The sequence below is a fragment of the Streptomyces sp. NPDC052043 genome (genome assembly GCF_044548235.1).
GTDB lineage: Bacteria > Actinomycetota > Actinomycetes > Streptomycetales > Streptomycetaceae > Streptomyces.
Window position 1 is genome coordinate 1 of sequence record NZ_JBIUBT010000005.1, and the last position, 55,561, is coordinate 55,561.

The 55,561-nt window shown below is 71.8% G+C and carries 55 protein-coding genes, 1 rRNA gene and 1 riboswitch (1 of these 57 cut by a window edge); of the genes, 36 read left to right on the forward strand and 20 right to left on the reverse strand.

Features of this window, described 5'->3' with window-relative positions; genetic code table 11:
* From rrf to ACIHCX_RS14270, 11 genes are all read left to right on the forward strand, one after another.
* Window positions 1-95: ribosomal RNA gene (rrf, locus tag ACIHCX_RS14220) — 5S ribosomal RNA — on the forward strand; the annotation flags it as partial.
* Between the two features lie 109 nt (window positions 96-204).
* Window positions 205-813 (forward strand): CDP-alcohol phosphatidyltransferase family protein, encoded by a 609-nt coding sequence (locus ACIHCX_RS14225; protein ID WP_400029245.1) that lies wholly within the window; start codon window positions 205-207, stop codon window positions 811-813.
* A gap of 117 nt (window positions 814-930) precedes the next feature.
* Window positions 931-3,426, forward strand: a complete 2,496-nt coding sequence (locus tag ACIHCX_RS14230; RefSeq protein WP_400029246.1) for a sugar phosphate nucleotidyltransferase — start codon at window positions 931-933, stop codon at window positions 3,424-3,426.
* Between the two features lie 158 nt (window positions 3,427-3,584).
* Complete coding sequence (locus ACIHCX_RS14235) at window positions 3,585-4,478, forward strand: DUF881 domain-containing protein (RefSeq protein WP_400029247.1); 894 nt, start codon at window positions 3,585-3,587, stop codon at window positions 4,476-4,478.
* The gene (locus ACIHCX_RS14240) at window positions 4,475-4,807 is read left to right on the forward strand and encodes a small basic family protein (protein WP_003988855.1); all 333 of its coding nucleotides are present in this window, start codon (window positions 4,475-4,477) and stop codon (window positions 4,805-4,807) included. Before ACIHCX_RS14235 ends, ACIHCX_RS14240 begins: the two co-directional genes overlap by 4 nt.
* A gap of 5 nt (window positions 4,808-4,812) precedes the next feature.
* On the forward strand, window positions 4,813-5,682 hold the full coding sequence (locus tag ACIHCX_RS14245; protein WP_400029248.1) for a DUF881 domain-containing protein: 870 nt from the start codon (window positions 4,813-4,815) through the stop codon (window positions 5,680-5,682).
* A 130-nt stretch (window positions 5,683-5,812) separates the two neighbouring features.
* Window positions 5,813-6,673, forward strand: coding sequence for an FHA domain-containing protein (locus tag ACIHCX_RS14250; protein ID WP_400029249.1), 861 nt, complete (start codon window positions 5,813-5,815; stop codon window positions 6,671-6,673).
* A 17-nt stretch (window positions 6,674-6,690) separates the two neighbouring features.
* Window positions 6,691-7,428, forward strand: coding sequence for a MerR family transcriptional regulator (locus ACIHCX_RS14255; RefSeq protein ID WP_400029250.1), 738 nt, complete (start codon window positions 6,691-6,693; stop codon window positions 7,426-7,428).
* A gap of 83 nt (window positions 7,429-7,511) precedes the next feature.
* Window positions 7,512-7,985, forward strand: a complete 474-nt coding sequence (locus tag ACIHCX_RS14260) for a bifunctional nuclease family protein (RefSeq protein ID WP_111002881.1) — start codon at window positions 7,512-7,514, stop codon at window positions 7,983-7,985.
* Between the two features lie 192 nt (window positions 7,986-8,177).
* Window positions 8,178-8,861: a MerR family transcriptional regulator gene (locus ACIHCX_RS14265; protein ID WP_400029251.1), complete on the forward strand. Its 684-nt coding sequence runs from the start codon at window positions 8,178-8,180 to the stop codon at window positions 8,859-8,861.
* Between the two features lie 315 nt (window positions 8,862-9,176).
* Window positions 9,177-10,637, forward strand: coding sequence for a DNA polymerase IV (locus tag ACIHCX_RS14270; protein ID WP_400029252.1), 1,461 nt, complete (start codon window positions 9,177-9,179; stop codon window positions 10,635-10,637).
* On the opposite strand, the gene ACIHCX_RS14275 is transcribed toward ACIHCX_RS14270, so the two are convergent.
* A complete protein-coding gene (locus tag ACIHCX_RS14275) occupies window positions 10,550-10,930 on the reverse strand; it encodes a PRC-barrel domain-containing protein (protein ID WP_400029253.1) in 381 nt (126 codons plus the stop codon). The genes ACIHCX_RS14270 and ACIHCX_RS14275 overlap by 88 nt on opposite strands.
* A 113-nt stretch (window positions 10,931-11,043) precedes the next feature.
* Window positions 11,044-11,138, forward strand: a riboswitch (glycine riboswitch).
* A gap of 176 nt (window positions 11,139-11,314) precedes the next feature.
* Here ACIHCX_RS14275 and gcvP point away from each other — a divergent pair.
* Window positions 11,315-14,200, forward strand: coding sequence for an aminomethyl-transferring glycine dehydrogenase (gcvP, locus tag ACIHCX_RS14280; protein ID WP_400029254.1), 2,886 nt, complete (start codon window positions 11,315-11,317; stop codon window positions 14,198-14,200).
* Window positions 14,201-14,266: 66 nt separating this feature from the next.
* On the opposite strand, the gene ACIHCX_RS14285 is transcribed toward gcvP, so the two are convergent.
* The 4 genes from ACIHCX_RS14285 to modA form a co-directional block, all read right to left on the reverse strand.
* Window positions 14,267-14,686 carry a molybdopterin-binding protein gene (locus ACIHCX_RS14285; protein ID WP_400029255.1) on the reverse strand — a complete coding sequence of 140 codons (420 nt, stop codon included), beginning with the start codon at window positions 14,684-14,686 and terminating at the stop codon, window positions 14,267-14,269.
* Between the two features lie 62 nt (window positions 14,687-14,748).
* A complete protein-coding gene (locus ACIHCX_RS14290) occupies window positions 14,749-15,843 on the reverse strand; it encodes an ABC transporter ATP-binding protein (RefSeq protein WP_400029256.1) in 1,095 nt (364 codons plus the stop codon).
* Between the two features lie 49 nt (window positions 15,844-15,892).
* Window positions 15,893-16,735, reverse strand: a complete 843-nt coding sequence (modB, locus tag ACIHCX_RS14295) for a molybdate ABC transporter permease subunit (RefSeq protein ID WP_400029257.1) — start codon at window positions 16,733-16,735, stop codon at window positions 15,893-15,895.
* On the reverse strand, window positions 16,732-17,556 hold the full coding sequence (modA, locus tag ACIHCX_RS14300; protein ID WP_400029258.1) for a molybdate ABC transporter substrate-binding protein: 825 nt from the start codon (window positions 17,554-17,556) through the stop codon (window positions 16,732-16,734). The genes modB and modA overlap by 4 nt, the downstream gene beginning before the upstream one ends.
* Window positions 17,557-17,753: 197 nt before the next feature.
* Here modA and ACIHCX_RS14305 point away from each other — a divergent pair, with 197 nt between their 5' ends.
* Window positions 17,754-18,215, forward strand: coding sequence for a molybdopterin-dependent oxidoreductase (locus ACIHCX_RS14305; protein ID WP_400029259.1), 462 nt, complete (start codon window positions 17,754-17,756; stop codon window positions 18,213-18,215).
* Between the two features lie 10 nt (window positions 18,216-18,225).
* Here ACIHCX_RS14305 and ACIHCX_RS14310 read toward each other — a convergent pair whose 3' ends face one another.
* The 3 genes from ACIHCX_RS14310 to ACIHCX_RS14320 form a co-directional block, all read right to left on the reverse strand.
* Window positions 18,226-18,621, reverse strand: a complete 396-nt coding sequence (locus ACIHCX_RS14310; RefSeq protein ID WP_400029260.1) for a molybdopterin-binding protein — start codon at window positions 18,619-18,621, stop codon at window positions 18,226-18,228.
* A 65-nt stretch (window positions 18,622-18,686) separates the two neighbouring features.
* Window positions 18,687-20,636 carry an amino acid transporter gene (locus tag ACIHCX_RS14315; protein WP_400029261.1) on the reverse strand — a complete coding sequence of 650 codons (1,950 nt, stop codon included), beginning with the start codon at window positions 20,634-20,636 and terminating at the stop codon, window positions 18,687-18,689.
* Between the two features lie 251 nt (window positions 20,637-20,887).
* The gene (locus ACIHCX_RS14320; protein WP_400029262.1) at window positions 20,888-21,445 is read right to left on the reverse strand and encodes a hypothetical protein; all 558 of its coding nucleotides are present in this window, start codon (window positions 21,443-21,445) and stop codon (window positions 20,888-20,890) included.
* Window positions 21,446-21,762: 317 nt separating this feature from the next.
* On the opposite strand from ACIHCX_RS14320, the gene kdpF reads away from it, so the two are divergent.
* The 5 genes from kdpF to ACIHCX_RS14345 all read left to right on the forward strand — a co-directional run bounded on the left by kdpF (window position 21,763) and on the right by ACIHCX_RS14345 (window position 27,903).
* Window positions 21,763-21,852 (forward strand): K(+)-transporting ATPase subunit F, encoded by a 90-nt coding sequence (gene kdpF, locus ACIHCX_RS14325; protein ID WP_016434100.1) that lies wholly within the window; start codon window positions 21,763-21,765, stop codon window positions 21,850-21,852.
* A gap of 8 nt (window positions 21,853-21,860) precedes the next feature.
* Complete coding sequence (gene kdpA, locus ACIHCX_RS14330; RefSeq protein ID WP_400029263.1) at window positions 21,861-23,522, forward strand: potassium-transporting ATPase subunit KdpA; 1,662 nt, start codon at window positions 21,861-21,863, stop codon at window positions 23,520-23,522.
* The gene (kdpB, locus tag ACIHCX_RS14335; RefSeq protein ID WP_400029264.1) at window positions 23,522-25,645 is read left to right on the forward strand and encodes a potassium-transporting ATPase subunit KdpB; all 2,124 of its coding nucleotides are present in this window, start codon (window positions 23,522-23,524) and stop codon (window positions 25,643-25,645) included. The genes kdpA and kdpB overlap by 1 nt, the downstream gene beginning before the upstream one ends.
* Window positions 25,646-25,650: 5 nt before the next feature.
* A complete protein-coding gene (gene kdpC / locus ACIHCX_RS14340; RefSeq protein WP_400029265.1) occupies window positions 25,651-26,283 on the forward strand; it encodes a potassium-transporting ATPase subunit KdpC in 633 nt (210 codons plus the stop codon).
* Between the two features lie 75 nt (window positions 26,284-26,358).
* A complete protein-coding gene (locus tag ACIHCX_RS14345) occupies window positions 26,359-27,903 on the forward strand; it encodes a glycoside hydrolase family 43 protein (RefSeq protein WP_400029957.1) in 1,545 nt (514 codons plus the stop codon).
* A gap of 101 nt (window positions 27,904-28,004) precedes the next feature.
* Here ACIHCX_RS14345 and ACIHCX_RS14350 read toward each other — a convergent pair whose 3' ends face one another.
* Together ACIHCX_RS14350 and ACIHCX_RS14355 are read right to left on the reverse strand one after the other, a co-directional pair.
* Window positions 28,005-28,211 carry a DUF5999 family protein gene (locus ACIHCX_RS14350; RefSeq protein ID WP_400029266.1) on the reverse strand — a complete coding sequence of 69 codons (207 nt, stop codon included), beginning with the start codon at window positions 28,209-28,211 and terminating at the stop codon, window positions 28,005-28,007.
* A gap of 578 nt (window positions 28,212-28,789) precedes the next feature.
* A complete protein-coding gene (locus tag ACIHCX_RS14355) occupies window positions 28,790-29,374 on the reverse strand; it encodes a hypothetical protein (RefSeq protein ID WP_400029267.1) in 585 nt (194 codons plus the stop codon).
* 554 nt (window positions 29,375-29,928) lie between these two features.
* Here ACIHCX_RS14355 and ACIHCX_RS14360 point away from each other — a divergent pair.
* Both ACIHCX_RS14360 and ACIHCX_RS14365 read left to right on the forward strand, forming a co-directional pair.
* Window positions 29,929-31,455, forward strand: a complete 1,527-nt coding sequence (locus ACIHCX_RS14360; RefSeq protein WP_400029268.1) for a glutamate--cysteine ligase — start codon at window positions 29,929-29,931, stop codon at window positions 31,453-31,455.
* Window positions 31,456-31,688: 233 nt separating this feature from the next.
* Complete coding sequence (locus ACIHCX_RS14365) at window positions 31,689-32,489, forward strand: CPBP family intramembrane glutamic endopeptidase (RefSeq protein WP_400029269.1); 801 nt, start codon at window positions 31,689-31,691, stop codon at window positions 32,487-32,489.
* Between the two features lie 59 nt (window positions 32,490-32,548).
* On the opposite strand, the gene ACIHCX_RS14370 is transcribed toward ACIHCX_RS14365, so the two are convergent.
* Complete coding sequence (locus ACIHCX_RS14370) at window positions 32,549-33,358, reverse strand: PhzF family phenazine biosynthesis protein (protein ID WP_400029270.1); 810 nt, start codon at window positions 33,356-33,358, stop codon at window positions 32,549-32,551.
* A 170-nt stretch (window positions 33,359-33,528) separates the two neighbouring features.
* On the opposite strand from ACIHCX_RS14370, the gene ACIHCX_RS14375 reads away from it, so the two are divergent.
* The 4 genes from ACIHCX_RS14375 (at window position 33,529) to ACIHCX_RS14390 (ending at window position 37,225) form a co-directional block, all read left to right on the forward strand.
* Window positions 33,529-34,155, forward strand: a complete 627-nt coding sequence (locus tag ACIHCX_RS14375; RefSeq protein ID WP_400029271.1) for a PadR family transcriptional regulator — start codon at window positions 33,529-33,531, stop codon at window positions 34,153-34,155.
* Between the two features lie 175 nt (window positions 34,156-34,330).
* Complete coding sequence (locus ACIHCX_RS14380) at window positions 34,331-34,930, forward strand: Clp protease N-terminal domain-containing protein (protein ID WP_400029272.1); 600 nt, start codon at window positions 34,331-34,333, stop codon at window positions 34,928-34,930.
* Between the two features lie 158 nt (window positions 34,931-35,088).
* Complete coding sequence (locus ACIHCX_RS14385; RefSeq protein WP_400029273.1) at window positions 35,089-36,093, forward strand: EamA family transporter; 1,005 nt, start codon at window positions 35,089-35,091, stop codon at window positions 36,091-36,093.
* Window positions 36,094-36,274: 181 nt separating this feature from the next.
* Complete coding sequence (locus ACIHCX_RS14390; protein ID WP_400029274.1) at window positions 36,275-37,225, forward strand: DMT family transporter; 951 nt, start codon at window positions 36,275-36,277, stop codon at window positions 37,223-37,225.
* Between the two features lie 80 nt (window positions 37,226-37,305).
* Here the strand turns inward: ACIHCX_RS14390 and ACIHCX_RS14395 are convergent, their stop codons facing one another.
* Both ACIHCX_RS14395 and ACIHCX_RS14400 read right to left on the reverse strand, forming a co-directional pair.
* On the reverse strand, window positions 37,306-37,938 hold the full coding sequence (locus tag ACIHCX_RS14395; RefSeq protein WP_400029275.1) for an FMN-binding negative transcriptional regulator: 633 nt from the start codon (window positions 37,936-37,938) through the stop codon (window positions 37,306-37,308).
* Window positions 37,938-38,621, reverse strand: coding sequence for a pyridoxamine 5'-phosphate oxidase family protein (locus tag ACIHCX_RS14400; protein ID WP_400029276.1), 684 nt, complete (start codon window positions 38,619-38,621; stop codon window positions 37,938-37,940). The genes ACIHCX_RS14395 and ACIHCX_RS14400 overlap by 1 nt, the downstream gene beginning before the upstream one ends.
* Window positions 38,622-38,657: 36 nt before the next feature.
* Here ACIHCX_RS14400 and ACIHCX_RS14405 point away from each other — a divergent pair, with 36 nt between their 5' ends.
* Window positions 38,658-39,989, forward strand: a complete 1,332-nt coding sequence (locus ACIHCX_RS14405) for an aminotransferase class I/II-fold pyridoxal phosphate-dependent enzyme (RefSeq protein ID WP_400029277.1) — start codon at window positions 38,658-38,660, stop codon at window positions 39,987-39,989.
* 108 nt (window positions 39,990-40,097) lie between these two features.
* On the opposite strand, the gene ACIHCX_RS14410 is transcribed toward ACIHCX_RS14405, so the two are convergent.
* Window positions 40,098-41,138 (reverse strand): DMT family transporter, encoded by a 1,041-nt coding sequence (locus tag ACIHCX_RS14410; RefSeq protein WP_400029278.1) that lies wholly within the window; start codon window positions 41,136-41,138, stop codon window positions 40,098-40,100.
* A gap of 74 nt (window positions 41,139-41,212) precedes the next feature.
* Here ACIHCX_RS14410 and ACIHCX_RS14415 point away from each other — a divergent pair, with 74 nt between their 5' ends.
* Window positions 41,213-42,115, forward strand: a complete 903-nt coding sequence (locus ACIHCX_RS14415) for a LysR family transcriptional regulator (protein ID WP_400029279.1) — start codon at window positions 41,213-41,215, stop codon at window positions 42,113-42,115.
* 29 nt (window positions 42,116-42,144) lie between these two features.
* Here ACIHCX_RS14415 and ACIHCX_RS14420 read toward each other — a convergent pair whose 3' ends face one another.
* Window positions 42,145-42,630: a Rieske (2Fe-2S) protein gene (locus ACIHCX_RS14420; protein ID WP_400029280.1), complete on the reverse strand. Its 486-nt coding sequence runs from the start codon at window positions 42,628-42,630 to the stop codon at window positions 42,145-42,147.
* A 227-nt stretch (window positions 42,631-42,857) separates the two neighbouring features.
* On the opposite strand from ACIHCX_RS14420, the gene ACIHCX_RS14425 reads away from it, so the two are divergent.
* The 7 genes from ACIHCX_RS14425 to ACIHCX_RS14455 all read left to right on the forward strand — a co-directional run bounded on the left by ACIHCX_RS14425 (window position 42,858) and on the right by ACIHCX_RS14455 (window position 48,924).
* The gene (locus ACIHCX_RS14425; protein WP_400029281.1) at window positions 42,858-43,622 is read left to right on the forward strand and encodes a HipA family kinase; all 765 of its coding nucleotides are present in this window, start codon (window positions 42,858-42,860) and stop codon (window positions 43,620-43,622) included.
* Window positions 43,619-44,068 (forward strand): DUF3037 domain-containing protein, encoded by a 450-nt coding sequence (locus ACIHCX_RS14430; RefSeq protein ID WP_400029282.1) that lies wholly within the window; start codon window positions 43,619-43,621, stop codon window positions 44,066-44,068. Before ACIHCX_RS14425 ends, ACIHCX_RS14430 begins: the two co-directional genes overlap by 4 nt.
* 133 nt (window positions 44,069-44,201) lie before the next feature.
* A complete protein-coding gene (gene fabG / locus ACIHCX_RS14435; protein WP_400029283.1) occupies window positions 44,202-44,963 on the forward strand; it encodes a 3-oxoacyl-ACP reductase FabG in 762 nt (253 codons plus the stop codon).
* Between the two features lie 11 nt (window positions 44,964-44,974).
* Complete coding sequence (locus ACIHCX_RS14440; RefSeq protein WP_400029284.1) at window positions 44,975-45,727, forward strand: SDR family oxidoreductase; 753 nt, start codon at window positions 44,975-44,977, stop codon at window positions 45,725-45,727.
* Window positions 45,728-45,970: 243 nt separating this feature from the next.
* Window positions 45,971-47,548 carry an ABC transporter substrate-binding protein gene (locus ACIHCX_RS14445; protein ID WP_400029285.1) on the forward strand — a complete coding sequence of 526 codons (1,578 nt, stop codon included), beginning with the start codon at window positions 45,971-45,973 and terminating at the stop codon, window positions 47,546-47,548.
* 91 nt (window positions 47,549-47,639) lie between these two features.
* Complete coding sequence (locus tag ACIHCX_RS14450; RefSeq protein WP_400029286.1) at window positions 47,640-48,323, forward strand: uracil-DNA glycosylase; 684 nt, start codon at window positions 47,640-47,642, stop codon at window positions 48,321-48,323.
* Window positions 48,324-48,405: 82 nt separating this feature from the next.
* Window positions 48,406-48,924: a hypothetical protein gene (locus tag ACIHCX_RS14455; RefSeq protein ID WP_400029287.1), complete on the forward strand. Its 519-nt coding sequence runs from the start codon at window positions 48,406-48,408 to the stop codon at window positions 48,922-48,924.
* Between the two features lie 121 nt (window positions 48,925-49,045).
* On the opposite strand, the gene ACIHCX_RS14460 is transcribed toward ACIHCX_RS14455, so the two are convergent.
* From ACIHCX_RS14460 to ACIHCX_RS14470, 3 genes are all read right to left on the reverse strand, one after another.
* On the reverse strand, window positions 49,046-49,528 hold the full coding sequence (locus ACIHCX_RS14460) for a hypothetical protein (RefSeq protein ID WP_400029288.1): 483 nt from the start codon (window positions 49,526-49,528) through the stop codon (window positions 49,046-49,048).
* A 126-nt stretch (window positions 49,529-49,654) separates the two neighbouring features.
* Window positions 49,655-50,170, reverse strand: coding sequence for a DinB family protein (locus ACIHCX_RS14465; RefSeq protein WP_400029289.1), 516 nt, complete (start codon window positions 50,168-50,170; stop codon window positions 49,655-49,657).
* Window positions 50,171-50,198: 28 nt separating this feature from the next.
* Window positions 50,199-50,807 carry a TetR/AcrR family transcriptional regulator gene (locus tag ACIHCX_RS14470; RefSeq protein WP_400029290.1) on the reverse strand — a complete coding sequence of 203 codons (609 nt, stop codon included), beginning with the start codon at window positions 50,805-50,807 and terminating at the stop codon, window positions 50,199-50,201.
* Window positions 50,808-50,932: 125 nt separating this feature from the next.
* On the opposite strand from ACIHCX_RS14470, the gene ACIHCX_RS14475 reads away from it, so the two are divergent.
* The gene (locus ACIHCX_RS14475; RefSeq protein ID WP_400029291.1) at window positions 50,933-52,117 is read left to right on the forward strand and encodes an FAD-dependent oxidoreductase; all 1,185 of its coding nucleotides are present in this window, start codon (window positions 50,933-50,935) and stop codon (window positions 52,115-52,117) included.
* A gap of 10 nt (window positions 52,118-52,127) precedes the next feature.
* Window positions 52,128-53,039 carry a Gfo/Idh/MocA family protein gene (locus tag ACIHCX_RS14480; protein WP_400029292.1) on the forward strand — a complete coding sequence of 304 codons (912 nt, stop codon included), beginning with the start codon at window positions 52,128-52,130 and terminating at the stop codon, window positions 53,037-53,039.
* On the opposite strand, the gene lnt is transcribed toward ACIHCX_RS14480, so the two are convergent.
* On the reverse strand, window positions 52,957-54,531 hold the full coding sequence (lnt, locus tag ACIHCX_RS14485) for an apolipoprotein N-acyltransferase (protein WP_400029293.1): 1,575 nt from the start codon (window positions 54,529-54,531) through the stop codon (window positions 52,957-52,959). The genes ACIHCX_RS14480 and lnt overlap by 83 nt on opposite strands.
* Before the next feature lie 160 nt (window positions 54,532-54,691).
* On the opposite strand from lnt, the gene ACIHCX_RS14490 reads away from it, so the two are divergent.
* The gene (locus ACIHCX_RS14490) at window positions 54,692-55,432 is read left to right on the forward strand and encodes an SDR family NAD(P)-dependent oxidoreductase (protein WP_400029294.1); all 741 of its coding nucleotides are present in this window, start codon (window positions 54,692-54,694) and stop codon (window positions 55,430-55,432) included.
* A gap of 65 nt (window positions 55,433-55,497) precedes the next feature.
* On the opposite strand, the gene ACIHCX_RS14495 is transcribed toward ACIHCX_RS14490, so the two are convergent.
* Window positions 55,498-55,561, reverse strand: the 3' portion of a protein-coding gene (locus ACIHCX_RS14495) for a hypothetical protein (protein ID WP_400029295.1). 116 nt of this gene lie beyond the right edge of the window; the window shows 64 of its 180 coding nt (coding positions 117-180); its start codon lies beyond the right edge, outside the window; its stop codon occupies window positions 55,498-55,500.

Consider the following 55,561-nt stretch of genomic DNA (forward strand, 5'->3'; position numbering starts at 1 on the left):
AAACGCCCGGTTACATTCCGAACCCGGAAGCTAAGCCTCACAGCGCCGATGGTACTGCAGGGGGGACCCTGTGGGAGAGTAGGACGCCGCCGAACTCCCTTTAGAGCTCCGGCTCCTGGGCAAACAGCCCGGGAGCCGGAGCTTTTTTGCGTTGGGGTAAAGTCAGGAGGCATCGTCGGTATCTTTCCCACAGGAGGCCCCCGGGTGGAGGTCCAGGAGACCCGTGTCCAGACAGACCGGGTCCTCACCATCCCGAACATCCTCAGCATGGCACGGCTCGTCGGCGTACCCCTCTTCCTGTGGCTGATCCTCCGGCCGGAGTTCGGTGGCCCCAAGAGCGACGGCTGGGCCCTGCTGGTGCTGGCGTTGAGCGGCGTCAGCGACTACCTCGACGGCAAGCTCGCCCGGCGCTGGAACCAGGTCAGCAACCTCGGCCGGCTGCTCGACCCCGCCGCGGACCGGCTCTACGTCCTCTCCACCCTCCTCGGTCTCACCTGGCGCGAGATTCTGCCGCTGTGGCTGACCGCTCTGCTCGTGGCGCGCGAATTGATGCTGCTGGTGGCCGTGGGTGTCCTCAGGCGGCACGGCTACCCACCGCCGCAGGTGAACTTCCTGGGGAAGGCGGCGACGTTCAACCTGATGTATGCGTTCCCCTTGTTGTTGCTCAGCGACGGCAGCGGATGGATCGCGTCACTCGCGGCCGTTTTCGGATGGGCGTTCGCAGGATGGGGTACAACGCTCTATTGGTGGGCAGGAGTCCTCTACGTGGTGCAAGTCCGCCGTCTGGTCCGTGCGGACGCCATGGCCGACTGAGTTCCCTCATCGAGGCAAGCCGCGGGGGCTCCGATGGCCCGCCTGGGAAAAGTGCGGGACAATCAGGACGGGTGCAGTCGGCTAGATCGTCGTCTCTTGGAGGAGGACGCTTCCGACATGAAGGCCGTCGTGATGGCCGGAGGCGAAGGCACGCGCCTTCGTCCGATGACCTCGAGCATGCCCAAGCCGCTCCTGCCGGTTGCCAACCGGCCGATCATGGAGCATGTACTGCGGCTGCTCAAAAGGCATGGGCTGAATGAGACCGTCGTCACAGTCCAGTTCCTGGCCTCGTTGGTCAAGAACTACTTCGGTGATGGTGAAGAGCTCGGAATGGAGCTCACCTATGCCAACGAGGAGAAGCCACTCGGAACCGCCGGAAGCGTCAAGAACGCCGAAGAGGCGTTGAAGGACGACGCGTTCCTCGTCATCTCCGGTGATGCCCTGACCGACTTCGATCTCACCCGGCTGATCGATTTCCACAAGGAAAAGGGCGCGATGGTGACCGTGTGTCTCACGCGCGTGCCCAATCCGCTGGAATTCGGAATCACCATCGTGGACGAAGAGGGCAGGGTCGAGCGCTTTCTGGAGAAGCCGACCTGGGGTCAGGTCTTCTCCGACACCGTGAACACGGGCATCTATGTGATGGAGCCCGAGGTGTTCAACTACGTCGACCCCGATGTTCCGGTCGACTGGTCCGGCGATGTCTTCCCGCAGCTGATGAAGGAAGGCAAGCCGATCTACGGCTATATCGCCGAGGGCTACTGGGAGGACGTCGGCACCCACGAGAGCTATGTGAAGGCGCAGGCCGACGTCCTGGAGGGCAAGGTCGACGTCGAGATCGACGGCTTCGAAATCTCCCCGGGAGTCTGGGTCGCCGAGGGCGCCGAGGTGCACCCGGACGCCGTGCTGCGCGGACCGCTCTACATCGGCGACTACGCCAAGGTGGAGGCGGGCGTCGAGATCCGCGAGCACACCGTCGTCGGGTCCAACGTCGTCGTGAAGAGCGGTGCCTTCCTGCACAAGGCCGTCGTGCACGACAACGTGTACATCGGGCAGCACAGCAACCTGCGCGGCTGTGTCGTCGGCAAGAACACCGACATCATGCGCGCCGCGCGGATCGAGGACGGCGCGGTCATCGGCGACGAGTGCCTGATCGGCGAAGAATCGATCGTGCAGGGCAACGTCCGGGTGTACCCGTTCAAGACCATCGAGGCCGGCGCCTTCGTCAACACCTCGGTCATCTGGGAGTCGCGTGGACAGGCGCACCTCTTCGGGGCCCGCGGAGTCTCCGGGATCCTGAACGTGGAGATCACCCCGGAACTCGCCGTGCGGCTCGCCGGCGCCTATGCGACCACGCTCAAGAAGGGCTCCACGGTCACCACGGCCCGCGACCACTCCCGGGGTGCCCGCGCGCTCAAGCGGGCCGTCATCTCGGCCCTCCAGGCCAGCGCCATCGACGTACGGGACCTGGAGAACGTGCCGCTGCCGGTCGCCCGGCAGCAGACCGCGCGGGGCAGCGCGGGCGGCATCATGATCCGGACCACGCCCGGGGTGCCCGACTCGGTCGACATCATGTTCTTCGACGGACAGGGCTCCGACCTGTCGCAGGGCAGCCAGCGCAAGCTGGACCGGGTCTTCGCGCGCCAGGAGTACCGGCGTGCGTTCCCGGGTGAGATCGGTGACCTGCACTTCCCGTCCAGCGTCTTCGACTCGTACACCGGTTCGCTGCTGCGCAACGTCGACACCACCGGGATCACCGAGTCGGGCCTCAAGGTCGTCGTGGACGCGTCGAACGGCAGCGCCGGACTTGTGCTGCCCAGCCTGCTCGGCAAGCTCGGTGTGGACTCGCTGACGATCAACCCCGGGCTGAACGAGTCCCGGCCGACGGAGACCGCCGACATGCGGCGCGCGGGTCTGGTGCGGCTCGGCGAGATCGTGGCGTCCTCCGGGGCCGCGTTCGGTGTGCGGTTCGACCCGGTGGGCGAGCGGCTGTCTCTCGTCGACGAGAGGGGCCACATCATCGAGGACGACCGGGCGCTGCTGGTGATGCTCGACCTCGTCGCAGCCGAGCGGCGCAGCGGCCGGGTCGCGCTGCCCGTCACGACCACGCGGATCGCCGAACAGGTGGCCGCCTACCACGGCACCCAGGTGGAGTGGACGACGACCTCCCCCGACGACCTCACCCGGGTCGGTGGCGAGGAGGGGACGATCTTCGGCGGCGACGGCAAGGGCGGGTTCATCGTCCCGGAGTTCAGCAGCGTCTACGACGGTACGGCGGCCTTCGTACGGCTCATCGGGCTGGTCGCGCGCACACAGCTCACGCTGAGCCAGATCGACGCCCGGATCCCGCGTGCGCACGTCCTCAGGCGCGATCTGGCGACCCCGTGGGCCGTCAAGGGCCTGGTGATGCGCCGGGTCGTCGAGGAGGCCGGAGACCGCTTCGTGGACACCACGGACGGTGTGCGGGTCGTGGAGACCGACGGCCGCTGGGTGATGGTCCTGCCCGACCCGGCCGAGGCCGTCACCCATCTGTGGGCCGAGGGACCCGACGACGCCTCCGCCCAGGCGCTGCTGGACGAGTGGGCGGCGGTCGTGGACAGCGCCGGCCGGTAGAGCGCCGGCGGGTGGAGCGCAGACCAGTAGAACCGGGCGTCGGACGGTAAAACGGACAGCACGCGCGCGTGCCGGACAAGTGTCCTCCAAGGGGGCCTGTCCGGCACGCCGGTGGGGCCATTCGGAGGTCATGGCCCGGTCGTGCGACGATGTGCGGCATGCCGCAGCATCCCCCCATTCGGAGCAACCCCGCGCGGCCCTCCCGACCGGACGCCTCCATGTCGTTGATCACCAACGTCATGGACCACAGCCTCGACGACGGTTACGCCGAGGCCGCGGCTCGGAAGAAGGCCGCGGGCGAGAGCGGCATGCCGAAAACCCTCAGGGCGAGGCTCGGCCTGGCGGGCGGGTTGGTGCTGGCCGCCCTCGTGGTGACCGTGGGAGCGGCGCAGGCACGTGTGGCGGCCCCGGTCGTCGCCAAGGAGCGCGAGGAACTGATCGACCGCATCGACCGGGAGACCGCGGCGGTCGACAAGCTCGAAGACACCGTCGACGAACTGCGCGACGACGTGGGCGCCAGGCAGCGGCAGGCGCTCCGGCACACCGGCGGCAACCCGCAGGCCGACCTGGTGACCCTGCTGGCGGGCGCCGGTGAGGTGCACGGCCCAGGTGTCAGGCTCGTGGTGGACGACGCCAAGGAGGCCGGCACGGACGGCGGCGATCCGCGCGGGACGTCGAGTTTCTCCGACACCGGCCGAGTGCGTGACCGGGACATGCAGCGGGTGGTGAACGGGCTGTGGCAGTCGGGTGCCGAGGCCGTCTCCATCAACGGGCAGCGGCTGACGGCCCTGTCGGCGATCAGGGCCGCGGGCGCCGCGATACTGGTCGACAACAAGCCGCTGGTACCGCCGTACACGGTGCTGGCCGTGGGGGACGGGAAGCGGCTCGGTGCCCGGTTCCAGGACAGCCCCGACGGGCTGTACCTCCAGGCCCTGAAGGACAACTACGGCATCCGGAGCAGCATCTCCGTGGAGAGCGACCTCCGGCTGGCCGCCGCACCGAGTGTGATCGTACGTACAGCACAGCCGAGCACTGAGAAGGGCACATCGTGATCGCCGTACTGGGCCTCGTCGTGGGAGTGGTGGCCGGCCTGTTGGTCCGGCCCGAGGTTCCGGCGGTCGTCGAGCCCTATCTCCCGATCGCCGTCGTCGCGGCGCTGGACGCCGTCTTCGGTGGCCTGCGGGCCATGCTGGACGGCATCTTCGACGACAAGGTCTTCGTCGTGTCGTTCCTGTCCAATGTGGTCGTGGCCGCGCTGATCGTCTTCCTGGGCGACAAGCTGGGCGTGGGCGCCCAGCTGTCCACGGGCGTCGTCGTCGTGCTCGGTATCCGCATCTTCTCCAATGCCGCGGCGATCCGACGGCACGTGTTCCGGGCGTGAGAGTGATGAGCCACCAGGACGAACAGCCCGGGAACGGGCCGCACGCCACCAGGCCCGAGCAGCAGCGGCTGCGCCAGGAGTTGCCCGAGGAGGTGCCCGCGCGGGCGGTCGCCGGGGACGGCCCGAGCACCGAGGAGAGTTCCGGGCCCGCGCTGACCGGTCGCCGGCGACTGGTCCAGGGACTGTGGCCGCCGCGCTTCACCCGGGCCCAACTCGTCGTCGCCCTGCTGCTGTTCGGCCTCGGCTTCGGACTCGCCGTCCAGGTCGCCTCCAACAGCAGCGGTGACAACGCGCTGCGCGGCGCCCGGCAGGAGGATCTCGTCCGCATCCTCGATGAACTCGACGACCGCACTCAGCGTCTTGAGGATGAGAAGCAGGGTCTGGAGAAGCAGCGCCAGGAACTGGAGAACAGCTCGGACCAGGCTGAGGAGGCCCGCAGGCAGACGGCCGAGAAGGCGAAGCAACTCGGCATACTCGCGGGCACGGTGGCCGCGCAGGGACCCGGCATCACGATCACGATCGAGGACACGAAGAGGACGGTCCGGGCGGACATGCTGCTCGACGCGGTACAAGAGCTGCGCGCGGCCGGTGCCGAGGCGATCGAGGTGAACGGTGTGCGAGTGGTCGCGAACACTTATCTGACCGACTCGGGCAAGAGCGTGGACGTCGACGGGAACAAGATCAACACTCCGTATCGTTTCAAGGTCATCGGCAAGCCGCAGGACCTCGAACCGGCGCTCAACATTCCTGGAGGCGTGGTGCAGACCCTGGAGAAGGAGCAGGCCACCGTGACGATCGACCGTTCGGACAAGATCGTCGTGGACGCCTTGCGAGCGGCGAAGAGGCCTGACTACGCTCGGTCGTCCTCGCGGTGAACCGGTGGTGCATGGCAGTCGTCCGGCAGGGGCATGAGGTTGCGGGGGGTCGGCGCACCGATTGGGTGGTGCGTGGTGGAAACTGTCTGGTGGATACGGACGTTGTGAGGATGTCCGGGTCGACCGGTGTATGCAGTCAGGGTTCGTCCTGCCCCACGGGCGGGTCTGTTTCGGTCAAGGGGAATCGCCCGTGAAGTTGTTTGCGAAGTTGTTCGGCAAGAGCGCGCGAGAGGGCAGCGAGAACGCGACGGCCCGTCACCGCGCACAGCCTGACGCCGAGGGTCAGCGTCCGCTGTTCAGGGACCAGGTGGCCGGTCAGGGGGCGTCGTCGGTTGACCCTGCCCAGTCGGGCGGCATAGGTTTCGGGCAACCGTCGACCTCAGGTACGGCTGGAGGGTTCGCCGCCGGCCCGTACGCGTCCGATGCCCCCGCGGGGCAGCCGCGGCAGGAGGATCCGTCCATGTCGGCCCTGGTGTGTACGAGGTGCGGCAACCGCAACGCGGAGAACAGCCGCTTCTGCTCGAACTGCGGTGCGCCGCTGCGGTCCGGTGCGGTGCCGGAGCGCTCGTCGGAGACGACCTCGACGATCTCCATCTCCGGTCTGGAGGCCTACGACGCCGAGGCCACCGGCCAGACGCCGATGCTGTCTCCGGAGGCGCAGGCGGCCGTCGACGCGCTGCCCCTGGGCTCGGCCCTCCTGGTGGTGCGCCGCGGCCCGAACTCGGGCAGCCGCTTCCTCCTGGACGGCGAGCTGACCACGGCCGGGCGTCATCCGCAGAGCGACATCTTCCTGGACGACGTGACGGTCTCGCGTCGCCACGTGGAGTTCCGGCGCAGCCCGGACGGCTCGTTCACGGTGGCCGACGTCGGCAGTCTGAACGGCACGTACGTCAACCGGGAGCCGATCGACCAGGTCGCCCTGTCGAACGGTGACGAGGTGCAGATCGGCAAGTACCGGCTGGTCTTCTACTCGAGCCGGCAGGGCGTCTGACCTGTCAGGGAAGGTCCATGCGTCAATCACCGAGCGGCGGTGCCGAGCACGGCACCGCCGCCACGGACAGTGGGCTGAAGAGCATCGGCACGGTGCTGAACATGTTGCGCGACGAGTTCCCCGAGGTCACCGTCTCCAAGATCCGTTTCCTGGAGTCGGAGGGGCTCGTCGAGCCGCGGCGCACCCCCTCGGGGTACCGCAAGTTCAGCACCGACGACGTCGAGCGGTTGGCCCTGGTCCTGCGGATGCAGCGTGACCACTACCTGCCGTTGAAGGTGATTCGCGAGTACCTGGACGCCATGGAGCGCGGCGAGGCGGTCCACCTGCCGGCGGTCGGTCGGCAGCGGGACGGCGGATCCGTGCCCTCGCCGGCCGAGGCGCCGACGGGAGCCCGGATCGAGCGGGACGAGCTCCTCGCCGCCGCCGGTGTCGAGGAGGGGGAACTGCGTGAGTGGGAGTCGTACGGGCTGCTCACCCCGTTGGCGGACGGGGCCTACGGCGCCGAGGCGCTGACCGTGGCCTCGCTCGTCTCCGAGCTGGGGCGTTTCGGGATCGAGCCCCGGCACCTGCGGGTGATGAAGGCGGCCGCCGACCGGGAGGCCGGGCTCGTCGACCAGGTGGTGGCCCCCCTCAAGCGGCACCGCAATCCGCAGACCAGGGCACATGCGGAGGCCCGCGCCAAGGAGCTGGCGGAGCTCACGGTGCGGCTGCACACGGTGCTGGTGCACACCGCGCTCGGGCTGCGGCTGCCGTGAGCGGGCCCCCGGAGGCGGCCGGATCCTCCTCCCGTGCCCGGCCCGACTACCCAAACGTCCCGGGCACCGCCTAGGGTTGCTGTGTGAACGAGCTCGATGTCGTAGGTGTCCGGGTCGAGATGCCCTCCAACCAACCGATCGTGCTCCTGCGTGAAGTGGGAGGCGACCGGTACCTCCCCATCTGGATCGGGCCAGGGGAGGCGACGGCGATTGCCTTCGCCCAGCAGGGCATGGCCCCCGCCCGACCGCTGACCCACGACCTGTTCAAGGACGTGCTGGAGGCGGTCGGCCAGGAACTCACGGAAGTACGCATCACGGACCTGCGTGAAGGCGTCTTCTACGCCGAGCTGGTGTTCGCCAGCGGTGTCGAGGTGAGTGCCCGGCCGTCCGACGCCATAGCGCTGGCCCTGCGCACCGGGACGCCGATCTTCGGCAGTGACACGGTGCTCGACGACGCGGGCATCGCGATCCCGGACGAGCAGGAGGACGAGGTGGAGAAGTTCCGCGAGTTCCTCGACCAGATCTCGCCGGAGGACTTCGGCAGCAGCAGCCAGTGAAGCGCCCGTGTGAGCCGCCAGGAGACCGTCCCGCGGCCTCCCCCCGGGGCATTCGGATAGCCTTTCCCGGCGATGGGGTACGCGAAACCACTCTTAGGGTGATTATCACTCGGCGTGCCGAGTGTGGCGATCGTTGACGCACCCCTGGTGACTGCCTACCGTCGAGGAGGCAGGTCAAGGACGGAGGTCGGCGTGAGAAGCAGCGGCGACGGTACGGCTGGGGGTGACCCCGGACGCAATGCCGGGGGAAGCGGTCCGTACCCTCCCCCGGGCTCTCGGCTCCGCGCGAGCGGGGGGTATCCACCTCTCGGTGGTGCGGCCGGTCGTGCTCCGCAGCTACCGGCGGCGGTGCCGAGCAGCGGAGGGGCGGCGGCCATGGCAATCGAGCAGATCGGCTATCGCGGTCCGACGGCCTGCGCAGCCGCGGGCATCACCTATCGGCAGCTGGACTACTGGGCGCGCACGGGGCTGGTCGAGCCGAGCGTGCGGCCCGCCCAGGGATCCGGTACCCAGCGCCTCTACAGCTTCCGGGACGTCGTCGTTCTGAAGATCGTCAAGCGGTTCCTCGACACCGGCGTGTCGTTGCAGAACATCCGTACCGCCGTCCAGCACCTGCGCGAGTGCGGTTTCCGCGACCTGGAGCGGATGACGCTGATGAGCGACGGGGCCACGGTGTACGAGTGCACGTCGCCCGACGAGGTGCACGCTCTGCTCCAGGGGGGCCAGGGAATCTTCGGCATCGCCGTCGGCGTGGTGTGGCGCGACGTGGAGAACGCGCTGTCGCAGCTGCACGGCGAGCGCATCGACACGGGGGAGACGCTCGTGGGGCACAACCCGGGCGACGAACTCGCCCGGCGGCGCAACCGGGCCGTCTGAGCGGCCCCGGCTGCCCCGGCCGCCTCCGGTCACTCCCTCCCCGGCCACTGACCCGGCCCGATCCCGGCCCCGCCGGTCCGGCCCCTCCGGCCGGCCTGGCCTGTCCGTCCTCCGGCCTGTCTGACCCATCTGGCCTGCCGACCCGATTCGGCCCATCTGGCCTGCTCGGCCCGACCCCTCCGGCCCGATCCGGTCCGACCCGGCCCAGTCCGGCCCTCTGGGCCCGTGGACCGGCCTCGGGAGGCCGGGACGGTGCCGCCGGGACCGCGGGTGTTGGCGGTGGCGTTGTCAGTGGGGTGGTGCAGCATCGTAGATGTGAGAACCGCACCCACGATCCTCCACCTCGACATGGATGCCTTCTTCGCCTCCGCGGAGCAGGGCTCCAAGCCGAGCCTGCGCGGGAAGGCCGTGGTCGTGGGCGGGCTGGGACCGCGCGGAGTGGTCGCCACGGCGTCGTACGAGGCGCGTGTGTTCGGCGTCCACTCCGCGATGCCGATGGCCCAGGCGCGGCGGCTGGCGCCGAACGCCGCGTACCTCGTGCCGCGCTTCGCCTTCTACCGCTCCATCAGCGAGCGGGTGATGGGCCTGCTGCGGGCCCTGTCGCCGCTCGTGGAGCCACTGAGCCTGGACGAGGCGTTCGTGGACCTGGAGGCCGGGGGAGCTGCCTGGGACGCGGAATCCGCCCGGCTGGCGGGGACGAGACTGCGCGCCGAGATCCGCGCCGTCACGGGGCTCACGGGGTCCGTGGGGCTCGCCGCCTCCAAGATGCTCGCCAAGATCGGCTCCGAGCAGGCCAAGCCCGACGGGCTGGTGCTCATCGAGCCCGGCACCGAGCGGGCCCTGCTCGGTCCGCTGTCCGTGCGGACCCTGCCGGGCGTGGGCCCGGCCACGGGCGACCATCTGCGGCGGGCCGGGATCCACACCGTCGAGGAGCTCGCCGAGGCCGGTGAGGACGAGCTCGTCCGGCTGCTCGGCAAAGCGCACGGGCACGCGCTGCACGCGATGGCGCTGGCCCACGACGAGCGTCCCGTCGTCGCCGAGCGCGAGACGAAGTCGGTGTCCGTCGAGGACACCTACGACGTGGACATCCACGACCGCGTCCGGGTGGCCCTGGAGGTGCAGCGGCTGGCCGACCGGTGCGTGGGGCGGCTGCGCGGGGCCGGTCTGTCGGGGCGCACCATCGTGCTGAAGGTCCGCCGCTACGACTTCTCCACCCTCACCCGCTCCGAGACCCTGCGCGGGCCCACCGACGACCCCGCGGTGATACGGGAGGCGGCCGCCCGGCTGCTGGACTCCGTGGACACCACCGGCGGCGTACGGCTGCTGGGCGTGGGTGTGTCCGGGCTCGCCGACTACACCCAGGAGGACCTGTTCGCGCAGGCGGCGGGCGCGCAGGGCGTCGGTGCAGAGGTGGCGGGGCCCGCCGAGGAGCGGCCGCGGGAACCCGCCGAGCGGCAGCCGGAACCCACCGAGCGGCGGTGGCCGGCGGGCCATGACGTGCGACATGCGGGGTACGGCCACGGATGGGTGCAGGGCAGCGGCCTCGGCCGCGTCACCGTGCGCTTCGAGACCCCCGGCTCCGCGCCGGGCCGCGTGCGCACCTTCCTCGTGGACGACCCGGACCTGGAACCGGCCGAACCCCTTCCTCTGGTGCCTCTGGATCCTCCGGTTCCTCCAGCGCCTCCGGCTCAGCCCTCGTCCGGACCCGAGCCGGAGCCCGCCAGCTTGCCGAACTGGTGGTCGGGAACAGGGGGTGGGGCCACGTCGAGGCCGTAGTGGTGGTAGAGCTGCAGTTCCTGCTCAGGGGACAGATGTCGGCCCACGCCGAAGTCGGGAGCCTCCTTGATCAGGGAGCGGTCGAAGGGGACGTGCAGGGTGCCCTCGACGAGTTCGCTGGGCTCCAGGGGGACGAAGGCGTCCCGGGAGAACAGGCCGGTGCGTATCGCCGCCCACTCCGGCACGCCGGTCGCGTCGTCGAGGTAGACCTCGTCCACCGTGCCGATCTTGTGCCCGTTGCGGTCGAACGCCTTGCGGCCGATCAGGTTGCGCGGATCGATCTCCGTCTGCACTGTCCCTCCACGTGGTCGCAACTCATCCGTAACCCCTACGAAAGAGCACATTCTGCGAGGCGGCCACTCGAAGGCCCGTGCTGTTGCCCCGCTGGTAGGCTGGCAACGGCTGCTGACCCCGTGCGGGAGAGCCCTCCGGCACCGCCGGGGGCGCCGAAGGAGCAAATCCTCCCCGGAATCTCTCAGGCCCACGTACCGCACGGACGAGGTCACTCTGGAAAGCAGAGCGGGTGTCGACGGCTTCCGCTCTCACCGACGGTGAAAACCGGAAGCCCTCGGGTGGTCCGGTGAAGCTCTCAGGTTGAGATGACAGAGGGGGAGGCCGTCGGGGCACCCGCGCCGTGGTGTCCCTCGAAGGTCGTGTCAGACCAGGAGGCCTCCGCAATGACCGCCCAGCGCATCCCGCTCTCCGAGCTCGAACAGGGCATCCCCTTCGAACAGCGCCACATCGGGCCCGACCAGGAGGCGCGGGCCAAGATGCTCGCCCAGGTCGGCTACGGTTCGCTCGACGAGCTCACCGCCGCCGCGGTACCCGATGTGATCAAGAACGCCGACGCCCTCGACCTGCCCGGCGCCCGCACCGAGGCCGAGGTGCTGGCCGAGCTGCGCTCCCTCGCCGACCGCAACCAGGTCCTCGGCTCGATGATCGGACTCGGCTACTACGGGACGTTCACCCCGCCGGTCATCCTGCGCAACGTCATGGAGAACCCGGCCTGGTACACCGCCTACACCCCCTACCAGCCGGAGATCTCCCAGGGCCGCCTCGAGGCGCTGCTGAACTTCCAGACCGTCGTCGCCGACCTGACCGGTCTGCCGACCTCCGGCGCGTCCCTGCTCGACGAGGGCACCGCCGCGGCCGAGGCCATGGCGCTGTCCCGGCGCATGGGCAAGAACAAGAAGGGCCTGTTCCTGGTCGACGCGGACGCACTGCCGCAGACCGTCGCGGTCATCGAGACCCGTGCCGAGCCGAGCGGCGTCGAGGTCGTCGTCGCCGACCTCAGCGCGGGCATCCCCGCCGAGATCGCCGAGCGCGAGATCAACGGCGTGCTCCTCCAGTACCCGGGTGCCTCCGGCGCCGTGCGCGACCTGAAGCCCGTCATCGACCAGGCGCACGAGCTGGGCGCCCTGGTCACCGTCGCCGCCGACCTGCTCGCGCTCACCCTGCTGAAGTCGCCCGGCGAGCTCGGCGCGGACATCGCCGTCGGCACCACCCAGCGCTTCGGTGTGCCGATGGGCTTCGGCGGCCCGCACGCCGGCTACATGGCCGTGCACGAGAAGTACGCGCGCAGCCTGCCCGGCCGCCTGGTCGGCGTCTCCGTCGACGCCGACGGCAACAGGGCCTACCGCCTCGCCCTGCAGACCCGTGAGCAGCACATCCGCCGCGAGAAGGCGACCAGCAACATCTGCACCGCCCAGGTGCTGCTCGCCGTCATGGCCGGCATGTACGCGGTCTACCACGGCCCCGAGGGCCTCAGGGACATCGCGCGGCGCACCCACCGCTACGCCACGGTCCTCGCCGAGGGGCTGACGGCCGGCGGCTTCGAGGTCGCGCACCGCGCGTACTTCGACACGCTGACCGTCAAGGCGGAGGGACGTGCCGCCGAGGTCGTCGCCGCGGCCCGCGAGGGCGGCGTGAACCTGCGCCTCGTCGACGCCGACCACGTCTCGGTCGCCTGCGACGAGACCACCACCCGCGACCGGCTGCGCACCGTGTGGGCGGCCTTCGGCGTCGGGGGCGACATCGAGGCGCTGGACGCGGCCGCCGAGGACGCGCTGCCCGAGGCGCTGCTGCGCGCCGACGCCTACCTCACCCACCCCGTCTTCCACCAGTACCGGTCCGAGACCGCGATGCTGCGCTATCTGCGGCGGCTGGCCGACCGCGACTACGCGCTCGACCGCGGCATGATCCCGCTGGGCTCGTGCACCATGAAGCTCAACGCGACGACCGAGATGGAGCCGGTCACCTGGCCGGAGTTCGGGCAGCTGCACCCCTTCGTGCCCGCCGAGCAGGCGCAGGGCTACCTCACCCTCATCCGTGAGCTGGAGGAGCGCCTCGCCGAGGTCACCGGCTACGACAAGGTCTCCCTCCAGCCGAACGCCGGTTCCCAGGGCGAGCTGGCCGGCCTGCTCGCCGTGCGCGGCTACCACCGTGCCAACGGCGACGAGCAGCGCACCATCTGCCTCATCCCGTCCTCCGCGCACGGCACCAACGCCGCCAGCGCCGTGATGGCCGGCATGAAGGTCGTCGTGGTCAAGACCGCCGAGGACGGCGAGGTCGACGTCGAGGACCTGCGGGCGAAGATCGAGCAGTACCGCGAGCAGCTGGCCGTGCTGATGATCACCTACCCGTCCACGCACGGCGTGTTCGAGGAGCACGTCGCCGACATCTGCGCGCAGGTCCACGAGGCCGGCGGTCAGGTGTACGTCGACGGGGCCAACCTCAACGCCCTGGTGGGCCTCGCCAAGCCGGGCCACTTCGGCGGCGACGTCTCCCACCTCAACCTGCACAAGACGTTCTGCATCCCGCACGGCGGCGGCGGTCCCGGTGTCGGCCCGGTCGGCGTGCGGGCCCACCTGGCGCCGTACCTGCCCAACCACCCGCTCCAGCCCGACGCGGGCCCGGAGACCGGGGTCGGCCCGATCTCGGCCGCGCCGTGGGGCTCGGCCGGCATCCTGCCGATCTCGTGGGCCTACGTCCGCCTCATGGGCGGCGAGGGCCTCAAGCGGGCCACGCAGGTCGCGGTGCTCAGCGCCAACTACGTCGCCAAGCGGCTCGAGCCGCACTACCCGGTGCTCTACACCGGTCCCGGCGGCCTGGTCGCCCACGAGTGCATCATCGACCTGCGCCCGCTGACCAAGGAGACCGGGGTGAGCGTGGACGACGTGGCCAAGCGGCTGATCGACTACGGCTTCCACGCGCCGACGATGTCGTTCCCGGTGGCCGGCACGCTGATGATCGAGCCGACCGAGTCCGAGGACCTGGCCGAGCTGGACCGGTTCTGCGATGCGATGATCGCGATCCGCGCCGAGATCGAGAAGGTCGGTTCCGGCCAGTGGCCCGCGGACGACAACCCGCTGCACGGCGCCCCGCACACCGCCGCCGCGCTCGGCGGGGAGTGGGAGCACGGCTACACCCGTGAGGAGGCCGTCTTCCCGGCCGGGGTCTCGGCTGCCGACAAGTACTGGCCGCCGGTGCGCCGCATCGACCAGGCCTTCGGCGACCGCAACCTCGTCTGCTCCTGCCCGCCGCTGGACGCGTACGAGGACTGAGCGAGCAAAGGGCTCACGGGGCTCCCGTCCGACCCGGGCGGGGGCCCCGCGGTTCTTCCCGCCGTGTCACACGGTGGCCAGGCAGACCTCGGTCGACTTGATCAGGGCGGTGACGCGCATGCCCTCCGTCAGGCCGAGTTCCGTGGCGGCGTCCCTGGTGATCGCGGCGGTCAGCTCGCCGCCTTCCACACCGACCCGGACGGACGCCATGGCCGCGCCGAGGGCGATCCGGGTGACGGTGCCCGGCAGCCGGTTGCGGATGGACAGGCCCTCGACCGGCCCGGTGGCCAGGGACACCTCCGTCGACTTCACCAGGGCGCGCACGGTGCTGCCCTCGGTCAGACGCAGGTCCTCGACGGCGTCCCGGGTGATCGCGGAGGTGAGCTGTCCGCCGCCGTCCAGGCGCACGTGGACGAGGGCCATCGCCTCGCCGGGGGTGACGGCGGTGACCGTGCCGGGCAACTGGTTGCGCATGCTCAGGCTCATGGACGTGCCTCGCGGTGGGTGGGGGACGTGGTGATCAACCCCACCGTAGGGCGGCCGGTGCCTCAGGCCGGGTAGGCGTGGGTCTGCGTCGCCTTGACGGTCGCCCAGACCACCGCGCCCGGGTGCAGGTCCAGCTCGGCGGCCGCGACCGTGGTCACATCCGCGGTCAGGGCGAGTTCGCCGGTCAGGTCGGCGCGGATCCGGTCGCCGTGGGTCTCCAGACCGGCGACCTCGCAGCGCCACAGGTTGCGCGCGCTGGTGCCCGTGGGGCGGTCCCGGAAGAGCGTGACCGCGCTCGGCGGGAAGGCCACGAAGACCGCCCCCGACAGGACCTCGGTGGTGGTGACGACGGGACCGGCCTCGAGACGGACGGCGTGGCCGTCCGCCTGGCCGCGGTAGAGGTTCAGGCCGACGAGCTGCGCGACGTAGTCGGTGCGCGGACGGCGGGCGATCTCCGCCGGGGTGCCCTCCTGGACGACCCGGCCGTGCTCGACCACGACCAGCCGGTCGGCCAGCACCATCGCGTCCAGCGGGTCATGGGTGACGAGAACGGCGACGGCCTCGAACTCGGCGAGGTGCCGGCGCAGCTGGGCGCGGACCTCCAGACGGGTACGGGCGTCGAGCGCGGCGAGTGGTTCGTCGAGCAGCAGCAGCCGGGGCCCGGTGGCCAGGGCGCGGGCGAGGGCCACGCGCTGGGCCTGCCCGCCGGAGAGGCGGCGGGGCTTGGCGCCGGTGTGGTCGGCCAGCCCCATCCGCTCCAGCCACCGTGCGGCCTGCGTGCGGGCCTCCGCCTTGGTCGCGCCCCGGCAGCGCGGCCCGAACGCCACGTTGTCCAGGGCCGTCAGGTGCGGGAACAGCAGGTAGTCCTGGAAGACCACGCCGACCGGGCGTGCCTCGGGCGGCGTGCGATCCAGCGTGGTGCCGTCCAGGCGCAGGTGTCCGCCGGTGAGCGGGACCAGGCCCGCCAGCGCGCGCAGAGCCGTCGTCTTCCCGGCGCCGTTCGGGCCGAGCAGCGCCACCACGTCGCCGGGGGCGGCGGTGAGCGCCACGTCGAGACGGAACGCGCCGCGGTCGACGACGAGGCGGGCGTCCAGGCCCTCTTTGGGAGTGCCTTCGTCGGCCCGCAGGCCGGCCGGGGTCCGGTCGATGTCGGTCATGAGATGAACGTCCTGGATGCGGGGCGGCTCGGGATCGGTGGCGGATTCATCAGGAGGCCGTCATCCAACGGTCCCGCAGACCCGCCAGTACGGCGATCGACACCGCGAGCAGCACCAGGCTGAGGGCGATCGCCGCCGCCGGGTCGTTCTGGAGGGCCAGGTAGACGGCCAGCGGCATGGTCTGCGTACGGCCGGGGAAGTTGCCGGCGAAGGTGATCGTGGCGCCGAACTCGCCGAGCGCCCGTGCCCAGGCGAGCACGGCGCCCGCGGCGATGCCCGGCGCGATCAGCGGCAGGGTGACCCGGCGGAACGCGGTGAAGCGGGAGGCGCCGAGGGTGGTGGCCGCCTCCTCGAAGCGCGGGTCGGCGGCCCGCAGTGTGCCCTCGACGCTGATCACGAGGAACGGCATGGCCACGAACGCCTCCGCGACCACCACCCCGGCCGTGGTGAACGGCAGCGTGACCCCGAACCAGGAGTCCAGCCACTGCCCGACGACACCGTTGCGCCCCAGGGCCAGCAGCAGGGCCACACCGCCCACGACCGGCGGCAGCACGAGCGGCAGGGTGACCAGCGCCCGGACGAGTCCGCGTCCGGGGAAGTCCGTACGAGCCAGCAGCCAGGCCAGCGGGACGCCGAGCACCAGGCTCACGGCGGTGGCGGCGGTGGCGCTGACCAGGGACAACTGGAGGGCCTGCCACACCTCGGCGCTGGTCAGCTGGTCCGGCAGGCTGCGCCAGGGGGCCCTGATCAGCAGGGCGAGCAGCGGCAGCAGCAGAAAGGCCAGACCGACCAGGGCGGGGACCAGCAGGGGCAGCGGCGCGCCGCCGAGGGCGCGGCCGCGCCGCGATCCGCTCCTCGGGGTCGCGGCGCGGGCCTCGTCGGTCCTCGTCACGGCTTCAGGAACCCGGCCCCGGTCAGGACCTTCTGGCCCTCGGTCGAGGTCACCAGCTCGATGAACGCCTTGGCCGCGGTGGCGTTGGGCGCGTTCTTGAGGAGGGCGATCGGGTAGTCGTTGACGGCCTCGGCCGACTCGGGGAACTCCACGCCCTGGACCCGGCCGGCGGCGGACTTCACGTCGGTCTTGTAGACGAGGGCCGCGTCGGCCTCCTTCAGCTCGACCTTGGTCAGGGCGCTCTTGACGTCCTGCTCGTAGGAGACCGGGGTCAGCTCGAGGTGGCTCGCGGCCAGCACCTTCTGGGCGGCGGCGCCGCACGGCACGGACTTGTCGCACAGCACGACCTTCAGGCCGGACCGGGTGAGGTCCTTCAGCGAGGAGACCTTGTGCGGGTTGCCCGGAGCGGTCGCGATCTCGAGCTGGTTGCGGACGAAGGTGACCGGTGTGCCGGCCGCGTCCTTCTTGTCGGTGACGATCGCCATGGTCGTGGTGCTGGCGGCGGCGAACACGTCGGCGGGGGCACCGGAGGTGATGCTCGCGGCGAGGCTGTCGCTGCCGCCGAAGTTGAAGGTGACCTTGGTGCCCGGGTGCTGCTGCTCGAACTCCTTGCCGAGGGTGGTGAAGCTCTCCTTCAGCGAGGCGGCGGCGAAGACGGTCACGGTGCCGGACACCTTCGGCGCGGCGGCCTCCGACGTGCCGGACCCGGCCGAGGACGAGTCGTCGGAGGACGAGGAGGAGCAGGCGCTGAGAGCCAGCAGCGCCGCGGCCCCCGCAACTCCCGACTTCAGCATCCTGGTCCGCCGCGTGGAACGGGTCATCACGGTTCTACTCCTCTGGCTCTGCACGGAAGAAGCGGTCGCGCCCTGCCACGACCGCTCAACGGTCGTGCCGCGATCATACTGCCGCAATTGCCAGGTGTAAGGCCCCTGTTGTATTGCATGAGCTGGCCATGCGTGAAGGATGGCTTGCATGTGCGTTTGTACGGTGTGGAGGGTCGGGTACGGACTCTCAGGAGGTGGTGCCCGTGACGCTCGCGGAGCTCGACCTGACCGGCGACCTCGCCCGCCCGGCCCGGCTGACCGTGCGGGATCTGCTCGGGTGGCCGCAGCACCGGGTGGGGGTCGCCTTCGACTGCGCCACCAGCGGCGCGCGGCACCACCGGTTCAGCGGACCGCGCCTGTACGACGTGCTGTCCGCGGCGGGGCCCGATTTCGACCCGGCCCGGCGCAAGGACCGGCTGCGGTTCCTGATCGCGGTCACGGCCGCCGACGGGCACCACGCGCTGCTGTCGTGGGCCGAGATCGACCCCGACTTCGCCGACGCTCCGGTCCTGCTCGCGGTGACCATCGACGACACCCGGCTGGACGGCGCCGGCCCTCAGCTGGTCCTGCCGCAGGACCGCTGCGGCGCGCGGTACGTCAGCGGCGTCCGGGCGATACGCGTGGACGGCGGCTATCGCGCGCGGGCCCGGGTGTGAGGCGGTTTCGCTACGTGCGGTCGATGTGGACGTTCGTCGACTTCACGCGGGCGGTGGCCTCCATGCCGACCTCCAGGCCCAGTTCCTCCACGGCCTCCCGGGTCAGCAGCGAGACGAGGCGGTGCGGTCCGGCCTGGATCTCGACCTGCGCGGCGACGTCGCCGAGTTTGACGGCGGTCACGATGCCCGCGAAGGCGTTGCGGACCGACGTGTACGAGGGGCCGTCCTCGCCGCCTCCGGTCCGGGCCAGCTCGACCGAGAACGCGGCGAGGTCCCGGCCGTCGATGAGCCGGCGTCCGCTGTCGTCGCGGTGGGTGGCCACCCGGCCCGCGTCCGCCCAGCGGCGTGCGGTGTCCGGGCTGACGCCGAGCAGCCGGGCCGCCTGTCCGATCGTGTAGGACTGCATGCCGGTCACGATAAGGCCGCGTGCGGTGCGGGGCGGCCCTGGGGTGGGGCGTTCGCGGGCGCGGCTCAGCCGGTGTGCACCCGCGGGCGCTTGGTGCGGTCCGGCTCCGCCTCGCGCAGCACCTCGCGGGTGACCGGCGCGACCTCTCCCTGACCGAAGAGGAAGAAGCGCAGGAAGTTGGCGAACGGGTTGCCCTCGGTCCACTCGAAGTAGATGTGCGGGGTGCGGCCGGTCATCTCCCGGACGTGGAGGAGGAGCGCGGCCAGGGCGTTCGGGATGGACGCGGACTCCAGGGCAAGCACGCGGTAGCGGTCGTGCCTGACCTCGCCGTGCACCGTCAGACCGGCCTCGAACTCCGAGGGGTCGGTGACCGTCACCTCGACGAAGACGAAGTCCTCCGTGGGCGGGATGTCGCTGTCGCTGCAGATCTGCTCGATCTTGTCGCGGTACACGCTCTTGTCCTGCCGCTCGGGCTCCTTGGCGATGAACCGGATCTTGCGGCTGGCGATGTCCCTGACGAACCGTTCCGCCATGGGGTCCAGCGTCACGCTCGTCACCCGCAGCTCGAAGGAGCGGGCGAGCCGCGACAGCAGCGAGACCAGGATGATCCCGGTGATGAAGCAGGCGCCGATCTTCACACCGTCGGGACGCTCGATGACGTTGACGACGGTCGTGTAGAGGAACACGGCCGAGATGACCCCGAACGCGACGGTCCATCGGTGCTGGCCTGCCCTGCGGGCGGCGATGGTCACCGCGATCGCCGCGGAGCTGATCAGTACGAGCACGCCCGTGGCGTACGCGCCGCCCTGCTTGTCGACGTTGGCGTCGAAGATCCAGGTGACCAGGAAGCCGATCAGGGTGAAGACGATGACCATCGGGCGGACCGCCCGCGCCCAGTGCGGGGCCATGCCGTAGCGGGGCAGGTACCTCGGCATCAGATTGAGCAGCCCGGCCATCGCGGAGGCGCCCGCGAACCACAGGATCAGGATGGTCGAGACGTCGTAGACCGTGCCGAAGGTGTTGCCGAGGTACGCGTGCGCCAGGTAGGCCAGGGCACGGCCGTTGGCCTGGCCGCCGGCCTTGAACGCCGGCGCCGGGATCAACAGCGTGGTGATGAAGCTGGTGGCGATCAGGAAGCAGCTCATGATCAGCGCGGCCGTGGTGAGCAGCTTCCTGGTGTCCCGGATCCGGCCGGTGGGCCGCTCCTCGGTGTCGTCCGGGTCGCCCCGTACGTGCGGCATGACGGCGACACCGGTCTCGAAGCCGGACAGGCCGAGCGCGAGCTTGGGGAAGACGAGCAGGGCCACGCCGACCATGAGGAACACGTTGCCGTGCTGGGCGGTCAGCGCGCTGGTCCAGTCGGTGACCACATGGGCGGCGGTCAGGACGTGCCACAGGCCGACGACCACCACGACGGCGTTCAGCGCGAGATAGATCCCGACCAGGACGAAGGCGACGCCGATCGCCTCCACGAAACCCTTGAGGAAGACAGCGCCGAGCAGCGCGATCAGCAGGAGCGTGATCAGCATGTGGTGGCTGTGCATCGCGGCCGCCAGATGCGGGTTCTCGACCAGGTGGGTCGAGGCGTCCGCGGCCGACAGCGTCATGGTGATCAGGAAGTCGGTGGCGGCGAAGCCGAGCAGCGTCAGCACGAACAGCTTGCCCTGCCAGAACGACAGCAGCCGCTCCAGCATCGCGATCGAGCCCGCGCCGTGCGGGCTCTCCGCCGCCACCCTGCGGTACACCGGCAGCGCGCCCACGAGGGTGACCAGGACCAGGACGAGCGTGGCGATCGGCGACAGCAGCCCGGCCGCCAGTGCCGCGATGCCCGGCTGGTAGCCGAGCGTCGAGAAGTAGTCCACGCCGGTCAGGCACATCACCCGCCACCACCGCTGTCCCTTGTGCGGCGGCTGCGGCAGGGCGTGCGGGGCCTGCTGAATGCCCTTGCCCATGTCGGACAGGCCCTCCAGCATCCAGGCGCGCAGACGACTGGGAGGGTGCTCGGTGGTCGCCATGCCCCTGCTCCTGAGGTGTGGCTCGTGTGGGGACCGGGCCAGCAGACCGGGCACACGCTGACGGGTCACCAGCGTATGCGGAGAGTGACGCAGGGGCTCACGAGTACCCGGACGGGCAGGGGTCAATCGTCCGGCAAGGACGGCCGTGGCGCCCCCGATGCCACGTCACGACCAGCGGACTCGCGGGTTTCGCCGCGCCTTGGGCCGTCCGGGGGAGAGAGGGCAGGGGAGCCCGGGGCGGACACCCGGCGTCATGACTCCAGTCCCGAGACCCGGAACACCGCCAGTGCGGTCTCCCGGTCCACCTGCTCGGAGATGTCGCGCAGTTCGTCCGTCCCGCACTGCAGCCGGCCGGCCGCCACGCTGTGCCGGGCGTCCTCGTCGAGGCGGTACCAGACGTCGGGGTGGTCCACCAGGACCTCGGGATCGAGCTCCACCCGCCCGCCGAGGGAGTCCCGCAGCACCAGCCGCCGGCAGACACCGTCGACCGCGCGCACCGACACCAGCAGGTCGGTGCGGACCAGGCGGCTGCGCAGCAGCGACCGGGAGGCGATCCAGCCCCGGCCGGCACGGACACGGGGCGGGCACAGCACCACGAAGAGCAGCGCCGCGAGCATGAGCCAGAGCACCCCTCGCCACCAGGTGAGGCTGCCCGTTCCCCAGTCGATCAGGAGCAGCAGGGCGAGCAGCGCCACGGAGCAGCAGACCGAGGTGCGCAGTTCCCGCGCCCACGGGTGGGTGCGGGGCGTGCGGCCGGCTTCCCGCGGCACCGGGCCGGTGCCTGCGCGCTCGTCGTCGCGGAGTCCCATGTGCTCGACGTTAGGGCCCCCGGAGGGCTTCGGCATCTGCCGTTGACACGCCCCTGACGCGCCCGGGCCGGTTCTTGACACCACTCCGCCGACACCGCCCGGTGGCGCGTCGTCAGAGGTCCGTCAAGGGTGAGTGTGCCGCCGTATGAGAGCCGTCAACAGTGGTCGGAATCGGGCAGAGGAGGTCGTTTCCTCGAATCGTTGATGTCCGTTCGCCTCTCACTCCAGGAGTCCGCGATGGCCGATGTGGCCTTCGTCGTCGTCACGCTCGCGGTGTTCGCGCTCGTGGCTCTCGCCGTCAAGGGGGTGACGAAGCTGTGACCGCCGAGAACATCGTCGGCCTGGTCGTGGCCGTCGCCCTGCTGGGCTATCTCGTCCTCGCCCTGATCTTCCCGGAGAGGTTCTGAGCAGCGTTATGAGTCCCGTACTCGCCGGAGTGCTCCAGCTGCTCGCCCTCATGGCCGCACTGGCGCTCGTCTACGTACCGCTCGGCACCTACATGGCGGGCGTCTACCGCGCCCAGCGCCATCTGCGGGTCGAGAGATGGATCTACCGGGCCGTCGGCGCCGATCCGGACGCGGAGATGCGCTGGCCCGCGTACATGCGCGCCGTGCTCGCCTTCTCCGTGGCCGGTGTCCTCTTCCTGTACCTGCTCCAGCGGATCCAGGGCGTGCTGCCGCTGTCGCTCGGCTTCCGGTCCGTCGCCCCCGCCCAGGCCTTCAACACCGCCGCGTCCTTCGTCACCAACACCAACTGGCAGTCGTACGCCGGCGAGCAGACCATGGGGCACGTGGTGCAGACCGCCGGTCTCGCCGTGCAGAACTTCGTCTCGGCGGCCGTCGGCATGGCCGTGGCCGTGGCCCTGGTACGCGGCTTCGCCAGGTCCCGCACCGGTGAACTGGGCAACTTCTGGGCCGACCTGGTGCGTGGCACCGTGCGTATCCTCCTCCCGCTGGCCGCGGTCGCCGCGATCGTGCTGGTGGCCTGCGGGGTGATCCAGAACTTCTCCGGGATCCACGAGGTCGGCCAGTTCCTCGGCGGCGGGCAGCAGTGGAACGGCGGCGCCGTGGCCTCCCAGGAGGCCATCAAAGAACTGGGTACCAACGGCGGCGGCTACTTCAACGCCAACAGCGCCCACCCCTTCGAGAACCCGACCCCGTTCTCCAACCTCTTCGAGATCTTCCTGATCCTGGTGATCCCCTTCGCGCTGACCCGGACGTTCGGCGTCATGGTCGGCTCGGTCCGGCAGGGCTACGCCATCCTCGCGGCGATGGCCACCATCTGGCTCGCCTTCGTCACCCTGATGATGTGGACCGAGTTCGCCCATCACGAAGGCGCGCTGCGGATCGCGGGCGGCGCGATGGAGGGCAAGGAGGTCCGGTTCGGCATCGGCGCCTCCTCGATCTTCGCCGCGTCGACCACGCTCACCTCGACCGGCGCCGTCGACGCCGCGCACTCCTCACTCACCGGGTTCGGCGGCGGGATCGCGATGCTCGGCATGATGCTCGGGGAGATCGCGCCCGGCGGTGTCGGATCGGGCCTGTACGGCATCCTGATCATGGCCGTCATTGCGGTCTTCATCGCCGGTCTGATGGTCGGGCGCACCCCCGAGTACCTGGGTAAGAAGATCGGCTCCCGGGAGATCAAGCTGGCCGCCGTCTACATCCTGATCACCCCGGCGCTGGTGCTGGTGTTCAGCGCCCTCGCGATGGCCCTGCCGACCCCGCCGCACTCGGCGCTCAACCCGGGCGCGCACGGATTCTCCGAAGTGCTCTACGCCTACACCTCGGCCGCGAACAACAACGGCTCGGCTTTCGCCGGCCTGAACGCGAACACCGACTGGTTCAACACCACGACCGGGCTCGCCATGCTGCTCGGCCGCTTCCTGCCGATGGTGTTCGTCCTCGCCCTGGCCGGCTCCCTGGGCGCGCAGCAGCCGGTGCCGGTCACCGCGGGCACCCTGCGCACCGAGAAGCCGCTGTTCACCGGCATGTTGGTGGGCGCCGTGCTGATCGTCGTCGGTCTGACGTACTTTCCGGCCCTCGCGCTGGGCCCGCTCGCCGAGGGGTTGGCGTGATGACCACCTCCACACAGAACCACGAGGACTCCATGTCCGCAGTCACCAGGACCCGGGCACCGCACAGCGACGTGCCCGCCGGGAACCCGTCCGGCCGGGGCCGGGTCGGCGCCGGTCTCTTCGATGCCCGGCAACTGCTCAGGTCGCTGCCCGACGCCTTCCGCAAGCTCGATCCACGGGTGATGATCAAGTCGCCGGTGATGTTCGTCGTGTGGATCGGCTCGCTGCTGACCACCGTCTTCTCCCTCACCCGGCCGGGCGACTGGTTCGGCTGGGCGATCAGCGCCTGGCTGTGGCTCACCGTCGTCTTCGCCAACCTCGCCGAGGCGGTCGCCGAGGGCCGCGGCAAGGCGCAGGCGGAGACCCTGCGCCGGGCCAAGACCGACACCGTGGCGCACCGGGTGGACGGGACCGAGGTCCCCGGCACCGAGCTGCACGTCGGCGACCTCGTCGTGTGCGAGGCAGGCGACGTCATCCCCGGCGACGGCGACGTCGTCGAGGGCGTCGCCTCGGTCGACGAGTCGGCCATCACCGGGGAGTCGGCGCCGGTGATCCGCGAGTCCGGCGGCGACCGGTCCGCGGTGACCGGCGGCACCCGGGTCCTGTCCGACCGCATCGTCGTCAAGATCACCACCAAGCCCGGCGAGACCTTCATCGACCGGATGATCGGCCTGGTCGAGGGCGCCGCCCGGCAGAAGACGCCCAACGAGATCGCGCTGAACATCCTGCTCGCCTCGCTGACGATCGTCTTCCTCCTCGCCTGCGCCACGCTGCCGCCGTTCGCCCACTACGCGGGCACCCAACTGACCATGGTGGTCCTGGTCGCGCTGCTGGTCTGCCTGATTCCGACGACGATCGGCGCGCTGCTGTCGGCCATCGGCATCGCGGGCATGGACCGGCTGGTCCAGCGCAATGTGCTGGCGATGTCGGGGCGGGCGGTGGAGGCCGCGGGCGACGTGTCGACGCTGCTGCTGGACAAGACCGGCACGATCACCCTCGGCAACCGCCGGGCCGCGGAGTTCGTCCCGGTACGCGGTACCACCGCCGCCGAGCTGGCGGACGCGGCCCAGCTCTCCTCGCTGGCCGACGAGACGCCCGAGGGCCGTTCCGTGGTGGTGCTGGCCAAGGAGAGGTACGGGCTGCGCGAACGGCACCAGGGCGAGCTCGCCGGGGCCGAGTGGATCGCGTTCACCGCCCAGACCCGGATGTCCGGCGTGGACGTGGACGGCCGCAGGATCCGCAAGGGCGCGACGGGGTCCGTCATCGCCTGGGTCCAGGAGCAGGGCGGGCGGATCGCCGAGGACGCCGGCCGCCTCTCGAAGGAGATCTCCGCGGCGGGCGGCACACCGCTGCTGGTCGCCGCCGAGGACCAGGACGGCGCCCGGGTCCTGGGCGTCATCCACCTCAAGGACGTGGTCAAGGACGGTATGCGCGAACGCTTCGCCGAACTGCGCCGGATGGGCATCAGGACCGTCATGATCACCGGCGACAACCCGCTGACCGCCCGCGCGATCGCGGACGAGGCCGGGGTCGACGACTTCCTCGCCGAGGCCACGCCCGAGGACAAGATGGCGCTGATCAGGCGCGAGCAGAGCGGCGGCAAGCTGGTCGCGATGACCGGCGACGGCACCAACGACGCGCCCGCGCTGGCCCAGGCCGACGTCGGCGTGGCGATGAACACCGGTACGTCGGCCGCCAAGGAGGCCGGCAACATGGTCGACCTCGACTCCGACCCGACCAAACTGATCGAGATCGTCGAGATCGGCAAGCAGCTCCTGATCACCCGCGGCGCGCTCACGACGTTCTCCATCGCCAACGACGTGGCGAAGTACTTCGCGATCATCCCGGCCCTGTTCGCCGCGGTCTACCCGGGCCTGGACAAGCTGAACATCATGCGGCTGTCCTCGCCGGACTCGGCGATCCTGTCCGCGGTCGTCTTCAACGCGCTCGTCATCATCGCGCTGGTGCCGCTCGCCCTGCGGGGGGTGCGCTACCGGCCGACGAGCGCGGACCGGATGCTGCGCCGCAACATCGCCGTCTACGGTCTCGGCGGGCTGATCGCCCCCTTCGTCGGGATCAAGCTCATCGACCTGATCATCTCCCTGATTCCCGGGATCGGCTGACGCATATGAACCAGTCCCTTGTGAACACCGGCCGACTCCTGTCGGCGGGCCTGCGGGCGCTGCTCGCGCTGACCCTGCTCACCGGCGTCGTCTACCCGCTCGTCGTCACGGGCGTGGCCCAGGCCTTCCTCGGGCACCGGGCGAACGGCTCGGAGGTCAGGGAGGGCGGCAGGATCGTGGGCTCCTCCCTGATCGGGCAACAGCACTACGGCCTGGACTACTTCCAGCCGCGCCCGGCCGCCGGGCTGGGCACGAACACCGCGAACACCCAGTACAAGCTGCTCGTCTCCGGTGCCACCAACCTCGCCGCGAACAACCCCAAGCTGGTCGAGGCGGTCGAGCGGGCACGGGCCGAGGTGGTCAGGGTCAACTCCACGTCCGACTACAAGGTGAAGCCCTCCCAGGTTCCGGCCGACGCCGTGACCTCCTCGGGTTCGGGTCTGGACCCGGACATCTCGCCGGCGTACGCGCTGCTCCAGGCGCACCGGGTGGCGGAGCGCAACCACCTGCCCGTCGCCCGCGTCGAGCACCTGGTGCGGGAGCACACCGAGAGCCGCACCCTCGGCTTCATCGGCGCGCCGCGGGTGAACGTCCTCCAACTCAACGTCGCGCTCAGGGAACTGACCACCGGTCACTGATATTCCGCCATCCCGTCAATCGGTCCGAGTCCTCTTGTCCGCTTCCACGGCCGCACCTACAGTGCGGCCGTGCGGATGTACGAGAACCCCGTGATCGGAGGCTTCCACCCGGATCCCAGCGTGTGCCGGGTGGGGGAGGACCACTACCTGGTGTGCTCGAGCTTCGAGTACTTCCCCGGGGTCCCGCTGTTCCACAGCCGCGACCTGGTGCACTGGCGGCAGATCGGCAACGTCCTGGACCGGCCGGGGCAGTTGGAGCTGCCGGACGACCTTCCGGCCTCCGCCGGCATCTACGCCCCGACGATCCGCCACCACGACGGCCGCTTCCACGTGATCACCACCAATGTGGCGGCCGGGGGCACCTTCCTGGTCAGCGCCGAGGATCCGCGGGGGCCCTGGTCGGACCCGGTCTGGATCGACCTGCCGGGGATCGACCCCGACCTCGCCTGGGACGACGACGGCTCCTGCTGGTGCGCTGTCGCCGGGGTGCGGGTGGCCCGGATCGACCCGGCGACCGGCAAGGCCCTGGAGGGGCCGCTGCCCGCGTGGTCGGGAACGGGGCTTCAGCACCCGGAGGCGCCGCACCTGTACCGGATCGGCGCCTGGTGGTACCTCCTGCTGGCCGAGGGTGGCACCGGGCACGGCCACGGCGTCTCGATCGCCCGCGCCCGCTCCCCGCGCGGCCCCTGGGAGCCCGCGCCGGACAACCCGGTCCTGTCCCACCGCGGCACCGACCTGCCCGTCCAGTGCACGGGCCACGCCGACCTGGTGCAAGCGGCCGACGGCACCTGGTGGATGGTGCTGCTCGGCACCCGGCCCCGGGGCTGGTTCCCGGAGTTCCACGTGCTCGGCAGGGAGACCTTCCTGACCCCGGTGGAGTGGGTGGACGGATGGCCGCGGGTCGGCCCGGTGCGAGAGCGGCATCCGGCGCCCGCGGCCTGGCATCCCCTGCCGCCGCCGCCCGAGCGGGACGACTTCGACGCGCCGGCCCTGGCACCGGTCTGGATCTCCCCGCGCAGCAGGCCGGAGGCTTCCTGGTCACTGAGCGAACGCCCCGGCCGGCTGACGCTCCACGCGACCGGCGACAGCCTCGACCGGCCCGGCCACACCTTCGTCGGACGCCGGCAGCAGCATCCCGACTGCCGGGTGGCGGCGCGCGTCGAGGCGGTCTCGGGGCGGGCCGGCCTGTCCGTCCGGCTGGACGAGGCGCACCACTACGACGTGGAGATCGGCGGGGGAGTGGTGGGCGTGGTCGCCCGGATCGGGCCGCTGCGGCAGCGGATCGCGGAGCACCCGGTGCCGCCCGGACCGCTCACCCTCGTCGTGGACGTTCGCACGGACGACGTGCCCCCGCCCACGGTCACGGCCGCGGACCGGCAGGCGACCGGGGACCGGGCCGCGACCGGGGTCCGGGCGGCCGGCCCGGACGTGATCGCCTTCTCGGTCGAGGGCCCGGAGGGCACGTCGGTGCTGGCCGAACTCGACGGGCGCTACCTGTCCACCCAGGTCGCGGCCGGCTTCACCGGGCGCGTGATCGGCATGTACGTCACCGAGGGCAGCGCGGCCTTCGACTGGTTCGACTACCGGCCGCGGCCTGTGCGCCGTCGAGGCGGAGAGTGACGGGGGCCCGGTCCCGGACGCGCTTCGGGGCCTGTTCGCGCGGGTGTGCGCGCCGGCCCCTGGTGATCCGCGGGCGGCTCGCCGGAGCCGCCCGGTGGTGCTCAGGCGGCGGTCACCACCTGGTCCGCGCCCGGCGGGCGGTGCGGGGCGATGATCTGGCCGTCCGGCAGGAGTTCACCGGTGTCCTCGAAGAACAGGACGCCGTTGCACAGCAGGCTCCAGCCCTGCTCCGGGTGGTGTGCCACCAGACGGGCGGATTCCCGGTCGGCGGAGTCGGCTGACGGGCACGGTGGCTGGTGCAGGCACATTGAGGGGATCTTTCGCTCTGTCGGGTGGTCGCTGTCGGCTGTCGTGCGTGTTCCGCGGCTGATGGTGTTCTCCATGGCCGCCCCCCGTTTGTCGAGTGGTCCGAAACCAGTGTTCCCCCGCGGGTCCGATTCCGCAGGGATTTCGCGGCACCGCTTCTCACCGGTTGGAGACGCGTCACACTCACGAGCGGTTCATCCCGACGGCACCGCCTCTTCGGATGGTTCGCACTGGCCGGATGGGGCTAGGGCCTGTTGCGAGAGTCCCGCCTGCCTCGCGACGCCATGCACGCACTCTCGCCGCACCAGGCCCTGACCCGAGTACGTCCAGTACGAGGGCCAGGGCCCGGCACGCCGAGAGCACGCACCTGACGCCGCGAGGCCCGCCCTCCGGGCGGACGACGGGACTCTCGCAACAGGCCCTAGTCCGATAACACCCCCCGTGGGGACCTCCGTCGCGCGGACGCGGGTCATCCGGGCGGATTTCGCCTCGTACGGGTGCATCCGGCGCTGAACGGCGTCGTACCCCGCCGCCGGGCACGTCCGGCAGCGGGGTACGACGCCGATCGGCGGGCGGGAGGTCAGGCGCGGGAGCCCATGAGCCGGATCGGAGCCACCCGATGGGTGAGGACCGGGAGCAGATCGGCGACCCGGTGCGGAAGGTGGGCCGCGATGCCGGGCGGGGCCGGCGCGAGCGGCACGAGCAGGTCGGTGGCCGCCGGGTGGCCGGTGAAGCCGTCGTCGGAGAGGTCGCCGTGCAGCCACAGCGTGAGCATGTACAGGCTGGGCATGGACAGCAGGCGCGGCTGGTACGGCTGGCTCATGGCCTCCGCCTGCCGCAACGCGCGCTCGGTGGAGGTGACGTAGGGGCCCTCGAAGAAGTGCGAGAAGGTCCAGCCGTCGGGGGTCAGCATGGTCTCGGCTGCGGCCACCGCTTGGTCGCCGCAGCGGATCAGGAAGCGCCACCCGGCCAGCCTGGTCGCGGAGATTCCCTCGGGGGTGATCCGGTCCAGGACGTGTACCGGCAGTGGAAGATCGGGGACCGCGGGCTCCTGGGCGGAGCGGAGGGCGGCGGACCCGGCCTCGCGGACCGCGGTGGGGGAACCGAGTGCCGTGAGGACGGAGCGCAGGGCGGGCGCGGGAGCCGGGGGGACGTGCAGCGGCATGGTGGGTCGCCTCTCATTCGGCAGGCACGGTGGCGCGAGGGCGGGCTGGGTGCGGACGGCGCTGTCAGCTCTCAGGGCAGGAGGAGGCTGGAGCCGGGGCTCTGGTGAGCGAGGGGTGGGGCGCGGCCTGCCTCACGGGCTCCTGACAGGGTTCAGGGCTGTGGGCGCCAACTTCTGCTGTGGTGCAGAGTTTATACGACAAATGTTCAGGTGGTGTTTCGCCTAGCTGTTTTCGATGTGAACGGCAAGAGTCTATTCGGCCGGATTCGATCGGGAATCATCGCTGCTCCGGGTGAGCCGTATCGCGATGGCCTCGGGTGGTGCCCGCACGGCGGTCGGCCTGATCTTGTCGGCGTTTTTCACGAGTTTCATGGGGTACCCGAAACCGCCGAGTGCCGCATGCCCCGTGAATGTGCCTCCGGTCACACAGGACCAGAGTAGTCGGTGCGGGCGGGAGAGGGGCGTTATCGATCGCGTCGGCGGGGCATCATCCCACCTGACCAGGACCCCGGCGGCCGGATCTTACGGCCCGCCTTGCGAGGAGGGACGCTGCGATGGGGGAGAAGGTCGTCGCCGGCCAGCTGGACCTGTCGGACCGCAACCGCTACCGCGACAAGCTGCGGCGGTGTCTGACGGGGCTGGAGCGGTTGCTGCGCGAGAAGCGGTTCGACCGGCCGAAGAACCTCATGGGGCTGGAGATCGAATTGAATCTGGTCGGCCCCGACGGCCTGCCGAAAATGCTGAATGCGCAAGTTCTCGAGCGCATCGCGAGTCGTGACTTCCAAACAGAACTCGCCATGTTCAATCTGGAAGTCAACATTGCCCCACACCGCCTGGGAGGCCGGGTATTCGACCAGCTCGCCGAGGAGATACGGACGTCGCTGGCATATGCCGACCGGAAAGCCGGTGAGGTGGACGCCGGAATAGCGATGATCGGTATTCTGCCCACCCTCGGCCGGGACGATCTGGTCTCGTCCAATCTCTCCGCCGTCGACCGCTACGCGCTGCTGAACGATCAGATCGTGGCGGCCCGCGGAGAGGAGTTCACCCTCGACATCGACGGCGTGGAGCATCTCACCTGCACCTCGAAGTCGATCGCGCCCGAGGCCGCCTGCACCTCCGTGCAACTGCACCTCCAGGTCACCCCGGGCCGTTTCGCGGACGTGTGGAACGCGGCTCAGGCGGCCGGCGCCGCGCAGATAGCCGTCGGCGCCAACTCGCCGTTCCTCTTCGGGCGCGAGCTGTGGCGTGAGTCGAGGCCGCCGCTGTTCCAGCAGTCCACCGACACCCGCCCGCCCGAACTCCAGGCCCAGGGCGTGCGGCCGCGCACCTGGTTCGGCGAACGGTGGATCTCCTCGGCGTACGACCTCTTCGAGGAGAACCTGCGCTACTTCCCGGCCCTGCTCCCCATCTGCGACGACGAGGACCCCCTCGACGTGCTGGACGCGGGCGGCGTGCCCAAGCTGGCCGAGCTCGTCCTGCACAACGGCACCGTCTACCGCTGGAACCGCCCGGTCTACGACATCGCGGACGGAGTACCGCACCTGCGCGTGGAGAACCGGGTGCTGCCCGCCGGGCCCACCGTCACCGACGTGATCGCCAACGCGGCCTTCTACTACGGCCTCGTGCGCGCCCTGGCCGAGGAGCCCCGGCCAGTGTGGACCCGGCTGCCCTTCCAGGCCGCGGCGGACAACTTCGACGCCGCCTGCCGGTACGGCATCGACGCCCGGTTCACCTGGCCCCGGCGCGGGCGCCACTCCGGCACGGCCGAGGTCGACGCCGTCACCCTGGTCCGCGACGAACTGCTTCCCCTCGCGGAGGCCGGACTGAGCGCCTGGGGCGTGGAGCGCGCCGACCGGGACCTGTACCTGGGTGTGATCGAGGAGCGATGCCGGCGCCGGACCAACGGCGCGGAGTGGCAGGCCGCCACCTTCCACCGGGCCCTGGAGCAGGGGATGGGCAGGGAAGCGGCCCTGGCCGCCGCCACCCGGCACTACCGCGAGCTGACGAAGTGCGGCGAGCCGGTCCACACCTGGCCGATCGGCCTGCCGGAACCGGTCCCGGTCGTCCAGGGCCTGTGAGGAAAGCCCCGTCGTCGCCCGGAGCCACGGCACCAGGGCCCGTCCTGGCTGCACGTCGACGGCCGTGCCGCCTCGCCGTAGCGGGGGGCACTCGCGCCCGCGGGTGAGGGATCGGGCAAGCTGTGACGTCCCACGACGGTGGCGCCGCGCGTGCGCACCCGTGCCGGTGTCCGGCCGTACCCGTGCGGCGGGGTGGTGCGCCTCGTGGCGGGACGACCGAAACGGAGGCAGGTGTGCTGGAGGAGTCACAGCCGGTGGGGGACTCCCCACGGCAGGAGCGGCCTTCGCGGCGGATCCTCCGCGACGAGACGCTGCTCGTCCTCGGGCTCTCGCTCGGGGCGAGCGGGGTGTCCGCGCTGATCAGCTTTGTCGGTTCGGTCACCAAACCCGGTGGCCTCAAGGACCAGGCCACCACCCTCAACGCCTCCGCCGCTCCGGGACGTCCCTGGCTCGACCTCGCCTGGCAGCTGTTCGGGATCGCCACGGCCCTGATCCCCGTGGCCCTCGTCGCCCACTTCCTGCTGCGCGAGGGGCGCAGCCTGCGCACGCTCGGCTTCGACCGCACCCGTCCCTGGCCGGACCTCGGCCGCGGCGCGCTCGTCGCGGCGGTGATCGGCAGCACCGGAATCGCCTTCTACCTGGCGGCCCGCGCGTTCGGCTTCAACCTCACCGTGGTGCCCGAGGCGCTGCCCGCCGTGTGGTGGAAATTCCCGGTGCTGATCCTCTCCGCGCTGCAGAACGCCGTCCTCGAAGAGGTCATTGTCGTCGGCTACCTGCTGCGCAGGCTCGGGCAGCTGGGCTGGACCCCGGGGTCCGCGCTGGTGGCCAGTTCCGTACTGCGCGGCTCGTACCACCTCTACCAGGGCGTCGGCGGCTTCGTCGGCAACATGGTGATGGGCGTGGTCTTCGTCTGGCTGTACCGGCGGTGGGGCCGGGTCGGCCCGCTCGTGGTGGCGCACACCCTGCTCGACGTCGGCGCGTTCGTGGGCTACGCCCTGCTGGCCGGGAAGGTGGGCTGGCTGCCGACGGCGTGAGCGCGGCGGGGAGGGGCGTACGAGTGCCGTACGCCCCTTTCGTGTTCCTGGGCGGGTTCCTACCCGAGCAGGTCGCCCTCGATCACGGTGACCGCGTGGCCGGTGAGCAGGGTGCGGTCGCCGCGCAGGCCCGTGCGCATGAGGCCAGAGCGGGCGGAGGCCTGGAGCCCGGTGAGGTCGGTGCGGCCGAGGCGTTCTGACCAGTAGGGGGCCAGGGCCGTGTGGGCGCTGCCGGTGACCGGGTCCTCGTCGATGCCGACGTTGGGGAAGAAGCACCGCGAGACGAAGTCGTAGCCGCGGGCGGGGTCCTCGGCCCGGGCGGTGGCGATGACGCCGCGTGCGGAGTGGGCGGCCAGTGCCTTGTGGTCGGGGGCGAGGGCGCGGACGGTCTTCTCGTCGGCGAGCTCCAGGACCAGGTCGCCGACAGCGGCCCCGGTGTCGTAGGCGGCGCGGGGCTCGGCACCGAGGGCCCGGGCGACCCCGTCGGGAACGTCCACCGCGGTGAGCGGGGCGGTCGGGAAGTCCAGGGTGATCGCGCCGTCGCCGGCCGGGCTCGCGATGAGCACACCGCTGCGGGTGGCGAAGCGCACCGGTCCCTCGTGCGCACCCGTCGTGCGCAGGACATGGGCGGTGGCGAGGGTGGCATGGCCGCACAGGGCGACCTCGGTGGCGGGCGTGAACCAGCGCAGCGCCCAGTCGGCCTCGCCGCCCTCGGGCAGCCGGTGGGCGAACGCCGTCTCGGCGTGGTTGACCTCCAGCGCCACCTTCTGGAGCCAGTCGTCGCCGGGGAAGGCGTCCAGCAGCAGCACCCCCGCGGGGTTGCCGGCGAAGGGGCGGTCGGTGAAGGCGTCGACGATTCGAATCCGCATGCCCCGACGGTAGGGGTTCCGGCGAGCGGCGGACCAAGGCCAATCCGGGGGCGGCGGCCTTGAAAAGGAGGAACTCACCACCCGCAGTTCGGCAGGGGTGGTCAAAGCGAGCTGTTCCGATATATCGTTGAGGCATCGCGACAGGTCGATGATGGAATGGAGTGGTGGCGATGCGTACCCATGGGTTCGAGCACGGGCACCGACACGACGGCCCCCGTCGCGGCCGCGGCGGCTTCGAGGAGCGCCGGGCGGCCTTCGGGCCCTTCGGCCCGGGCGGGCCGGGGTTCGGCCCCGGCTTCGGACCGGGTTTCGGCCCGGGGCACTGGGGCGGCCGAGGGCGCGGCGGACCGCGCGGCCGGGCCCGGCGGGGTGATGTACGGGCCTCGATCCTGGCCCTGCTGAAGGACCGTCCCATGCACGGCTACGAGATGATCCAGGAGATCGCCGAGCGCAGCGGCGGCGCGTGGAAGCCCAGTCCCGGCTCGGTCTACCCCACCCTCCAGCTGCTGGAGGACGAGGGACTGATCGTCAGTGAGAGCGAGGGCGGCAAGAAGCTGTTCTCGCTCACCGAGACGGGCCGCACCGCGGCCGCCGAGGGGCCGGACGCGCCCTGGGAAGAGGCCTCGCGCGGTGTCGACTGGGAGGCCCTGGGCGAGATCCGGCAGGCCGGCTTCGGTCTGATGGAGGCCTTCGGCCAGGTGTGGAAGACCGGCAGCAAGGACCAGCGGGAGAAGGCGCTCGCCGTCGTCAACGAGGCGCGCAAGAAGCTGTACCTGATCCTCGCCGACGAGGACTGACGGTCGGGCCGCGGGCCCCGGAACCCCCTGCGTGTCGGGGAGGCTCCGGGGCCCGCGGGTCTGTGTGTTTCCTGGGGAGCCCCTGTGTGGACGCCTCCTGATCTCATCCGTAAGGAGGAGATTCCGTTCGCCCGGGTCCACTTTCCGTGGGACGCCGAAATGCTTCCCGCCGGGGATGACCGGAGCCGGAGAGGCTGGTGAGCTGGACGATGTGCAATCCCGTGTTCCGCGGCAGCCGCCCTCCGGGCAGGACGCCCCCCGTCCGGACGACGACGCCCGGCTCAGTGCCGAGCTGGCGGCGGCGGTCGCCGGTGCCCGCAGGCGGGCGGTCCGGGACGGGGACCGGCAGATCGACACCGCCCACCTGCTGCACGCGCTCCTGGAGTCCGACCCCGAGGTGCGCGCCCTGTTCGACGGCGGGCCGCAGATGGCCCGGTTGCTCGGCTACCTCGTGCAGCGCAGCATCGGATACGGCCTGCGCTGGCAGGGTGCCGTCGAGGACTCCGGTGCCCTGCCCGTGGTGACGGAGGCCGACGGCCTCTCGCCGGCGGCCTGCGCCGCCCTGGAGCACGCCTGCGAGCGCGCCGCCCGGCGGGGCGACGACCTGGCGCGCGGCGTCGACCTGCTCGCGGCGGTCGTCGTGGACCCGCAGGCGCGCGCCGTCGAGGTGCTTACCGGCGCCGCGATCGACGCGGGAGAACTCGCCGCGCGGCTCGACAACGATGCCAAGGACTGTCCGGGGGAGTACGCCTCGGACGGCGGGCCCGCCCACTGAGTGGGACAGAGGGGTACCCCGGGCGCGGGCAGGCGTCCCGGCGGGGCCTTCCGGTGGAGCGTTCCGAGTCTTTCGCCCGGTCTGTCCGGTGATGCTCCCGTCCAGGCGATGAGACAGGTGCCATCGAAGATGACGCTCATGTCATCGCCTGTCATCATGTGCCGGTGCGTACGTCTCAGACCAGTCAGGGCCGTTCCGGCAAGGGTGTCGGGCTCGGTCTCGCACTCGTGTCCGCGGTCGCCTTCGGCGGCTCCGGTGTCGCGGCCAAGCCGCTGATCGAGGCGGGTCTCGATCCGCTGCACGTGGTGTGGCTGCGTGCCACCGGCGCGGCCCTGGTCATGCTGCCGCTCGCCGTACGCCACCGCGCGCTGCTGCGCAGCCGCCCGGCCCTGCTCTCCGGGTTCGGGCTGCTCGCCGTCGCCGGCGTCCAGGCCTGCTACTTCGCCGCGCTCTCCCGGATCCCCGTCGGGGTGGCCCTGCTCGTCGAGTACCTGGCGCCCGCCCTGGTGCTCGGCTGGGTCCGGTTCGTGCAGCGGCGGCCGGTCACCCGGGCCGCGGCCTTCGGCGTGGTCCTCGCGGCGGGCGGACTCGCCTGTGTCGTCGAGGTGTGGTCCGGCCTGAGCTTCGACGTCCTCGGACTGCTGCTCGCGCTCGGCGCGGCCTGCTGCCAGGTCGGCTACTTCGTGCTGTCCGACCAGGGCGGCGACGCGGGCGAGGCGGCTCCGAACCCGCTCGGTGTCATCGCCTACGGACTGCTGATCGGCGCCGCCGTCCTGACGGTCGTGGCCCGCCCCTGGACCATGGACTGGTCGGTGCTCGCGCACGGCGCGGACATGAACGGCACGTCGGTCCCGGCCATCGCCCTGCTGCTGTGGGTCGTCCTGGTCGCCACGGTCCTGGCGTACGTCACCGGGGTGGTCTCCGTACGGCGGCTCTCGCCGCAGGTCGCCGGAGTGGTGGCATGCCTGGAGGCGGTCATCGCGACCGTGCTGGCCTGGGTGCTCCTCGGCGAGCATCTCTCGGCCCCGCAGGTCGTCGGTGGCGCGGTCGTCCTGCTCGGCGCGTTCATCGCACAGTCCTCCACGCCCTCGAAGGGCTCGGCGGAGCCGGTGGCGAGCGGCGGTGCGGAAAGGGAGTTGTCGGCCCGGGGAACCGCGACCTAGAGTGCGGATCATGCATTCGGACGCACGCGTTCTTCCGCCTCCGGCCGCCTGAGGCGGGCCCTCCGGTGAGCGCGCCCGGCGGTGAGCCGGGCCGAACGGTGCTGCCCGCAGAGGAAGTCCGCGGGATCCCGACCGACGGGGTCCCGCCTCCCGAACTTCTGCACCTCTGCGGAGACGACTCATGTCCCATGCTTCTCCTGGCCTGCCCGTCGGGCGCGGCCTGCTCTACCTGATCGTCGCCGGTGCCGCCTGGGGCACCGCCGGCGCGGCCGCCTCGCTGGTCTACCGGACCAGCGACATCGGGCCGGTCACCCTGTCCTTCTGGCGCTGCGCCGTCGGCTTCATCCTGCTGCTCGCCGCGCGCCTGCCGCGCTCGCGGGTGCGGCAGGCCGTGCCGGTGCCGCTCGGCCGCAGGCTGCTGCGGTCCGGTGCCACCGGCGTCGGGCTCGCCGTGTTCCAGACGGCCTACTTCGCCGCGGTCGCGGCCACCGGGCTGGCCGTGGCGACCGTCGTGACCCTCGGCGCCGGGCCGGTCCTCATCGCGCTCGGCGCCCGCATGACGATGGGCGAACGGCTCGGCCGGGCCGGCCTGACCGCCCTCGCCGGGGCGCTGGCCGGTCTCGGGGTACTGGTGCTGGCCAGCGGCGGTGGCGCCGTGCGGCCGTGGGGCGTGCTGCTCGCCCTGTTCTCGGCGGCCGGCTACTGCGCGATGACGCTGCTCACCCGCTGGTGGGGCCGCGACGGCGGGGCCGACCACTCCGGCACGACCCTCGGGGCGTTCGCGGTCACCAGCCTGTGCCTGCTGCCGTTCGCGCTGGGGAAAGGGCTGGTGCCGCACACCGACGACCCCGTGCGGGTGCTGTGGCTCCTGGCGTACATCGCCTCGGTCCCGACGGCCCTCGCCTACGCGCTCTACTTCGCGGGCGCGGCCGTCGTGCGGTCGGCCACGGTCTCGGTGATCATGCTCCTCGAGCCGGTCAGCGCGGCGGTGCTGGCCGTCGCCCTGCTCGGCGAGCGGCTGACGGTGCCGACCCTCGTCGGCACCGCCCTGATGCTCGGCTCGGTCACCGGCCTCGCCCTGTCGGAGACACGCGGAGCCCGAACGAGGACAGAAGAACCGGCCCTTGCCTGACCCGCCACGCGGGCGTCCGGGGCGTTCCGGGCGGGGCGGGCCGTCCGGTCAGGTCGTGCTGCCGTGGGGCAGCCGTTGGTTCAGCCTGTGCTTCTGCGGAGCAGGTGTTCGCGGGCCGGCGCGTCGCGCGGTCCGTCCCGGTCCGCGAGGGCCGACGCGATACGGTCCTGGACCTGGGCGGACCGCTTGCCCGCGTACTTGAACTTGGCGCGCACACCGGTCACTTCCAGCCGCAGCCCGCGGATGCCGGACAGCAGGCGGCCGTACGGCGCCTCGCCCGCCGCCGCCCGTGCCGAGCCGCCCTCGGGCTGGAAGTGGCCCAGCTGCCGGTTCAGCAGTTCGGCCTTCTCCCGCGGATCGTCCACGACATGGGCGGTGCAGCGGAGCTGGACGGCGGCGTAGAAGCTGGTCGGGACGCCGTACTCGGGCGGGGTGTCCGGCTCGGCCTGCCAGGGGCCTGGGACGTACACGTAGTCGTCGACGACGCTCAGCAGCACCTGCGGGTTCGCCTCCAGTGCGGCCCACAGCGGGTTCGGGCGGGCCAGGTGGGTGACGGCCTCGCCGCACCCGGCGTCGTAGGCGAAGTGCAGCGGCTGGACGAAGGGCGGCTCGCCGGGCGGGCCGTTGACCGCCAGCTGGCCGAAGTCGTGGGAGGACAGCCACCGCTGCCACTCGGCGTCCTCGCGAGGCGCGTCCCAGGGGTGGATCAGCATCACAGCGCCGTGAGATAGCCGGGGACCGCGACGCCGGGGGCCAGGTCGCCGTCGGCGAGCGGGGTGCCGTACTCCCTGCGGACCGGGACCACCCCTGCCCAGTGCGGCAGGGAGAGGTCCTCGGGCTCGTCGTTCACGCCGCCGGTGCGCAGCTTGGCGGAGACCTCGTCCAGGTCCAGGCTGAGCACGGCGGTCGCGGCCAGCTCCTTGGTGTTGGCGGGGCGGGAGTCGGCCGACCGGCCCGGCACCACGTGGTCGACCAGCGCGTCCAGCGCCACGCGCTTCTCCTCGGGGTCGGTGACCTGGTGGGCGGTGCCGTGCACCACCACGGAGCGGTAGTTGATCGAGTGGTGGAAGGCGGAGCGGGCCAGCACCAGTCCGTCGACATGGGTGACCGTCAGACAGACCGGCAGCCCGGGGTCCGGCTTTCCGGCCATCCGCAGCGGACGCGAGCCCGTCGAACCGTGCACGTAGAGCCGCTCGCCGACCCGGGCGTACAGCGTCGGCAGCACCACGGGCCCGCCGTCGCGGACGAAGCCGAGGTGGCAGACGTAGCCCTCGTCGAGTATTGCGTGCACCAGATCCCTGTCGTACGACGCCCGGTCGGCGGAGCGGGTGGGGACGGTCCGGTCGGTCGGGGTGTAGGCGGCGGGCGGCGACGCCGGCGGCTGGGTCTCCTGCATTTGCGCTCTCCATTGCACTAGTGCATAATCAACTTTGTGCTAGGAGAGTATCGGATCGAGGGGCGCCGCGCAGCCGAGATCGCGGCGAGCGTCGAGCGCGCGGTGGGCGCCGGGGACCTGGAGCCAGGTCAACCGCTGCCGCCCATGCGGGAGTTGGCGGTCGAACTCGGGGTGAACCCCAACACCGTCGCCGCCGCGTACCGGACCCTGCGCGAGCGCGGGGTCATCGAGACCGCGGGGCGCCGCGGCAGCCGGGTGCGGTCCGCGCCCGCCACGACCGAGCGGGACCGGGTTCGCGTGGACGTGCCCGAGGGCGTGCGGGACCTGTCGAGCGGCAACCCGGATCCGGCGCTGCTGCCGCCGCTGGCACCCGCGTTCGCGGCGGCCGCCGCGCTGGCCGACCGTGAGCCTGTGCTCTACGGGGACGTGGCCGTGGAGCCGGAGCTGGCCCGCATCGCCCGTGCCGGGCTCGACGCCGACGGGGTGCCGGACGGTCCGCTCACGGTCCTCTCCGGTTCGCTCGACGGGGTGGAGCGCGTCCTCGCCGCCCATCTCCGGCCCGGTGACACCGTCGCCGTCGAGGACCCCGGGTGGGGTCGCACCCTCGACCTCGTCCCCGCGCTCGGACTGCGCACGGCGCCGGTGGGTGTCGACGACGAGGGCCCTCGCGCCGACGACGTCCACCGGGCCCTCGCGGGCGGCGCCCGCGCACTGATCGTCACGGCCCGGGCGCAGAACCCGACCGGCGCCGCGGTGAGCGCCACGCGCGCGCGTGCCCTGCGGGCCGTCCTGCGGGAGCATCCGGAGGCGCTGCTGATCGAGGACGACCACGGCCACGGCATCGTGGACCTGCCCCCGCATCCGCTCGCCGGCGCCACCCGGCACTGGGCCTTCCTGCGCTCGGTCGCCAAGGCGTACGGCCCCGACCTACGGCTCGCCGTGCTCACCGGGGACGAGACCACGGTCGACCGGGTGCGCGGCCGGCAGCGCCTCGGACCCGGGTGGGTCAGCCGCCTGCTCCAGCGCGCCGTGGTGCGGCTGTGGGCGGACGGGACGCTGGACTCGCGCGCGGTGGCCGCGGCCTACCGGCGGCGGCGCGATCGGTTGGCCGGCGCGCTGACCGACCGCGGTATTCCGGCCCACGGGCGCAGCGGCATGAACGTGTGGGTGCCCGTACCGGACGAGACCGGCGTCGTCGCGAGCCTGCTGCACGCCGGCTGGGCCGTCGCCCCCGGCGCCCGCTTCCGGCTCGCCGCCCCGCCCGGCATCCGGATCACCGTCTCCACCCTGCGGGACGAGGAGACCGAGCGGCTCGCGGACGCGGTCGCGGCGTCCCTGCGCCCGTCGCCGCCTCGCAGTTACGTCTGAGGCCTGCCCGATCGTTCCCGCCGGGCGTCGCGAGCCCGGCGGGAACGGGGGACAGGCCCTGGGTACTCGGGTCGGTCGTGCCCCGGGGCGATCCCGGGGTGTCTGCCGCTACGCCGTCGTGGCCGGCTCGGGGCGGGACGGGGGCTCGGGGGCCTTCGGGGCGTCGGCGGGTGTCCGGTCGGGCCGGGGTGTGACGGGCCCGGCGGACGTGCCGCGGCTCTTCGGGCGGACCTGGGTCAGGGCCGCGCCCGCCAGGACGATCACCGCGCCGACCGGGGTCGACCAGCTGAGGCTCTCACCGAGCACGGCGACGCCGGCGGCGGTGGCGATCACCGGGACGAAGTACGTGACCATCTGGGCCGTGGTCGGCCCGACCTCCGCGACCAGGCCGTACTGGACGAGCATCGCGACGCCGGTGCCCAAGGCGCCCAGGGCGGCGATCGCGAGCAGCGGCATGACGGGCAGATGGTCGGGAGCGCTGGTGAACAACGGTGTGACGACGGCCAGTTGCACCGTGGCCAGCAGCAGCTGTCCGCCGGTCAGCGACAGGTGGGACTCGGCGGAACCCGCCAGGGTGCGCCGGACGTGGATCCAGCCGACCGGGTAGCTCAGCGAGGCCAGCAGCGCCATCGCCGTGCCGCGGGCGTCCAGTCCGTGGAAGCCCTGCCAGGCACCGAGCACCGTCAGCACACCGAGGAAGCCCAGGCCGAGGCCCGCCACCCGGAGCCGGGTCGGACGGTCCTCGGAGAGGGCGACGAGCGACAGTGCCATGCCCCACAGTGGCGAGGTCGCGTTGCAGATCCCGGCGAGGGTGGAGGGGATCGTCAGCTCCGAGTACGCGAAGAGCGAGAACGGCAGCGCGTTGAGGAAGAACGCCGCGACGGCCAGATGCCCCCAGGTCCGCGCGCCGCGCGGCAGCCGCTCCCGCTTCACCGCCATCGCCGTGGCGAGCACCGCCGTGCCGAACACCAGCCGCCCGAGCGTCACCTGGAACGGGGCGAAGCCGTCCGTGCCCACCTTCATGAACAGGAAGCTGAAGCCCCAGACCAGCGACAGGAAGGCGAAACGGATCCGCCAGTGCACAGGACGGCGGGCCGGTCGGGCCGGACCGGGCTTGGACTGCGGGGAGGAGGGCGAGGTGCTGCTCATGGTCGTACGATGCACGCCCGCGACCGCGTAGCACAATCGAGAATTAGCGTGCGATATCTCGTAGTATCGCTTACATGTTGAATCTGGAGCGCCTGCGCACGCTGGACGCCCTCGCGCGGCACGGCTCGGTCAGCGGTGCCGCGGAGGGGATGCACGTGACGACGTCGGCCGTCTCCCAGCAGATGGCCAAGCTGGAGCGGGAGGTGGGCCAGCAGCTCCTCGCCAAGAACGGCCGGGGGGTACGGCTCACGGACGCCGGACGGCTGCTCGCCGAGCACGCGACGCGCATCCTGTCGCAGGTCGAGCTCGCCCAGGCCGATCTGGAGGCGCAGCGCGGACAGGTGGTCGGCGAGCTGCGGCTCGGTGCCTTCCCCACCGCCGCGCGCGGGCTGTTCCCTGCCGCCCTGTCCCGCCTGCGCGAGAGGCATCCGGGCCTGCGGGTCCGCACCGCGGAGATGGAGCCGGCCGCTGCCGTACGCGCCGTACTGCGCGGTGACGTGGACCTGTCCGTCGTGCTCGACTGGTACAACAAGCCGCTGCCGGTGCCGGACGGGCTCACCCGGGCCGCGATCCTCGACGACCCCGCCGATGTGGCGGTGCCCGCCGCCCACCGCCACGCCGACCGCGCCGAGGTCGACCTGGAGGACTTCGCGGACGACGACTGGGTCGCCTGGGGCGAGGCGGAGTTCTGCGACGAATGGCTCCTGGACACCCTGCGCTCCAAGGGCGTCGAACCACGCATCGCCCACCGTGCCGAGGAACACGCCACCCAGCTCGCCCTGGTCGCCGCCGGCCTCGGCGTGTGCGTGGCGCCCCGGCTCGGGCGCGGGCCGCTGCCCGCCGGGGTGCGGACCGTCCCGGTGCGGCAGGTGGTGCGGCGGCACGTCTACGCCGTCTGGCGTGCCGACGCCGACCGCCGGCCCTCCATCCGCGCGGCCGTCGACGCCCTGCGCACGGTGGGCGCGCGGATCGCCTGAGCACCGTCAAAGTCCGGTGCCGTCGGGTGTCAGGCGAGCCTGATCTCGCCGTCCGCGACCGAGATGTCCTTGGCGGGCAGCGGCTTCAGGGCGGGACCCTTCCTGACGCTGCCGTCGGCGGCGGAGAACTCGCTCTGGTGGCACGGGCAGACGATCACGCCGTCGGCTATCCGGTTCACCGCGCAGCCCTGATGGGTGCAGGCGGAGGAGAACGCCTTGAACTCGCCCTGCGTGGGCTGCGTGACGACCACGCCCTGGCTGCCGAAGACCTTGCCGCCGCCCTCGGGGATGTCGGAGGTCTTCGCGAGCACGGTGCCGCCGGAACCCGCCGAGGCGCCGTCACCGCCCGAACCGCCGGTCGTGCCGGGCCCGTTCTGGGCGGTGGACGCACCGGAGGCGGACTTGTCGTCCGATCCGCAGGCGGTCAGCGCGGCGGCGAGCCCCGCCGCGCTCGCCGCCGCCACCACCGTGCGGCGGGCCGGCGCCCCCTGGGGTCGAAGCGATTCACTGGTCATGCCGACGTTCCCCTTTGCTCGCGGTTCCTTGCGGTTCCTGGCGGATCCTCGGATTCCTTGCGGTTCCTCGGGGGTCCCACGCAGGTCCGCGCGGGTCCGCACAGGGTTCCTGGTCCGCCCAGGGGTACGGGCGGCGGGCATCCGGTGTTCAGTTCGGTCCGGACCCCGATCGGCGGGGGAGCCGACCGACCGCGGAACGCACGGCACCGCACCGGTAAAGTGGGGCGGTGCTCAAGGACGTCATCGCGACCCGCTACATCACTCCGCTGCGCGAGGGCGGCTCGCTGCCGGGGCTCGTCGAGGCCGACGACTTCGGGACGTACGTCCTGAAGTTCACCGGCGCCGGGCAGGGCCGCAAGACGCTTGTCGCCGAGGTGGTCTGCGGGGAACTCGCCCGCCGGCTGGGACTGCGGGTGCCCGGTCTGGTCACCGTCGACCTCGATCCGGTGCTGGGCCTCGGCGAACCCGACGAACAGGTGCAGGAACTGCTCAGGTCCAGCGGCGGCACCAACCTCGGCATGGACTTCCTCTCCGGAGCGCTCGGCTTCGACCCGCTCGCCTTCCCGGTGGACGCCGAGGAGGCCGGACGGATCGTCTGGTTCGACGCGCTGGTGAACAACGTCGACCGCTCCTGGCGCAACCCCAACCTGCTCAGATGGCGCGGCGAGCTGTGGCTGATCGACCACGGCGCCACGATGATCTGGCACCACAACTGGCCCGGCGCGCAGGCCTTCGCGGGCCGGCCGTACGACGCCTCGGACCACGTCCTCGCGCCCTTCGGCCCGGACGTCGCCGCCGCCGCGCGGCGGCTGGCGCCCCTGGTCACCGAGGATCTGCTCGCCGAGGTGACCGCCGAGGTCCCGGACGCCTGGCTGACCGGCGAGCCCGGCTTCGACACGCCCGACGACCTGCGGCGGGCCTACGCACGACCGCTGCTCGCACGGGCCGCCGTGATCCACGAGCGCATCCACGGCATCGAGGAGGCCCAGTGAGCGAGCGTCATCTCGCCGGAGGCGGCCGGGCGGGCGACCGCCACATCGTCCGGGCCGGCCGGACGGACGACCGCGAGGTCTTCGAGTACGCCCTGCTGCGCGTCGTCCCGCGCGTCGAGCGCGGCGAGTGCATCAACGCGGGCGTACTCGTCTACAGCCGCGCCCGGGCCTACGTCGGCGCCCGCACCCACCTGGACGAGTCCCGGCTGCTGGCGCTGGACCCGGACGCGGACGTCGCGGGCGTCCGTGCCGCGCTCGCCGCGGTCGAGAACGTGTGCGCCGGGGGAGCGGCGGCCGGGCAGGCCGCGGGCGACGACGCCGGGCGGCGCTTCCGCTGGCTGGTCGCGCCCCGCTCCACCGTCGTCCAGCCCGGTCCGGTGCACACCGGACTGACCACCGATCCGGCCGCGGAGGCGGAGCGGTTGCTGGACCTCCTGGTGAGGTAATGGATCACATGCACCCGGTGGGCCGTTGACACCGGGTGCCACGCCTTCTAGCGTCGCATCCACCCAAGGTACTAAGCGGTTGCTCACCGTCTCACCGTAAGTCAGGTTCTCTCAAGGGCGAGGAGAAGCAGCAATGTCCAGCACTGAGCAGCGGGTCGCCGTCGTCACCGGTGCCGCGCGCGGCATCGGCGCCGCCACCGCCGTACGACTGGCCGCCGAGGGGCGCGCGGTCGCCGTGATCGACCTCGACGAGTCCGCCTGCAAGGACACCGTGGAGAAGATCACCGCGGCCGGTGGCACCGCCATCGCGGTCGGCGCCGACGTCTCGGACGAGGCACAGGTCGAGGCGGCCCTCGCGCGGGTCGTCGAGGAACTCGGCGCGCCCACCATCCTGGTCAACAACGCGGGTGTGCTCCGCGACAACCTGCTGTTCAAGATGAGCGTCTCGGACTGGGACACCGTCATGAACGTCCATCTGCGCGGCTCCTTCCTGATGAGCCGTGCGTGTCAGAAGCACATGGTGGACGCCGGTTTCGGCCGGATCGTCAACCTCTCCTCGTCCTCGGCGCTGGGCAATCGCGGTCAGGTCAACTACTCGGCGGCCAAGGCCGGTCTGCAGGGCTTCACCAAGACCCTCGCCAAGGAGCTCGGCAAGTTCGGCATCACCGCCAACTCCGTCGCCCCGGGCTTCATCGCCACCGAGATGACCAAGGCCACCGCGGAACGCGTCGGCATGGGCTTCGAGGACTTCAAGGCGGTGGCCGCCACCCAGATCCCGGTGCAGCGCGTCGGCGAGCCGGAGGACATCGCCAACGCCATCGCCTTCTTCACCGGCGACGCGGCCGGTTTCGTCTCCGGCCAGGTGCTGTACGTGGCCGGCGGGCCGCTCGACTAGGGATCACGGACATGACTGAACTCTCCGGCAAGGTCGCCCTCGTCACCGGCGCGAGTCGCGGCATCGGATACGGCATCGCCGAGGCGCTGGTCGCCCGGGGAGACCGGGTGTGCATCACCGGCCGCAACGAGGACGCCCTGAAGGAGGCCGCGGACCGGCTCGGCTCCGACCGGGTCCTCGCGGTCGCGGGCAAGGCCCACGACGAGGCCCACCAGGCCGAGGCGGTCGCACGCGTCATGGAGGCGTTCGGCCGCGTGGACTTCCTGGTCAACAACGCCGGCACCAACCCGGTGTTCGGGCCGATCGCCGACCTCGACCTGAACGTGGTGCGCAAGGTCTTCGAGACCAACGTCGTCTCCGCGCTCGGCTTCGCCCAGCGCACCTGGCACGCCTGGCAGAAGGACAACGGCGGCGCGATCGTGAACATCGCCTCGGTCGCGGGCCTATCGGCCTCGCCGTTCGTCGGCGCCTACGGCGTCAGCAAGGCGGCGATGATCAACCTGACCCAGCAACTGGCGCACGAGTTCGCGCCGAGTGTGCGGGTCAACGCGATCGCGCCGGCCGTGGTGAAGACCCGGTTCGCCAAGGCGTTGTACGAGGGCCGGGAGGAGGAGGCGGCCGCCTCCTACCCGCTGAGGCGGCTCGGTGTGCCCTCCGACGTCGGCGGCGCGGCGGCGTTCCTCACCTCCGCGCAGTCCGACTGGATCACCGGGCAGACGCTCGTCGTCGACGGCGGCATCTTCCTCAACGCCGGGGTGGGTTGACGCGCCGAAAGGTCCGGGCGCCGGGCCCGTCCTTTCGTCGACATACGGTTTCGTCGACGTTCCGTGGGCGGAATCGGCGCCCATGCCGACCGACCGCTCGCGCACCGCGGGATGACGACGCCGGGATGACAACGTCGTCGTGCTCCGCACCGATCAAGAGCCCCTTCCGAAGCAGGTTCACCGGGCGGGGCTCTGCGGTATGGTCTGCCGACCCCTTGGTATGGCAGATCGAGGAGCGTGCGCGTGTTCAACCGGAACCGATGCCTGCGGCCGGCGGTGGCGACCGCGGCCTTATCCCTGGTGGCCGGCTGCGGGGTCTTCTCCCACGGCGACTCGAATGGCGAGGGGCCGATCTTCGTCGGGACCACGAGCGCCCCCAGCACCCTGGACCCGGCTGCCTCCTGGGACGGTTCCTGGGAGCTCTTCCGGAACATCTACCAGACGCTGCTGGCCTACCCGAACGGCGCGACCACGCCCCAGCCGGACGCCGCGGAGCGCTGCGAGTTCACCGACAGCAGCTACCAGACCTACCGCTGCCGGCTGCGCCCGGACATGAAGTTCGCCGACGGGCACGCGCTGGACGCGCGCGCCGTCAAGTACTCGATCGACCGGATCAGGACCATCGACGTGGCCGGCGGCCCGGCGGGGCTGCTCGGCAGCCTGGACCAGGTGCAGGTGGCCGGCGACCGGGACGTGGTCTTCAGGCTGAACAAGTCCGACGCGACCTTCCCGTTCGTGCTGGCCACGCCGGCCATGTCGATCGTGGACCCCAACGACTACCCCGAGCGCTCGCTGCGCAAGGGCAACGAGGTCGACGGGTCCGGGCCGTACTCCCTGAAGGCGTACGAGGAGGGGAAGAAGGCGGAACTGGTCAGGAACGACCACTACCAGGGGTTCGCCGAGCGAAGAAACGACGCGGTGACCATACGCTACTTCCAGGACTCCGCCTCCATGGTCAAGGCGCTGCGGGACAAGCAGATCGACGTCACCTACCGGGGCCTGGGCGCCGACGACATCATCTCCCTCCAGCGCAAGGACACCAAGGACCTCCAGCTCGTCGAGGGCGCCGGCACCGACATCAGCTACCTGGTGTTCAACCCGAAGGACCCCTGGTCCGCCAAGCTCGCCGTGCGCCAGGCCGTCGCCCAGGTCGTCGACCGCGCGGCCATCGCGCACAACGTCTACGAGGACACCGTCGACCCGCTGTACTCCATGGTCCCCAAGGGCCTCACGGGCCACACCACGGGGTTCTTCGACGACTTCGGCGACCCCAGCGTCGCCAAGGCCCGCAGGATCCTCACCGACGCGGGCATCACCGAGAAGGTCCCGCTCACCTTCTGGTACACCACCGACCGTTACGGCTCGGAGACGGCCAAGGAGTTCCAGGAGCTCAAGCGGCAGCTCGACGGCTCCGGCCTGTTCACGATCACCCTGAAGAGCCGGCCCTGGAAGACGTACGTCGTGGGCTACCAGAAGGGCGAGTACCCGGTGTTCGGGCGCGGCTGGTTCCCGGACTTCCCCGACGCCGACAACTTCATCGCCCCGTTCGTGGGTGACCAGAACGCGCTCGGCACGCCCTACCCGGCGCCGCAGATCACCAAGGTGCTGCTGCCCGAGTCCCGCCGCGAGGCCGACCGCGCGAACGTGGTCAAGCAGTTCGAGCGGGCGCAGCAGATCCTGGTGAACGACGCGCGGCTGCTGCCGCTGTGGCAGGGCAAGGTGTATGTGGGCGCCAGCAACGACATCTCCGGCGGCGAGCGGGCGCTCGACCCGTCGACGATCATGATGATGTGGGAGCTGTCCCGGAAGACCAGCTGGTAGGCGGGGCGTTCTTCGGGGTGTGAGCCCGTTGTCAGTGGTCGCCTGTAGGTTCTGGGACCTGGAAGTGACCGCACATCGTGAGGACGTTGACGTGACCGACACCGCCATGCTGCCCGAGTCCTGGCGCGGGGTTCTGGGCGACGAACTGCAGCAGCCCTACTTCAAGGAGCTGACCGAGTTCGTCGAGGAGGAGCGGGCGAAGGGCCCCGTCCATCCGCCGCGCGAGGAGGTCTTCGCCGCGCTGGACGCCACGCCGTACGACAAGGTGAAGGTCCTGATCCTCGGTCAGGACCCCTACCACGGCGAGGGCCAGGGCCACGGACTGTGCTTCTCGGTGCGCCCCGGGGTGAAGGTCCCGCCGTCGCTGCGCAACATCTACAAGGAGATGCACCAGGAGCTGGGCACGCCGGTGCCGGACAACGGCTACCTGATGCCCTGGGCCCGGCAGGGCGTGCTCCTGCTGAACGCGGTGCTCACGGTGCGCGGCGGTGAGGCCAACTCCCACAAGGGCCGGGGCTGGGAGCGGTTCACCGACGCGGTGATCCGCGCCGTGGCGGGCCGGCCCGACCCCGCGGTCTTCGTCCTGTGGGGCAACTACGCGCAGAAGAAGCTCCCGCTGATCGACGAGTCCCGGCATGTGGTGATCAAGGGGGCGCACCCCTCGCCGCTGTCGGCGAAGAAGTTCTTCGGGTCCCGTCCGTTCACGCAGATCAACGGGGCGGTGGCGCAGCAGGGGCACGAGCCGATCGACTGGCGGATCCCGAACCTGGGGTGACGTGGGCGCGGGGGCGCCGCATCGGCGGTCGGCGCGGTTAGCGTCGTAGACGTCGGTCGGGGACGGGCCTGGAGGGCGTGCGGTGGTGGAGCGAGCGGAGCAGGCGTCGTCGGACGCCGTGATGACGCGGATCGGGCAGGGCGTCCTGCTGCATCACGCCGGGGACCGCGAGGAGGCCCGGGGCCGCTTCCTGGCCCTGTGGGGGGAGATCGGCGAGGACGGCGATCCGCTGCACCGCTGCACGCTGGCCCACTACATGGCCGACACCCAGGACGACCCCGCGGACGAGCTGGCCTGGGACCTCAGGGCGCTCTCGGCGGCCGAGGAGCTCACGGGCGACCGGCTCGCCGAGCACGGGGGCACGCCCGCGGCCCGCGCCCTGTACCCGTCCCTGCATCTCAACCTCGCCGCCGACTACGCGCGACTCGACCACCGCGAGGCGGCCCGGGACCACCTCCACCACGCCCGCACCGCGGCGGACGCCCTCGCCCGCGACCGCTACGGCGACGGGGTCCGCTCGGCCATCCAGCGCCTCGCGCTGCGGCTGGGGGAGGGCGGGTCCGACCCGGGGCCGGGGGGCCCGCCGCGGCAGCGCTCGTAGGACGGGCCGCCGGGGCCGGGGCCGCGGCCCCGGCTGTCGCGCGACGGTCGGTGCGGGACTGCGCCGGGCCCGAGGTGCGCCCGAGGCGCGCCCGAAGGTGTGGGAGCCGGGCGGTCGTGTCTCAGCGGTGGTACGTCTGGCGGCAGATCCGGGTTTCCGGGCTGTCCGGTTTCCAGCCGCCGTACTTCCTGCCGAGGGCACACAGGTCCGCGTTCGGCGGCAGGGCGTGGTGGGCGCCGGGGGGCTGGGCACGCGGCGGGTACGCGGGCCGTGGGTGCCGGGGCGCCGCGTGCGCCGGGGGCCGGTCGGGGGAGTGTGCCGGCGACGGGGGCTGCGCCTTGTCGGGCGGGGCCGGTGCGGACGGCTCCCGGCTCGGTGTCGCCGGGGCGGGGGAGTGGCGCGGGTCGCCGATGCGCTCCAGGGCCTCGCGGGCGGGCGCCTGCACGGCCGGGTGCCCGGCGCTGCCGTCCGGGCGCGTACCCGAGACCGGGGTGGTGGCCGCCGCCGGGCCGGGTGCCGGCGGCCGCTGGACCGTGACACAGCCGGAGAGGGCCGAGACGGCCACGGAGACCAGGAGCGTTGCGGTGGTCGTCGTACGATGCACGCGTGCAACTCTGCTCGGTGCTGACCGTGATCGGCCCGCGGTCGGGCGGAGGATGCCACGGACGGGTGATCCTGGGCCCCGTAAGGGGTGTGCCACCGCACCCGCGGCTGACGCCGGGCGCCGGCCTCAGTCCCCGGTCGCTCCGTCGATCCGCTCGCGCAGCAGGTCGGCGTGCCCGTTGTGCCGGGCGTACTCCTCGATCATGTGGGTGTAGATCCACCGCAGGCTGAACGGTTCGTCGGTGTGCCTGCTCTTGCGCTGCGACAGCTCGTCCAGGCCGAGGCCCGCGGCGTTGCGGCGGGCGGTCTCGATCTCGGACTGCCAGGTGGCGTACGCCTCCGCCCAGGTGTCCGCCTCGGTGACGTGGAAGTCGCCGTCCGGGTCCTGCTCGTCGAAGTAGATCGGTCCGGGGTCGTCCATCAGGAGCACATTGCGGAACCAGTGCCTCTCCACCTCGGCCATGTGCCGCACCAGACCCATCAGGGTCAGCTCGGACGGCTTCGCGGACGCGATCCGCAACTGCTCGTCGGTCAGGCCCTCGCACTTCTGCGCCAGCGTCTGCCGGTGGTAGTCGAGCCAGCCTTCCAGCATGGCGCGTTCGGAGGCGTTCTGGGCGGGCTCTTGCCGTCGCTCGGTCGTCATGCCCCGATCCTGGCCCACACCCGGCCCGTCACACCAAGGGTTTTCCGGTGCCGAACATCCCCTCCAGCAGTTCCCGCAGCCCCGCCCGCAGCTCCTCCAGTTCCGGCACCTGGGCATGGAACGACCCCGCCACGCAGGAGTACATGAGCCCGTCCGCCCAGGCGACCAGCGACAGCACGTGCCGCTCCGGGGCGGTCGAGCCCATCGCCATGACCAGCGCTTCGAGCTGGTCGCGGAAACGGGCGCCCGCCGCGTCGAAGTAGGAGCGCAGTTCCGGTCGGCGGGTGGCCTCCAGGGCCAGTTCGTAGCGGGCGAGCGTCAGGGCCCGGTTGCGGGTCAACGCGCGGTGGGTGGCCAGCGCCAGTCCCTCCACCAGCGAGTCGAGACCCCCGGTTCGCGGGTCCGGCATCTCGTGCAGCGCCAGCACCCGCGCCTCCCGCTCGGCCAGCCGCCGCACCGCCAGTTCCAGCAGGGCCTGCCGGGTGCGGGCGAGGTTCGACGTCGAGCCCTGTGGCAACCCGGCCCTCTCGTCGACCGCCCGGTGCGTCAGCCCGCGCATCCCGCGCTCGGCGAGCAGGGCGAGCGCGGTGTCGGCGACGAGATCGGCGCGCTGAGCGCTCTCGGGACGTGCGGGCATGGAGATCAACCTACCCGGCGACTACACCCGTAGTGCGGGCGCACTACATCCGTAGTATCGTCGAGTCGCCTGGTTCACTACAGGTGTAGTTCCACTGGTGCGGTCCCACTGTGCAGGAGGAAGCCATGCCCCAGCAGCCACGCGCCGTCGTCATCGGCGGCGGCATCGCAGGACTCACCGCCGCCGCGGCCCTGCACCGGACGGGCCGGCGGGTCACCGTGCTGGAACGGGCCCCCTCCCTGGAGCCCGTCGGCGCCGCCATCTCGCTCTCCCCGAACGCCCTGCGCGCCCTGGACGTCCTCGGCGTCGGCGACCGGATCCGCGATCTCGCCGCCTGGCAGGGCGAGGGCGGACTGCGCACCCCGTCCGGCCGCTGGATCACCAGGACGGACGCCGCCGCGGCGGCCGAGCGGTTCGGCGGCCCCCTCGTCCTGCTGCACCGCGCCACCCTGATCGACACCCTGGCCGCTCTGCTCCCGCCCGGCACCGTCCGTACGGCCGCCGACGCGCGCCTCGCCGACCCCGGGGACGACCGCCGCCCGGCCCGCGTGAGCACCCCCGCCGGCGAACTGGAGGCCGACCTCGTGGTGGCCGCCGACGGAGTCCACTCCGCCGTGCGCCGCACGCTGTTCCCCGCCCACCCCGGGGCCGTCTACGCCGGGTTCACCACCTGGCGGGTCGTGATCCCCGTGCCCGGCGCCGAGTTCGCCTCCCACGAGACATGGGGCAGGGGCTGCCTGTGGGGCACGCACCCGCTCAAGGACGGCAGGGTCTACGCGTACGCCGCCGCCGTCACGCCCGCCGGACAGCGCGCGGCCGACGACGAGCAGGCCGAACTGCTGCGCCGCTTCGGCCACTGGCACGACCCGGTCCCCGCGGTCATCGCCGCCGCCCGCCCCGAGGACGTGCTGCGCCACGACGTCCACCACATCGCCCAGCCGCTGCCCGCCCACCACCGCGGCCGGACCGTGCTCGTCGGCGACGCCGCGCACGCCATGCCGCCGAACCTCGGGCAGGGCGGCAACCAGGCCATCGAGGACGCCGTCGTCCTCGCCCACCACGCCGACGACCTCGCCGCCCACACCGCGGCCAGGCTGCCCCGCACGACCGCGATCGCCCGCCAGGCCGTCCTGGCCGCACGGCTCAACCTGATGCGCAACCGCGCGGGGATCGCCCTGCGCGACAACGCGATCGCCGCGCTGTCCAGGATCCGCCCGGACCTGCTCCTGCGCGGATTCGACGGCATCGCCGACTGGCGGCCCCCGCAGCCCCCGTATGCTGCCGTGCAGTCAGGCACGGCACAGCGGTGAAGGAGCCCAGGTGAAGGTCGGCTGCATCGGACTCGGCGACATCGCGCGGAAGGCGTACCTGCCGGTGCTCGGCACCCAATCCGGGGTCGACCTGCACCTCCAGACCCGGACGCCCGAAACGCTCCAGCGGGTCGCCGACAGCCTGCACCTGCCCGCGCGGCAGCGCCACGCCGACCTGGACTCCCTGCTCGCCCAGGGCCTCGACGCCGCCTTCGTGCACGCCCCCACCGCGGTCCACCCGCAGATCGTCACCCGGCTCCTGGAGGCGGGTGTGCCGACGTACGTCGACAAGCCGCTCGCCTACGAACTCGCCGACTCCGCACGCCTGGTCGGGCTCGCCGAGGAGCGGAACGTCTCGCTCATGGTGGGCTTCAACCGGCGCCACGCACCCGGCTACGCGCAGTGCGCCGACCACCCCCGCGAGCTGATCCTGATGCAGAAGAACCGCATCGGACTGCCCGAGGAACCGCGCACGATGATCCTCGACGACTTCATCCACGTCGTGGACACCCTGCGGTTCCTGGTGCCGGGCGAGGTCGACGACGTCACCGTACGCGCGCGGGTGCGTGAGGGACTGCTGCACCACGTGGTGCTGCAACTCGCCGGGGACGGATTCACCGCGCTCGGCGTGATGAACCGGCTCAGCGGTTCGACCGAGGAGATCCTCGAGGTCTCCGGGCAGGACACGAAGCGGCAGGTGGTCAACCTCGCCGAGACCGTCGACCACAAGGGCCAGCCGACCGTGCGCCGGCGCGGCGACTGGGTGCCCGTCGCCCGGCAGCGCGGTATCGAGCAGGCCGTGCTGCTCTTCCTCGACGCCGTGCGCGCCGGGACGGTGCTCAGCGCCCGTGACGCGCTGGAGACCCACGAACTGTGCGAACGGGTGGTGCGGACGGTGCTGGAGCGCTCCGGCGCCGCCTGAGCGCCCGCAGGCCCTCCGTCGCGCCCAGCACGCCCAGCACCAGCAGCGCGGCGTGCGTCGGCCAGTCGCCGAAGCGGACGTACAGGGTGGCACCGTGCGCGGTCGGCACGTCGTACACGCGCGCGGTGCTCGCGTCCGTGCCGAGCCAGGAGCCGACGCGCTGTCCGCTCGGGCCGTACGCGGCGGACACACCGGTCAGCGTGGCGTGCATCATGGGCCGCCCGGTCTCGGCGGCGCGCAGCGCGGCCAGCGAGGCGTGCTGCTCGGGGGCCCAGCTGTTCTGGAAGGTCGAGGTCGAGGACTGCGCGACCAGCACCTCGGCGCCGTCCCGCGCGAGGTTCCGGCTCATGTCCGGGAACGCCGTCTCGAAGCAGATCATCGGGCCGATGCGCAGGCCGTGGCCGACGTCCATCACGACCTGCTCGGTGCCCCTCCTGCGGTCCACGCTCGCGGCCCTGCCCACCGAGGTGGCCCAGCCGAGCAGGGGCCGGGCCGGTATGTACTCGCCGAACGGGACGAGCCGCATCTTGTCGTAGCGGGCGCCGGTCGGGCCGTTCGGGCCGACGAGGATCGCGCTCTTGTAGATGCCGGGCCGGTCGGCGCGCCGGGCGTCCACGTTGACCAGCACGTCGGCGCCGGTCGCCCGGGACAGGGCCGCGATCCGCCGCGCCAGGTCCGGCCGCCGGCTCAGGTCGAAGCCGACGCTGCTCTCACCCCAGACGACCAGGTCGACGTGGTGCCCCACCAGGTGCCGGGTGAGCTGCTCCTCCCTGTCGAAGCGCCGCTGCCCGCTCTCGTTGCCGGCCACGATGCCCGGCTGGACGACGGCGATCCGCACATGCCCGTCGACGTCGGGGCGCGGCGCCCACAGCCACACCGCGGAGGTCGCCACGGCGGTGGCCGCGAGCCAGGCCGTCGCGGGCACCCAGGACGCGCGGACCGCGACGAGCAGGGCGACGGCGACGTTGACGGCCACCACGAGGAAGCTCAGCAGCCACACCCCGCCCACCGAGGCCAGCCGCAGCGCCGGGGCCACCTGCCACTGGCTGGAGCCCAGCATGCCCCACGGCCCGCCCAGCCCCTGCCACGACCGGACGAGCTCGATCACCAGCCACGCCGACGGCAGGACGACGAGGGCCGCCGCGCTCCGCCCCGGCGAGGGCGCCCCCGCCAGGAAGCGTCGCACCAGCCGGCCCCAGGGCGCCCACAAAAGGCCCAGCAGCGCCGCGAGCACCACGGTGAACACGTTCAGGTTGGGAAACAGCCAGTGGAAGACGGCCAGCATGAACCCCAGCCCGCCGAACCAGCCGTCGTACGCCGCCCGCCTCCCGGTCGGAGCGGAGCGGACCAGCAGGATCCACGGGACCAGGGCGACGTAGGCGAACCACCACAGTGACGGTGCGGGGAACGCGAACACGAACAGGGCACCCGAGAACGCGGCAAGCACCGAACGCCGCCACGGGGAGGCGAGCCACCGGTCGAACGTCCTCATACGGCGCCCTCCTACCCCCGCTGATGGCTCCAGTGTGCGCGCCACGGAAGATCCCGCCCAGAGGGCCTCCACGGGGCCGGAGCTCGTGCCCCACACGGGGACGTCGGCGGTCCTAGGATGATCACAAAGGCTGTGGCAGCTCAGGGCTCGGGAGGTCCGGATGAAGCGTCTCGTGACAGTCGTCACCGGTGGTGGCCGAGGCATCGGGGCCGCGATCTGCCGGCGGCTGGCGGCCGAAGGGCACGACGTGGTCGTGGGGTACGTCGACGACACCGAGGCCGCCGAGGCGGTGGCCGACGAGGTGCTCGAGGCCGGGGCGCGCGGGGTGACCGTGCGGCTGGACACCTCGGTGCAGGCGGACGTCGAGCGGCTCTTCGCCACGGCGGAGGAGCGGCTCGGACCGGTGACCGGTCTGGTGAACAACGCCGGAGTGAGCGGACCGCTGGGCCGGCTCGCCGACACCGACACCGCCGACCTGCGGCGCGTCGTGGACGTCAACCTCCTGGGCACCCTGCTGTGTTCGCGCCGCGCGGCCCAGCTGATGGCGCCCCGCAAGAACGGCGTGATCGTGAACGTGTCGTCCGCGGCGGCCACCCTCGGCAGCCCCGGGGAGTTCGTCCACTACGCCGCGACGAAGGCCGCCGTGGACGCCCTCACCCTGGGCTTGGCCAAGGAACTCGGCCCGGACGGCATCCGCGTCAACGCGGTCGCGCCCGGCATGATCGACACCCAGATGCACGCGGCGATGGGCGACCCGGACCGGGCGCGGCGGGCGGCCGGAGGCATCCCGCTGGGCCGGGCGGGCCGGGCGGACGAGGTCGCCGCCGCGGTCGCGTGGCTGATGTCGCCGGACGCCTCCTACACGACGGGAGCGGTGCTGCGGGTGTCGGGCGGACGCTGAGCCGGGACCAGGCCGCCGGACGGCCGGATCACGTCGGCGCGGCGACCGCCCGCGGACCGGGGACGTCAGGCGGCCGCGATGAGTTCGTCCCTCATCGCGGTGGCCCACTCGACCACCAGCACCTCGTAC

Coding starts and splice junctions, on each gene's coding strand:
- ACIHCX_RS14285 (WP_400029255.1), bottom strand. CDS start 14,686: ATGAGCCTGAGCATGCGCAACCAGTTGCCCGGCACGGTCACCGCCGTC.
- ACIHCX_RS14230 (WP_400029246.1), top strand. CDS start 931: ATGAAGGCCGTCGTGATGGCCGGAGGCGAAGGCACGCGCCTTCGTCCG.
- ACIHCX_RS14320 (WP_400029262.1), bottom strand. CDS start 21,445: ATGGGACTCCGCGACGACGAGCGCGCAGGCACCGGCCCGGTGCCGCGG.
- ACIHCX_RS14255 (WP_400029250.1), top strand. CDS start 6,691: ATGCGTCAATCACCGAGCGGCGGTGCCGAGCACGGCACCGCCGCCACG.
- ACIHCX_RS14345 (WP_400029957.1), top strand. CDS start 26,359: ATGTACGAGAACCCCGTGATCGGAGGCTTCCACCCGGATCCCAGCGTG.
- ACIHCX_RS14290 (WP_400029256.1), bottom strand. CDS start 15,843: ATGACCGACATCGACCGGACCCCGGCCGGCCTGCGGGCCGACGAAGGC.
- ACIHCX_RS14355 (WP_400029267.1), bottom strand. CDS start 29,374: ATGCCGCTGCACGTCCCCCCGGCTCCCGCGCCCGCCCTGCGCTCCGTC.
- fabG (WP_400029283.1), top strand. CDS start 44,202: ATGTCCAGCACTGAGCAGCGGGTCGCCGTCGTCACCGGTGCCGCGCGC.
- ACIHCX_RS14250 (WP_400029249.1), top strand. CDS start 5,813: ATGCAGTCAGGGTTCGTCCTGCCCCACGGGCGGGTCTGTTTCGGTCAA.
- ACIHCX_RS14310 (WP_400029260.1), bottom strand. CDS start 18,621: ATGCAGTCCTACACGATCGGACAGGCGGCCCGGCTGCTCGGCGTCAGC.
- ACIHCX_RS14490 (WP_400029294.1), top strand. CDS start 54,692: ATGAAGCGTCTCGTGACAGTCGTCACCGGTGGTGGCCGAGGCATCGGG.
- ACIHCX_RS14315 (WP_400029261.1), bottom strand. CDS start 20,636: ATGGCGACCACCGAGCACCCTCCCAGTCGTCTGCGCGCCTGGATGCTG.
- lnt (WP_400029293.1), bottom strand. CDS start 54,531: ATGAGGACGTTCGACCGGTGGCTCGCCTCCCCGTGGCGGCGTTCGGTG.
- modA (WP_400029258.1), bottom strand. CDS start 17,556: ATGACCCGTTCCACGCGGCGGACCAGGATGCTGAAGTCGGGAGTTGCG.
- ACIHCX_RS14415 (WP_400029279.1), top strand. CDS start 41,213: ATGTTGAATCTGGAGCGCCTGCGCACGCTGGACGCCCTCGCGCGGCAC.
- ACIHCX_RS14410 (WP_400029278.1), bottom strand. CDS start 41,138: ATGAGCAGCACCTCGCCCTCCTCCCCGCAGTCCAAGCCCGGTCCGGCC.
- ACIHCX_RS14420 (WP_400029280.1), bottom strand. CDS start 42,630: ATGACCAGTGAATCGCTTCGACCCCAGGGGGCGCCGGCCCGCCGCACG.
- gcvP (WP_400029254.1), top strand. CDS start 11,315: ATGACCGCCCAGCGCATCCCGCTCTCCGAGCTCGAACAGGGCATCCCC.
- ACIHCX_RS14350 (WP_400029266.1), bottom strand. CDS start 28,211: ATGTGCCTGCACCAGCCACCGTGCCCGTCAGCCGACTCCGCCGACCGG.
- ACIHCX_RS14390 (WP_400029274.1), top strand. CDS start 36,275: ATGTCCCATGCTTCTCCTGGCCTGCCCGTCGGGCGCGGCCTGCTCTAC.
- kdpA (WP_400029263.1), top strand. CDS start 21,861: ATGAGTCCCGTACTCGCCGGAGTGCTCCAGCTGCTCGCCCTCATGGCC.
- ACIHCX_RS14360 (WP_400029268.1), top strand. CDS start 29,929: ATGGGGGAGAAGGTCGTCGCCGGCCAGCTGGACCTGTCGGACCGCAAC.
- ACIHCX_RS14395 (WP_400029275.1), bottom strand. CDS start 37,938: ATGCTGATCCACCCCTGGGACGCGCCTCGCGAGGACGCCGAGTGGCAG.
- kdpC (WP_400029265.1), top strand. CDS start 25,651: ATGAACCAGTCCCTTGTGAACACCGGCCGACTCCTGTCGGCGGGCCTG.
- kdpB (WP_400029264.1), top strand. CDS start 23,522: ATGACCACCTCCACACAGAACCACGAGGACTCCATGTCCGCAGTCACC.
- ACIHCX_RS14465 (WP_400029289.1), bottom strand. CDS start 50,170: ATGACGACCGAGCGACGGCAAGAGCCCGCCCAGAACGCCTCCGAACGC.
- ACIHCX_RS14470 (WP_400029290.1), bottom strand. CDS start 50,807: ATGCCCGCACGTCCCGAGAGCGCTCAGCGCGCCGATCTCGTCGCCGAC.
- ACIHCX_RS14440 (WP_400029284.1), top strand. CDS start 44,975: ATGACTGAACTCTCCGGCAAGGTCGCCCTCGTCACCGGCGCGAGTCGC.
- ACIHCX_RS14370 (WP_400029270.1), bottom strand. CDS start 33,358: ATGCGGATTCGAATCGTCGACGCCTTCACCGACCGCCCCTTCGCCGGC.
- ACIHCX_RS14475 (WP_400029291.1), top strand. CDS start 50,933: ATGCCCCAGCAGCCACGCGCCGTCGTCATCGGCGGCGGCATCGCAGGA.
- ACIHCX_RS14375 (WP_400029271.1), top strand. CDS start 33,529: ATGCGTACCCATGGGTTCGAGCACGGGCACCGACACGACGGCCCCCGT.
- ACIHCX_RS14380 (WP_400029272.1), top strand. CDS start 34,331: ATGACCGGAGCCGGAGAGGCTGGTGAGCTGGACGATGTGCAATCCCGT.
- ACIHCX_RS14400 (WP_400029276.1), bottom strand. CDS start 38,621: ATGCAGGAGACCCAGCCGCCGGCGTCGCCGCCCGCCGCCTACACCCCG.
- ACIHCX_RS14235 (WP_400029247.1), top strand. CDS start 3,585: ATGCCGCAGCATCCCCCCATTCGGAGCAACCCCGCGCGGCCCTCCCGA.
- ACIHCX_RS14245 (WP_400029248.1), top strand. CDS start 4,813: ATGAGCCACCAGGACGAACAGCCCGGGAACGGGCCGCACGCCACCAGG.